We start from the raw sequence: 57671 nt of genomic DNA, 5'->3' as shown, positions 1-57671 counted from the left end.
CTGCGCGACTACGGCCTGACCGAGTTCGAGCTGGAGCTGTCCACCCGTGACGACTCCGACAAGTTCATCGGCTCGGACGAGGACTGGGGAGAGGCCACCGAGGCGCTCCGCCAGGCCGCCGAGAAGCAGGGCCTGCCCCTGGTCCCGGACCCGGGCGGTGCGGCCTACTACGGCCCGAAGATCTCGGTGCAGGCCCGGGACGCCATCGGCCGGTCCTGGCAGATGTCGACGATCCAGGTCGACTTCAACCAGCCGAAGCGGTTCGGCCTGGAGTACACGGCGGCGGACGGCTCGCGCCGGCAGCCCGTCATGATCCACCGGGCCCTCTTCGGGTCGATCGAGCGGTTCTTCGGCGTGCTCCTGGAGCACTACGCGGGCGCCTTCCCGGCCTGGCTCGCCCCGGTTCAGGCGGTCTGCATCCCGATCGGCGACGCGCACGTGCCCTACCTGGAGAAGTTCGCCGAGCGGGCGCGGGAGCACGGCCTGCGCGTCGAGGTCGACTCCTCCTCGGACCGTATGCAGAAGAAGATCCGCAACGCCCAGAAGCAGAAGGTGCCCTTCATGGTCATCGCGGGCGACGAGGACATGTCCCACGGCTCGGTGTCGTTCCGCTTCCGGGACGGCTCCCAGGAGAACGGCATCCCGTTCGACGAGGCCATCGCCAAGATCGTGAAGGTCGTCGAGGAGCGCGCGCAGGTCTGACGGCCGTCAGGGTCCCGACCCGAAAGACGAGCCACGAGGCCCCCGGGGGATCCCGGGGGCCTTTGCCCTGTTCCGGCGAGGACGCCATATGCTGCACCTCATGACGAGTGAGCCGGAGCAGCAGATCGGAGTGGGGACGCAGGACGCGTTCCAGCGCCTGTGGACGCCCCACCGGATGGCCTACATCCAGGGCGAGAACAAGCCGACCGGTCCGGGGGCCGACGACGGCTGTCCGTTCTGCTCCATCCCGGCCAAGTCGGACGAGGACGGGCTGATCGTCAAGCGGGGCGAGCTGGTGTACGCGGTGCTGAACCTGTACCCGTACAACGGCGGCCATCTGATGGTCGTGCCCTACCGCCATGTCGCCGACTACACCGACCTCACGGAGCCGGAGACCGCGGAGCTCGCCGAGCTGACCAAGCAGGCGATGACCGCGCTGCGCACGGCCTCCGGGGCCCATGGGTTCAACATCGGCATGAACCAGGGCTCGGTAGCCGGCGCGGGCATCGCCGCCCACCTGCACCAGCACATCGTGCCGCGCTGGGGCGGCGACACGAACTTCATGCCGGTGGTCGGCCACACGAAGGTACTGCCGCAGCTGCTGGCGGACACGCGGAAGATGCTGGCGGAGGCTTGGCCTGCCTGACCCGAGTGGCTGCGGGCAGGATTCAGCCTGTCTGGGGGCGGTGGCCCCCAGTACGGCCACGGCCGCGGCACCGAGCGGCAGCGCCGAACCTCCAGGCGCTACGCGTCGTACACGTCCGCCTTCTTCGGCGTCGGATCCTGCACCTGCGTGCTGAGGAACGTCGACCGCGTCCCGAACGCCTCCACGTCCACCCCGTGGTCCCTCAGGACCCGGATCGCCGCCGCGTGCACCACCCGCAGCACCGGCGTGGCCGCGCGCAGGGCGTCGTCGGCCATGAAACGGTGACGCCACGGCTGGTCCGCCCAGGCGTGGCGCAGACCGAACGGCTCCGGGAGGGTCAGCGAGCCGCCGAGCCAGTTCAGGAACGGCGGATACGAGGTGAGCGGGGCGCGGGCGGCGAGCCGCACCACCTCGTCGGCGTCGACCAGCGGCAGCCTCACCTTGTGGGTCTCCCAGAACTTGACGGTCTTGGCCACCTCCTTCTCCTTGGGCTCGGGCTTCGTGGTGAACAGGGAGTTGACCGGCCCCAGGGCGTGCCCGGTGACCTCGATGCGCAGGGTGTCGTGCAGCACCGTCACCGTGATGAGCATGGTGATGACCAACTGGCCGTCCCACAGCGTCCACTGGACGCCGAGGTAGTGCCGGTCGCCGCTGCCGAACTGCTGCTTGTTGCAGATGTCCTGTATCGCGTGCGTCTTGATCGTGTACGCGTCCACGTCGGTGCCGCTGGGCCGGGAGACCTCCTTCGCCTTCTCCCCGATCGGTGTGACGATCCAGTGCGTTATGGAGGGCTTCGGGAAACCGCCGGTGTTGATGGAGGTCCGCTCCAGCATCGCCAGATCGCCCTGGATCGCGGTGATCAGGTCCCAGCTGCGGAAGGGGTGGAAGTCCTTCCCGGGCTCGGCGGAGACCAGGTCTTCGGCCAGCTGCCAGCTGCCCCAGCGTGTGCCCATGCCGAGGATGCCCTTGGGACCGGCGTAGAAGACGGAGTTGGACCGCTGCTCGGCGCTCAGCCGGGTGAGCTCCTTGCGCAGCTGCTCGGCCGCGTCGCCCGGGTGCCCGGGCACCGCCTCGGGGATCTTGGCACCCAGGCCGCCGCCCGCGAGCAGACTGTCCCAGCGCTCACGCAGGTCCTTCGCCGTGCGCTCGCAGATCTGCTTGGCCCAGAACCAGCCGACGACCGGCATGACGACCGACGCGCGCGCGTACCACCCCCAGAAGCCGGAGAACGGCATACGGATCAGGAAGATCACGGCGAGGGCGCCGACGGCGACCAGAAGGGTCGTGGCGAGCGCACCGGCGCTCCTGTCCGTCCGCCTGCCGAGAGTGGTGCGGATCTGGAACACCAGCAGCCACACCAGGAATCCAGGCAGGAACAGCACCCCGCACAGGACCGTCACCGCCGTCAGCCAGTTGTCGCGTTCCCGTCGGATGCGGTGGGCCGCCAGGCAGTGCTCCACGACGACCTGCGGCTCGGTGCCGAACGACTGGATCAGGGGCTTGCGCCCGGCGCCCAGCATGCGGTCGATCACCGCGCGGGAGTAGGCCTCACCGAGCTTGGGGCGGAATATCCTCGCCCCCGGACGCGGGGGCTTGACGGTCGACTGGTGCCACTCGTTGTCGGCCTCGAGGATCTTGGTGACCTCGTCGTCCTCCCGGTACGCCGCCGAGGCCAGGGCGTAGGTCGCCGCCGTCTGGCCCGCGGAGCCCGAAAGGGGCACCTGCGCCCCGGGGCTGAAATCGAATCCGTCCGTCACTGCCGCCCCCTCGCCGCCGAACCCGCTCCTGCGGCCTTCCCGACTTCCTTGCTCCGCACACCTGTTGAACAGGCCGGCGTGCTGATCGTGTGTCGACTTGATCAGGACATCAGCGTATCCGCAGGCACTGACATGCGGGAGCGGACGACCGGAAGAGGTCCGCTCCCGCATGGAGAGGGGAACAAGGGTTCAACTACTGGGACTTCTGAGCCTCTTGACGGATCTTCTCCCCGAGCTGTGGCGGCATCGGCTCGTGCCGCGCGTAGGAGCGGCTGAAACGTGCGGTGCCGTGCGAGAGGGAGCGCAGGTCGATCGCGTACCGGCCGATCTCGATCTCCGGCACCTCGGCCCGTACCAGAGTCCGGCCACCGCTGACCTGCTCGGTGCCCAGCAGCCGACCGCGCCGCGCGGACAGGTCGCTCATCACGGCGCCCACGTACTCGTCGCCCACCAGCACCGACACCTCGGCGACCGGTTCCAGCAGATGGATCGTGGCGTCGGCCGCCGCCTCGCGCAGGGCGAGCGCGCCCGCCGTCTGGAAGGCGGCGTCCGAGGAGTCCACGGAGTGCGACTTGCCGTCGAGCAGCGTGACCCGGATGTCGACCAGCGGGTTGCCGGCGGCCACGCCCTTGGCGGCCTGCGCGCGCACCCCCTTCTCGACGGACGGGATGAACTGCCGGGGCACCGCTCCGCCGACCACCTTGTCCACGAACTCGATGCCGGAGCCGCCCGGCAGCGGTTCCACCTCGATCTCGCAGATCGCGTACTGACCGTGCCCGCCGGACTGCTTCACGTGACGGCCCCGGCCGGCGGACCTGCCCGCGAAGGTCTCCCGGAGGGACACCCTGTGCGGGACCACGTCGACCTGGACGCCGTACCGGCTGCGCAGCCGCTCCAGGGCGACGTCCGCGTGCGCCTCGCCCAGGCACCACAGCACCACCTGGTGGGTGTCCTGGTTCTGCTCCAGGCGCATGGTCGGGTCCTCGGCGACCAGCCGGGCCAGGCCCTGGCTGAGCTTGTCCTCGTCCGCCTTGCTGTGCGCCTGGATGGCGAGCGGCAGCAGCGGGTCGGGCATCTGCCAGGGCTCCATCAGCAGCGGGTCGTCCTTGGCCGAGAGGGTGTCCCCGGTCTCGGCACGGCCGAGCTTGGCCACGCACACCAGATCGCCCGCGACGGCGTGCGTGACCGGGCGCTGCTGCTTGCCGAAGGGCATGGACAGGGCGCCGATCTTCTCGTCGACGTCGTGGTCCTCGTGGCCGCGGTCGGTCAGGCCGTGTCCGGAGACGTGCACCGTCTGGTCGGGGCGCAGGGTGCCGGAGAAGACGCGGACCAGCGAGATGCGGCCGACGTAGGGGTCGGAGGAGGTCTTGACGACCTCGGCGACCAGCGGGCCCTCGGTGTCGCAGGCCTTCAGCTCGCGCGGCTTGCCGTCGATGGTGGTGACCCCCGGCATCGGGTGCTCGAACGGGGTCGGGAACCCGCCGGTGATCAGCTCCAGCAGCTCGACCGTGCCGAGGCCCTGCTTGGCGCCCTCGGCGGCGGGGGCGGCGGCCAGGACGGGGAAGAAGCTGCCGCGCGCCACGGCCCGCTCCAGGTCCTGGATCAGCGTCTTGACGTCGACCTGCTCACCACCGAGGTAGCGGTCCATGAGGGTCTCGTCCTCGCTCTCGGCGATGATCCCCTCGATGAGCCGGTTGCGGGCCTCCTCGATCCCCGGCAGCTGGTCCTCGCCCGGCTCGGACTCCTTGCGCTCACCGGTCGAGTAGTCGAACAGTTTCTGCGTGAGCAGCCCGATCAGGCCGGTCACGGGCGCGTGCCCGTCGGGCCCCTGCGGGCCGTGCAGCGGCAGGTACAGCGGCAGGACGGCGTCGGGGTCGTCCCCGCCGAACGCCTCCGCGCAACGGCGGGTCATCTCCTCGAAGTCGGCCCGGGCCGCCTCCAGGTGTGTGATCACGATGGCGCGCGGCATGCCGACGGCCGCGCACTCCTCCCACACCATGCGGGTCGAGCCGTCCACACCGTCCGAGGCCGAGACGACGAAAAGGGCCGCGTCCGCGGCGCGCAGACCGGCCCGGAGCTCCCCGACGAAGTCGGCGTATCCAGGAGTGTCCAGCAGGTTGATCTTGATCCCGTCCCATTCGACGGGAACCATGGAGAGCTGCACCGAGCGCTGCTGCCGGTGCTCGATCTCGTCGTAGTCGGAGACGGTGCCGCCGTCCTCCACACGGCCCGCCCGGTTCAGCGCTCCCGCCGTCAGCGCGAGAGCCTCCACCAAAGTCGTCTTGCCCGATCCGCTGTGGCCGACCAGCACCACATTCCGTACGGACGCGGGCCGGTCGGCCGCCGTTGCCCTGCCGGCGGCTCCGGGGTGTACGTTCGCTTTGTCGCCCATGGCCTTGCCTCCCGTGCACGGTGAGGTCACTGTGGGCGCGGACATGCGGACCCGCGTGCGAGGCGGCTCCGGTGACGCCCGCGGTTCCTTCGAGCTTTGCACTCGCGTCACAATGCGTCCATACGAGGGACGTGATCCCGTTCGCGGGCCGTGCTCCGCCCTGCGCGATCTCGCCGTGACCCGGGCGCCATCAGGCCGTGACACAGGGCCTTGGGTGCCCGGCCGTCGCGTCCACGCGCGCGTGGCTACGATTGGGCGCGCCGGTGGCCAGCAGGGGCCGCCCGGCTCACCGACCGTCGGGAAGGCCATGCTGAACAAGTACGCGCGTGCTTTCTTCACGCGTGTTCTCACACCGTTCGCCGCGTTTCTGATCCGGCGGGGCGTCAGCCCCGACACGGTCACGCTGATCGGCACCGCCGGCGTGATCGCGGGCGCGCTGGTCTTCTACCCCCGGGGCGAGTTCTTCTGGGGCACGGTCGTCATCACGCTGTTCGTCTTCTCGGACCTCGTCGACGGCAACATGGCCCGCCAGCTGGGCCGCTCCAGCCGTTGGGGCGCCTTCCTGGACTCCACGCTCGACCGGGTCGCCGACGGCGCGATCTTCGGCGGCTTCGCCCTGTGGTACGCGGGCAACGGGGACGACAACGTCCTGTGCGCGGTGTCGATCTTCTGTCTGGCCAGCGGCCAGGTGGTGTCGTACACCAAGGCCCGCGGCGAGTCGATCGGGCTGCCCGTGGCGGTCAACGGCCTCGTGGAGCGCGCAGAACGCCTGGTGATCTCCCTGGTCGCCGCCGGTTTCGCGGGCCTGCACAAGTTCGGCGTGCCCGGCATCCAGTGGCTGCTGCCGATCGCGCTGTGGATCGTCGCCGTCGGCAGCCTGGTGACGCTGATCCAACGGGTCGTCACCGTGCGCCGGGAGTCCGCCGAGGCGGACGCCGCCGCGGCCGCGCAGAACGACGAGAGCACCTCGCACGGCAGCGAGACGGCCAAGTGAGCGGCGTGAAGAGGATCGGGGCGGCGGCATGACCAGCCTCCAGGAACGGCTCACGGACGGGCTCTACGGCCTCGGCTGGAGCACGGTGAAGACGCTGCCCGAACCCGTCGCCACCCGGCTCGGCCGCACCATCGCCGACCTCGCCTGGAGACAGCGCGGCAAGGGTGTACGACGGCTCGAGAGCAACTACGCGCGCGTGGTGCCCGACGCGACCCCGGAGCGGCTCGCCGAGCTGACGCGGGCGGGCATGCGGTCGTACCTGCGCTACTGGATGGAGTCGTTCCGGCTGCCCGTGTGGAGCCCGGAGCGCATAAGGCGCGGTTTCGACCCCAAGGACCTGCACTTCCTCACCGACGGGCTCGCCGCCGGCAAGGGCGTCGTGCTCGCGCTGCCGCACCTGGCCAACTGGGACCTGGCAGGAGCCTGGGTCACCGCCGAGCTGCGCACGCCGTTCACGACGGTCGCCGAGCGGCTCAAGCCGGAGACGCTCTACGACCGGTTCGTCGCCTACCGCGAGGGCCTGGGCATGGAAGTGCTGCCGCACAGCGGCGGCTCCGCGTTCGGCACCCTGGCCCGGCGGCTGCGCGACGGGGGACTGGTCTGCCTGGTCGCCGACCGGGACCTGTCCGCCTCCGGCGTCGAGGTCACCTTCTTCGGCGAGACGGCCCGGATGCCGGCGGGACCGGCGCTGCTCGCCCAGCAGACCGGAGCGCTGCTGCTGCCGGTGACGCTCTGGTACGACGACTCGCCCGTCATGAAGGGCCGCGTGCATCCCCCGATCGAGGTACCCCGGTCAGGTAGCCGGGCCGAGAAGACGTCTGTCATGACACAGGCGCTGGCCGACGCCTTCGCCACGGGGATCGCCGAGCATCCGGAGGACTGGCACATGCTGCAGCGGTTGTGGCTCGCCGACCTGGGCCCGAGCAGGGATCCCCGGAAGGGCACGCCGTGAGGATCGGCATCGTCTGCCCGTACTCCTGGGACGTGCCGGGCGGCGTCCAGTTCCACATCCGCGATCTGGCCGAGTACTTCATCCGCCTCGGGCACGAGGTGTCCGTCCTCGCCCCCGCGGACGACGACACCCCGCTGCCGCCGTACGTCGTCTCGGCCGGGCGTGCCGTCCCGGTGCCGTACAACGGCTCGGTCGCGCGTCTGAACTTCGGCTTCCTGAGCGCCGCGCGGGTGCGGCGCTGGCTGCACGACGGCGCGTTCGACGTGATCCACATCCACGAGCCCGCCTCGCCGTCCCTGGGCCTGCTGGCCTGCTGGGCGGCACAGGGCCCGATCGTGGCGACCTTCCACACGTCGAACCCGCGCTCCCGGGCCATGATCGCCGCATACGCGATCCTCCAGGCGGCCCTGGAGAAGATCAGCGCGCGGATCGCGGTGAGCGAGTACGCGCGGCGCACCCTCGTCGAACACCTGGGCGGCGACGCGGTGGTGATCCCGAACGGCGTGGACGTCGACTTCTTCGCGAAGGCCGAGCCCAGGCCCGAGTGGCAGGGGGACACGATCGGTTTCATCGGGCGCATCGATGAACCCCGCAAAGGCCTGCCGGTCCTCATGAACGCCCTGCCGAAGATCCTTGCCGCCCGGCCGCAGACACGACTGCTGGTCGCGGGCCGGGGCGACGAGGAGGAGGCGGTCGAGACGCTCCCCGCGAAGCTGCGCTCGCGCGTGGAGTTCCTCGGCATGATCAGCGACGAGGACAAGGCGCGCCTGCTGCGCAGTGTGGACCTCTACGTGGCGCCCAACACCGGCGGCGAGAGCTTCGGCATCATCCTCGTCGAGGCCATGTCGGCGGGCGCCCCGGTCCTCGCCTCCGACCTGGACGCCTTCGCGCAGGTCCTGGACCAGGGAGCGGCCGGCGAGCTGTTCGCAAACGAGGACGCCGACGCCCTCGCCGACGCCGCGGTACGCCTGCTGAACGACGCGGACCGCCGAGCCGAACTGCGTGCCCGGGGAAGCGCCCACGTGCGGCGCTTCGACTGGTCGACGGTCGGCGCGGACATCCTGTCGGTCTACGAGACGGTGACGGCGGGCGCGGCAGCGGTGGCGGCGGACGAGCGCACGGGGCTGCGGGCACGGTTGGGCCTGGCACGGGACTGAGTGCCGGCCGCCGGGCCCGGCGTTCCGTCGGGCCTGAGGGAGCCGAGAGAGCGGAGAACGCGGGCCGATAACCTTCGCCCGTGACCGCAACCCTCATCTGGATCCTTGTCGCCCTCGTCGCGATCGGCCTCTATCTGAGCTGGACCGCGGGGCGGCTCGACCGGCTGCACGCCCGGATCGACGCGGCGCGCGCCGCGCTCGACGCGCAGCTGCTGCGGCGGGCCTCGGTCGCCCAGGAACTGGCCACCTCCGGAGTGCTCGACCCGGCCGCGTCGATCGTCCTGTACGAGGCCGCACACGCGGCCCGGCAGGCCGAGGAGGAGCAGCGGGAGGTCGCCGAGAGCGAGCTGAGCCAGGCGTTGCGGGCCGTGTTCGCGGAGGCGCAGCAGGTCGAGGCGGTCCGCGAGGCGCCCGGCGGGGAGGCAGCCACACGGGAGCTGACCGAGGCGGTGCGCCGCGTGCCGATGGCCCGCCGTTTCCACAACGACGCCGTACGCGCGGCACGGGCCCTGCGCCGGCACCGCAAGGTGCGCTGGTTCCGCCTCGCCGGGCACGCCCCGTTCCCCATGGCGTTCGAAATGGACGACGAGCCCCCGGCGGCGCTGACGGACCGGTCGACGGTCTGACACCGTCGGCCTGCCACCGTCGTTTCGCGCCACGGCGCAAAACGATCCACCGGCTCTCCATTGGCCCTTGCAGTGGCCTGCACTGGTCCCGTTTCCTCGGTCCAGCAGAAATCCCTCTTTTTCCGAGTGAGGTCGAAACCCGTGTCCAGCGAGCTCTCCACCCCCCAGACCCCCGAGACCGGCACCGCCCGCGTCAAGCGCGGCATGGCCGAGCAGCTCAAGGGCGGCGTGATCATGGACGTCGTCACGCCGGAGCAGGCGAAGATCGCCGAGGACGCGGGCGCCGTCGCCGTCATGGCCCTGGAGCGGGTCCCGGCCGACATCCGCAAGGACGGGGGCGTGGCCCGCATGTCCGACCCGGACATGATCGAGGGCATCATCGACGCCGTCTCCATCCCGGTGATGGCCAAGTCCCGCATCGGCCACTTCGTCGAGGCCCAGGTCCTGCAGTCCCTCGGCGTCGACTACATCGACGAGTCGGAGGTCCTCACCCCCGCCGACGAGGTCAACCACTCCGACAAGTGGGCCTTCACCACCCCCTTCGTCTGCGGCGCCACCAACCTCGGCGAGGCCCTGCGCCGCATCGCCGAGGGCGCCGCGATGATCCGCTCCAAGGGCGAGGCCGGCACCGGCAACGTCGTCGAGGCCGTCCGTCACCTGCGCCAGATCAAGAACGAGATCGCCAAGCTGCGCGGCTTCGACAACCACGAGCTGTACGCCGCCGCCAAGGAGCTGCGCGCCCCGTACGAGCTGGTCAAGGAGGTCGCCGAGCTGGGCAAGCTCCCGGTCGTGCTGTTCTCCGCCGGTGGCGTCGCCACCCCGGCCGACGCGGCGCTGATGCGCCAGCTCGGCGCCGAGGGCGTCTTCGTCGGCTCCGGCATCTTCAAGTCCGGCGACCCGGCCAAGCGCGCCGCCGCCATCGTGAAGGCCACCACCTTCTACGACGACCCCAAGATCATCGCGGACGCGTCCCGCAACCTCGGCGAGGCCATGGTCGGCATCAACTGCGACACCCTCCCCGAGACCGAGCGCTACGCCAACCGCGGCTGGTAAGTCACCGCAGGAACAGCACGAGGACTGCACGAACACATGACTGACGCACCCGTCATAGGCGTCCTGGCCCTCCAGGGCGACGTACGGGAGCATCTCATCGCCCTGGCCGCGGCCGACGCCGTGGCCAGGCCGGTGCGGCGCCCCGAAGAGCTCGCCGAGGTCGACGGCCTCGTCCTCCCCGGCGGCGAGTCCACCACCATCTCCAAGCTGGCCATCCTCTTCGGAGTGATGGAACCCCTCCGCGCGCGCGTGCGCGACGGCATGCCCGTCTACGGCACCTGCGCGGGCATGATCATGCTCGCGGACAAGATCCTCGACCCGCGCTCCGGCCAGGAGACCGTCGGCGGCATCGACATGATCGTGCGCCGCAACGCCTTCGGACGGCAGAACGAGTCCTTCGAGGCGGCCGTCGACGTCAAGGGCGTCGAGGGCGATCCTGTAGAGGGCGTCTTCATCCGCGCTCCCTGGGTGGAGTCCGTCGGGGCGGGCACCGAGGTGCTCGCCGAGCACGGCGGCCACATCGTCGCCGTACGCCAGGGCAACGCACTCGCCACGTCGTTCCACCCGGAGCTGACCGGCGACCACCGTGTGCACGCCCTGTTCGTCGACATGGTGCGCGCCAATCGGGTACCGGAGTCCTTGTAGGATCTCTGGGGGTCCCCCCAGCCGTTAAGGTCTGGGGGAGTTCGTTGCAGAGATGGGTTACGCGAAGGAGACAGGCAGATGTCCGGCCACTCTAAATGGGCCACGACGAAGCACAAGAAGGCCGTGATCGACGCCAAGCGCGGCAAGCTCTTCGCGAAGCTGATCAAGAACATCGAGGTGGCGGCCCGGACGGGCGGCTCGGACCCCGACGGCAACCCGACTCTCTACGACGCCATCCAGAAGGCGAAGAAGTCGTCGGTCCCGAACAAGAACATCGACTCCGCCGTCAAGCGTGGCGCTGGGCTCGAGGCCGGCGGTGCCGACTACGAGACGATCATGTACGAGGGCTACGGTCCGAACGGTGTCGCGGTGCTCATCGAGTGCCTCACCGACAACCGCAACCGTGCCGCCTCCGACGTGCGCGTCGCCATGACCCGCAACGGCGGCTCCATGGCCGACCCGGGCTCGGTCTCGTACCTGTTCAACCGCAAGGGCGTCGTGATCGTCCCCAAGGGCGAGCTGACCGAGGACGACGTCCTGGGCGCCGTGCTCGACGCGGGCGCCGAGGAGGTCAACGACCTGGGCGAGTCCTTCGAGGTCATCAGTGAGGCCACCGACCTGGTCGCGGTCCGCAAGGCCCTGCAGGACGCCGGGATCGACTACGACTCCGCCGAGGCCAATTTCGTCCCGACCATGCAGGTCCAGCTGGACGAGGAGGGCGCCAAGAAGATCTTCAAGCTGATCGACGCGCTCGAGGACAGCGACGACGTGCAGAACGTCTTCGCGAACTTCGACGTCAGCGACGACATCATGGAGAAGGTCGGCGCGTAACGCAGTCGCTGGGCTCACGGGCCGACGGGACACTCCCGTCGGCCCGTCGCTTTGCGGGTCGTTGTCGGTGCCGCCGGATAGCCTGGCGTCAGACAGGGATCACCGTCCACGGACCGCAACCATCGATCGAGGAACCCCGACGGTGTTCAGCCAGGTCCGCGAGAGCGGCGGCGGTTCAGCCGCGAAGAAGGGGAGGGGCGCGCGTGCGCGTGCTGGGGGTGGACCCGGGGCTGACGCGGTGCGGTGTCGGGGTGGTCGAGGGCGTGCCCGGGCGCACGCTCACCATGCTCGGCGTCGGTGTCGTGCGGACGCCCGTGGACGCCGACCTCGGCCACCGCCTCGTCGCCGTCGAGCAGGGCATCGAGCAGTGGCTGGACGAGCACCGACCCGAGTTCGTCGCCGTCGAGCGCGTCTTCAGCCAGCACAATGTGCGGACGGTGATGGGCACCGCCCAGGCCAGCGCCGTCGCCATGCTGTGCGCGGCCCGCCGCGGCATCCCAGTCGCCCTGCACACCCCGAGCGAGGTCAAGGCGGCCGTCACCGGCACCGGACGTGCCGACAAGGCGCAGGTCGGCGCGATGGTCACGCGGCTGCTTCGGCTGGACGCGCCCCCCAAGCCCGCCGACGCCGCCGACGCCCTCGCTCTCGCCATCTGCCACATCTGGCGCGCCCCCGCGCAGAACCGGCTCCAGCAGGCCGTCGCCCTGCACGCATCGAAGCACGTATCGAAAGGCCGTACCGCATGATCGCCTTCGTCAGCGGCCCGGTCGCCGCCCTCGCCCCGGACTCCGCGGTGGTCGAGGTGGGCGGCATCGGCATCGCCGTCCAGTGCACGCCGAACACGCTCTCCGGGCTCCGGCTCGGCCAGCAGACGAAGCTCGCGACCTCCCTGGTCGTCCGGGAGGACTCGCTGACCCTGTACGGCTTCGCGGACGACGACGAGCGCCAGGTCTTCGAGCTGCTGCAGACCGCGAGCGGTGTCGGCCCGCGCCTGGCGCAGTCCATGCTGGCCGTGCACTCCCCGGACGCGCTGCGCCGCGCCGTGGCGACCGGTGACGAGAAGGCGCTCGTCGCGGTCCCCGGCATCGGCAAGAAGGGCGCCCAGAAGCTGCTCCTGGAGCTGAAGGACCGCCTGGGCGAGCCGGTCGGCGCCCCCGCGGCCGCCGCACCCGCCGCCTCCGGCTGGCGCGACCAGCTGCACGCCGCCCTGGTCGGCCTCGGGTACGCGACCCGGGAGGCCGAGGAGGCGGTCGCCGCGGTCGCCCCGCAGGCCGAGGCCGCCGGGGGCACACCCCAGGTGGGCGCCCTCCTCAAGGCGGCCCTGCAGACCCTGAACCGAGCCCGCTGAGCCAGGAGACGTCAAGTGAACTGGGACGACACGACCGACACCTCCGCCTCCGAGCGGCTGGTGGGCTCTGTCGCCGACCGTGAGGACCAGGCCGTCGAGGCCGCCCTGCGCCCCAAGGACCTGGGCGAGTTCATCGGCCAGGAGAAGGTCAGGGAGCAGCTTGACCTCGTGCTGCGCGCGGCACGCGCGCGGGGTGCCACCGCCGACCACGTGCTTCTCTCCGGCGCCCCCGGCCTCGGCAAGACGACCCTGTCGATGATCATCGCGGCCGAGATGGGCGCTCCCATCCGGATCACCAGCGGCCCCGCCATCCAGCACGCCGGCGACCTGGCCGCGATCCTCTCCTCCCTTCAGGAGGGTGAGGTCCTCTTCCTCGACGAGATCCACCGCATGTCGAGGCCCGCGGAGGAGATGCTCTACATGGCGATGGAGGACTTCCGCGTCGACGTGATCGTCGGCAAGGGCCCCGGCGCCACCGCCATCCCGCTGGAACTGCCGCCGTTCACGCTGGTCGGCGCCACCACGCGCGCGGGCCTGCTGCCGCCACCGCTGCGCGACCGCTTCGGCTTCACCGCGCACATGGAGTTCTACGAGCCCGCCGAGCTGGAGCGCGTCATCCACCGCTCGGCGAGCCTGCTCGACGTGGAGATCGACCCCCAGGGTGCCGCCGAGATCGCCGGACGCTCCCGTGGCACCCCCCGTATCGCCAACCGGCTGCTGCGCCGCGTGCGGGACTATGCCCAGGTCAAGGCCGACGGAGTGATCACCCGTGAGATCGCGGCGGCGGCCCTCGCCGTCTACGAGGTCGACGCGCGCGGACTCGACCGCCTCGACCGGGCCGTCCTCGAGGCCCTGCTGAAGCTGTTCGGCGGCGGCCCCGTCGGCCTGTCCACGCTCGCCGTCGCCGTGGGGGAGGAGCGCGAGACCGTGGAGGAGGTCGCCGAACCGTTCCTGGTCAGGGAGGGCCTGCTCGCCCGCACCCCGCGTGGACGGGTGGCGACACCGGCCGCCTGGGCGCACCTCGGGCTGACCGCGCCACGCGGGACGACCGGGGGAAACGGACAACAGGACCTGTTCGGGGCGTGACGGCGCGGGACTCGCCCCAGCAGGAACCCGGGTGCCATGCTGAGCGTTGTTCCTTGCGTGCGGACTCGCTTAGACTCCGCCGATGCCGCCCTCGCGGGCGGCGCCCATCACACCCCCATCCACCAGGCCGCCGATCGAGCGGTCGTGCGAAGGAAATTCCGTCCCGTGAATATCGTGACCCTCCTCCCGTTCATCGTGCTCATCGGGGCCATGTTCCTGATGACCCGCTCGGCCAAGCGCAAGCAGCAGCAGGCCGCGCAAATGCGCAACGACATGCAGCCCGGCAGCGGCGTCCGCACGATCGGGGGCATGTACGCGACGGTCAAGGAGGTCAACGACGACACGGTCCTCCTTGACGCGGGCCCGGGCGTTGAGCTGCTCTTCGCGAAGAACGCGATCGGCGCCGTCCTGACCGACGACGAGTACAACCGCATCGTCCACGGCATCGAGCACGACCTGAAGGCCGACGGCGCCGTCGTGCCGGACGACGCCTCCTCCCTCACCGAGACCGACGAGCCCGCCGCCGACGCCTCTTCGGGCCCTGCCGACGACAAGGTCGACCTCGGCAAGAAGGACGCGGACGCCGCGACCGACGCCAAGGCCGACGACACCGACGGCAAGGCCGACGAAGCAGAGCCGAAGAAGACCGACGGCGACTCCGACGCGAAGTGACCGCATCCCGGGCCAGGGCGCGTGATCGGCGCGTCCCGGCCCGGGCTGTGCGGTTTTCGCGTGGAATCCCCACACAATGGCATGGCCGCCCGTGCGCTGACCCCGCGCGCGGCGGCTCGAGAGGGAGTACGAGAAGGTGGCAGCACCGAAGAAGGGCCGGAGCGCGAGCGCCCAGAGCAAGCCAGGGCGCTCGCTGGCCCTCATCCTGATCGCCATCGCGGCGCTCACCGGGGGAATGTTCGCCTCCGGACACACCACTCCGCGTCTCGGCATCGACCTCGCCGGCGGCACCAGCATCACGCTGACGGCGGTCAACGAGCCCGGTCAGCCCAACGCGATCAACAAGACCAACATGGACACCGCGGTCGAGATCATGAACCGACGGGTCAACGGTCTGGGCGTGTCCGAGGCGGAGGTCCAGACCCAGGGCGACCGCAACATCATCGTCAACATCCCCCGGGGCACGAACTCCAAGGAGGCCCGGGAGCAGGTCGGCACCACCGCCAAGCTGTACTTCCGTCCGGTCCTGCAGCGCGACGCCTCCGGCACCGGTGCCTCGGCGAGCCCCAGCCCCAGCTCCAGCGCGGGCGGCAGCGCCTCGCCCAGCCCGTCGAGCAAGAGCAAGGCGACGTCCGGCTCCGCCAGCCCGACGTCCTCCGCCACCTCGCAGGGCCGCCCCGTCACCGACGCGCTGAAGGCGACCTCCACGCCGTCCGCCAAGAGCTCCGCGTCCGCCGCCGCCTCCACCAAGCCCTCCGCGAGCGCCTCGCCCTCCTCGAGTGCCGGGTCCGCCTCCGGTGGCGCGGCGGGGCTCCAGGCCCAGTACGCCGCCCTCGACTGCAGCAAGCCCGAGCAGCGCGCCACGGCCGGCAAGGGCGCCAAGACCGGCGAGCCCACCGTCGCCTGCGGCAAGGACGGCAACGTCTGGAACAAGTTCCTGCTCGGCCCGGTCGCGGTCGACGGCACGGAGGTCAAGAAGGCCCAGGCCGTCTACGACACGCAGGGTGCCGCCGGCTGGCAGGTCCAGATGACCTTCAACTCCAGCGGCGCGAAGAAGTTCGCCGACATCACCGGTCAGCTGTCGCAGAAGACGACCCCGCAGAACGAGTTCGCGATCGTCCTGGACGACGAGGTCGTCTCCCACCCGTACGTCCAGACGGCCATCACCGGCGGCAACGCGGAGATCTCCGGCAGCTTCACCCAGGAGGACGCCCAGAGCCTGTCCAACATGCTGTCGTACGGCGCGCTCCCGCTCACCTTCAAGGAGTCCAGCGTCACCACGGTGACCGCCGCGCTCGGCGGTGAGCAGCTGCACGCCGGTCTGATCGCGGGCGCCATCGGCCTGGCTCTCGTCGTGATCTACCTGGTCGTCTACTACCGCGGCCTCGCGGCCATCGCCGTCGCGTCCCTCGCGGTGTCCGCGATCCTCACCTACGTGATCATGTCGCTGCTCGGCCCGACCATCGGCTTCGCGCTGAACCTGCCCGCCGTGTGCGGCGCCATCGTCGCGATCGGCATCACCGCGGACTCGTTCATCGTGTACTTCGAACGCGTCCGGGACGAGATCCGCGAGGGCCGTTCCCTGCGCCCCGCCGTCGAACGCGGCTGGCCGCGCGCCCGGCGCACCATCCTGGTGTCCGACTTCGTGTCCTTCCTCGCCGCCGCGGTGCTCTTCATCGTCACCGTCGGCAAGGTCCAGGGCTTCGCGTTCACGCTCGGCCTGACGACCCTGCTCGACGTCGTGGTGGTCTTCCTGTTCACCAAGCCGCTGCTGACGATCCTGGCGCGCCGGACGTTCTTCGCGAACGGCCACAGCTGGTCCGGTCTCGACCCCAAGCGCCTGGGCGCCAAGCCGCCCCTGCGGCGCACCCGTCGTCCCTCCGCCCCCGTCGACCCGAAGGAGGCGTGAGAGATGTCGAAGCTCGGCAACCTCGGCGCCCGGCTCCACCGAGGCGAGGTCGGTTACGACTTCGTCGGCAACCGCAAGATCTGGTACGGCGTCTCGATCCTGATCACCATCACGGCCATCGTCGGCCTGGCGGTGCGCGGCCTGAACATGGGCATCGAGTTCCAGGGCGGAGCGGTCTTCACGACCCCGAAGACGAGTGTCTCGGTGGCCCAGGCCGAGACCTATGCCCACGACGCCTCCGGCCACCCCGCCGTGGTGCAGAAGCTCGGTACGGGCGGCCTGCGCATCCAGGTCGCCGGAATCGACACCGGCAAGTCCGACCAGATCAAGGACACCCTGGCCAAGGACCTGAGCGTCCCCTCGGAGCAGATCAACGCCGACCTGGTCGGCCCCAGCTGGGGTGAGCAGATCGCCGGCAAGGCCTGGGAGGGCCTGGCGATCTTCATGGTGCTGGTCGTGATCTACCTGGCGATCGCCTTCGAGTGGCGCATGGCCCTTGCCGCGTTCGTCGCACTGATCCACGACATCACCATCACCACCGGCATCTACGCGCTCGTCGGCTTCGAGGTCACGTCCGGCACGGTGATCGGTCTGCTGACGATCCTCGGTTACTCGCTCTACGACACGGTCGTCGTCTTCGACAGCCTCAAGGAGCAGACGAAGGACATCACCAAGCAGACCCGCTGGACCTTCAGCGACGTCGCCAACAGCTCGATCAACAGCACCCTGGTGCGATCCATCAACACCACGGTGGTGGCGCTGCTGCCGGTGGCGGGCCTGCTGTTCATCGGTGGCGGCTTCCTCGGTGCGGGCACGCTCAACGACATCTCGCTGTCGCTGTTCGTCGGCCTCGCGGCCGGTGCGTACTCCTCGATCTTCATCGCCACTCCGCTCGTCGCCGACCTCAAGGAGCGCGAGCCGCAGATGAAGGCCCTCAAGCGCCGCGTCCTCGCCAAGCGCGCGCAGGCCGCCGAGGCGGGGCCCGTCGGAGAGGCCGAGGACGACTCCTTCGCCGAAGAGCCGCAGGACGCCGCACCGGCGGTCGTCGGCCAGCGCAGCCAGCCCGCGTCCCGTAACCGCGGTCGCGGCCGACCCTCCGGAAAGCGCCGATGACCGAGACGACCGACATACAGGCACTGCTGCTCAGCCGTATCCGGGACGTGCCGGACCACCCGGAGCCGGGGGTGATGTTCAAGGACATCACCCCGCTGCTCGCGGACCCGGCGGCCTTCGCCGCGCTCACCGACGCGCTGGCGGAGCTGACCGTACGGCACGGCGCGACGAAGATCGTCGGTCTGGAGGCGCGCGGGTTCATCCTCGGCGCCCCGGTCGCCGTCCGCGCGGGCATCGGCTTCGTCCCCGTACGCAAGGCGGGCAAGCTGCCTGGAGCCACCCTGCGGCAGGCGTACGACCTGGAGTACGGCTCCGCGGAGATCGAGGTGCACGCCGAGGACCTGTCGGCGTCCGACCGGGTGATGGTCGTCGACGACGTCCTCGCCACCGGCGGCACCGCCGAGGCCTCGCTGCAGCTCATCCGCCGGGCGGGCGCCGAGGTCGCGGGCGTCTCGGTCCTCATGGAACTGGGCTTCCTGGGCGGCCGTGCCCGGCTGGAACCGGCCCTGGCCGGCGCCCCGCTGGAGGCACTGCTCCAGGTCTGAGTCACGCGCCGTACACCCCTGCGCAAGGCCCCGTCGGGCCGCAGGACACCGCGAGGCGGGCCCCGGAGGAATCCGAGGTCCGCCTCGTGCGTTTCCCCCATAGCAGGCCGTCCCGCGGCCTGAGGGCGAGCCCGGAGCCCGGGATCGCTACCATGGGTGCTCCGGAGCCTGACCGGGGGACCCGGATCGCGCACGAGGAGCCCTCTTGCCAGACGAGGCCCAGCCACTGACCGCCGCCAAGCCCGACCCCGCGTCGAAGGCCGCGGCCACCCCCGCACGCAGCGCGAAGAACGCCCCGCGCGGGACGGTGGAGCACGCCCAGTCCGCGCCCGCGGACCAGGCGGCCGAGCAGCCGCGCCCCAAGCCGCCCCTCCCGAGCGCACTCCGGCCGTCCGCGCAACGCCGTCCCCGCCCGCCCGCACCGGCTCCTCCAACCGAGTCCGCGCCCGCCTCGCCCGGCTCGGGGTGCAGCGCGCCAACCCGTACAACCCGGTCCTGGAGCCGCTGCTGCGGATAGTGCGCAGCAACGACCCGAAGATCGAGAACTCGACGCTGCGCCAGATCGAGCGCGCCTACCAGGTCGCCGAGCGCTGGCACCGCGGCCAGAAACGCAAGAGCGGCGACCCGTACATCACGCACCCCCTCGCCGTCACCACCATCCTCGCCGAGCTCGGCATGGACCCGGCCACCCTGATGGCGGGCCTGCTGCACGACACGGTGGAGGACACCGAGTACGGCCTGGACCAGCTGCGCCGCGACTTCGGCGACACCGTCGCCCTCCTCGTCGACGGCGTCACCAAGCTGGACAAGGTCAAGTTCGGCGAGGCCGCGCAGGCCGAGACCGTGCGCAAGATGGTCGTCGCCATGGCCAAGGACCCGCGCGTCCTGGTCATCAAGCTCGCCGACCGTCTGCACAACATGCGCACCATGCGCTACCTCAAGCGCGAGAAGCAGGAGAAGAAGGCGCGCGAGACCCTGGAGATCTACGCGCCGCTCGCCCACCGGCTGGGCATGAACACCATCAAGTGGGAGCTGGAGGACCTGGCGTTCGCGATCCTCTACCCCAAGATGTACGACGAGATCGTCCGCCTGGTCGCCGAGCGCGCCCCCAAGCGTGACGAATACCTGGCGATCGTCACCGACGAGGTCCAGGCCGACCTGCGCGCCGCCCGTATCAAGGCGACCGTCACCGGCCGCCCCAAGCACTACTACAGCGTCTACCAGAAGATGATCGTCCGCGGCCGTGACTTCGCGGAGATCTACGACCTGGTGGGCATCCGCGTCCTCGTCGACACGGTCCGCGACTGCTATGCGGCACTGGGCACGGTCCACGCCCGCTGGAACCCGGTCCCGGGGCGGTTCAAGGACTACATCGCGATGCCCAAGTTCAACATGTACCAGTCGCTGCACACGACGGTCATCGGGCCCAACGGCAAGCCCGTCGAGCTGCAGATCCGCACGTTCGACATGCACCGCCGCGCCGAGTACGGCATCGCCGCGCACTGGAAGTACAAGCAGGAGGCCGTCGCCGGCGCCTCCAAGGTGCGCACGGACACGCCGCGTTCGAGCGCCAAGGACAAGGACGCCATCAACGACATGGCGTGGCTGCGGCAGTTGCTGGACTGGCAGAAGGAGACCGAGGACCCCAGCGAGTTCCTGGAGTCCCTGCGCTTCGACCTGTCCCGCAACGAGGTCTTCGTCTTCACCCCGAAGGGCGACGTGATAGCGCTGCCGGCCGGCGCCACCCCGGTCGACTTCGCCTACGCCGTCCACACGGAGGTCGGCCACCGGACGATAGGGGCCCGGGTCAACGGACGCCTCGTACCGCTCGAATCCACCCTGGACAACGGCGACTTGGTGGAGGTCTTCACCTCCAAGGCACCCGGCGCCGGCCCCTCCCGCGACTGGCTCGGCTTCGTGAAGTCGCCGCGTGCCCGCAACAAGATCCGGGCATGGTTCTCCAAGGAGCGGCGCGACGAGGCGATCGAGCAGGGCAAGGAGGCGATCGCGCGGGCGATGCGCAAGCAGAACCTGCCGATCCAGCGCATCCTCACCGGCGACTCGCTGGTCACGCTCGCGCACGAGATGCGCTACCCGGACATCTCGTCCCTGTACGCGGCGATCGGCGAGGGCCATGTGGCGGCCCAGAACGTCGTGCAGAAGCTGGTGCAGGCGCTCGGCGGCGAGGAGGCGGCCACCGAGGAGATCGACGAGGCCGTTCCGCCGTCGCGGGGCCGTGGGCGCAAGCGGCGCGCCAGCAGCGATCCGGGTGTCGTCGTCAAGGGCGTGGACGACGTCTGGGTCAAACTGGCCCGCTGTTGTACGCCCGTCCCCGGCGACCCGATCATCGGATTCGTCACACGTGGTAATGGCGTATCGGTTCACCGCAGCGACTGCGTCAACGTCGAGTCGCTGTCGCGCGAGCCGGAGCGCATCCTCGACGTGGAGTGGGCGCCCACCCAGTCCTCCGTCTTCCTGGTCGCCATCCAGGTGGAGGCGCTGGACCGCTCGCGGCTGCTCTCGGACGTCACCCGGGTCCTGTCCGACCAGCACGTGAACATCCTCTCGGCGGCCGTCCAGACCTCCCGCGACCGCGTCGCCACCTCGCGCTTCACCTTCGAGATGGGCGACCCGAAGCACCTGGGCCACGTCCTGAAGGCGGTAAGGGGCGTGGAGGGCGTCTACGACGTCTACCGGGTCACCTCGGCCCGCCGGCCGTAACCGCACGCCAGAGCACAGGAAAGGCTCCCGTACCTCGGTACGGGAGCCCCTTCTCAGCCGGCTGTCAGCCGCCGAACTCCTGCAGACCCTTCAGGGCCTGGTCCAGGAGCGCCTGGCGGCCCTCCAGCTCCTTCTCCAGCTTCTCGGCCTTCGCGGTGTTGCCCGCCGACCGGGCCTGCTCGATCTGCGTCCGCAGCTTGTCCACAGCCGCCTGCAACTGACCGGTCAGGCCCTCCGCGCGCGCCCGCGCCTCGGGGTTCGTACGCCGCCACTCGGCCTCCTCGGCCTCCTGGATGGCCCGGTCGACCGTGTGCATCCGGCCCTCGACCCGCCCCCGCGCGTCCCGCGGCACGTGCCCGATGGCCTCCCAGCGCTCGTTGATCGAGCGGAAGGCGGCCCGCGCGGCCTTCAGGTCCGTGATCGGCAGCAGCTTCTCCGCCTCCTCGGCCAGTTCCTCCTTCAGCTTGAGGTTCTCGGCCTGCTCGGCGTCCCGCTCCGCGAAGACCGAGCTGCGCGCCGCGAAGAACACGTCCTGGGCACTGCGGAACCGGTTCCACAGGTCGTCCTCGTGCTCCCGCTGCGCACGGCCGGCGGCCTTCCACTCGGCCATCAGCTCGCGGTAGCGCGCAGCCGTCGGCCCCCAGTCCGTCGAACCCGACAGTGCCTCGGCCTCGGCGACCAGCCTCTCCTTGGTCTTGCGGGCCTCCTCGCGCTGCGCGTCCAGCTGCGCGAAGTGCGCCTTGCGGCGCTTGGAGAACGCCGACCGCGCGTGCGAGAAGCGGTGCCACAGCTCGTCGTCCGACTTCCGGTCGAGCCGCGGCAGCCCCTTCCAGGTGTCCACCAGCGACCGCAGCCGCTCACCGGCAGCCCGCCACTGGTCGGACTGCGCCAACTGCTCCGCCTCCGCGACCAGCACCTCCTTGGCGTGCCTGGCCTCGTCGGACTGCCGTGCCCGCTGGGCCTTGCGCTCCTCACGGCGCGCCTCGACGATCTCCACGAGCTTGTCCAGGCGGGCGCGCAGCGCATCCAGGTCGCCGACCGCGTGATGGGCGTCCACCTGCTCCCGCAGGTGGTCGATGGCGGCCATGGCGTCCTTCGCCGACAGGTCGGTGGTCTTCACTCGCTTCTCGAGGAGGCCGATCTCGACCACCAGGCCCTCGTACTTGCGCTCGAAGTAGGCCAGCGCCTCCTCGGGGGAGCCGGCCTGCCAGGAACCGACGACCTTCTCGCCATCGGCCGTCCGCACGTACACGGTCCCCGTCTCGTCGACGCGGCCCCACGGGTCGCTGCTCACAGCGCCTCCTCCACATGATGCCTGCGGGGAGCCTCAGCGCCCCCGAGCATCGTCCACAGTTTCGTCACGGCCAACATAGGCGACCGGCGGGGCGGCTGTCCGCATCCCGCGCGACCGAAATTGAGCTGTTGACGTTCAGGATTTCGTCACCGTCGCCTTGTTGATCACGACGGTCGCGTTCGGCGCTCCGTCACCCTGGCCGGTGCTTTCGCTGGCGGCGGCGATTTTCTTCAGCACCTTCATGCCGGCGGCGTCGATGGTGCCGAACGGGGTGTAGTTGGGCGGCAACTGACTGTCCTGGTAGACGAGGAAGAACTGGCTGCCGCCGGTGTTGCGACCCTGGTTGGTCGAGGCGTCGTACTGGTTGGCCATGGCCACGGTGCCCGCCGGGTACACGTTCCCCTTCAGGCTTTTGTCCTTCAGGTTCTCGTCCGGGATGGTGTAGCCGGGACCGCCGGTGCCGTTGCCCTTCGGGTCGCCGCACTGCAGCACGTAGATGCCGTTGGTGGTGAGCCGGTGGCACTTGGTGTGGTCGAAGAAGCCCTGGCCTGCGAGGAAGTTGAACGAGTTCACGGTGTGGGGGGCCGCGGCCGTCTTCAGCGCGATGCCGATGTCACCGCACGTGGTCGCCAGCTTCATCGTGTACTTCGCCGACGTGTCGATGGTCATCGCCGGCTCCTTCTTCCAGCTCAGCGACTTGGCCTTGCCCGGGGCCGGCTTCGCACAGGGGTCCGGCGCCTTGCTGGGCGCCGAGGCGCTCGGGGACACCTCCGCGCCCGCGTTCGCCTTCTTGTCGTCGCCCTTGAAGACCCCGGCCGTGTACGACACCACGCTGCCCACCAGCAACACGCCGAGCACCGACGCGATGACCGAATTGCGCATCCGCGCCTTGCGCCGCGCCTCCGTACGCCGCTGCTGCTGCCGCAAGAACTTCTCCCGGGCGAGCTGTCGCCGCCGCTGTTCCTGGCTGACCACGGGGTTTTCTCCTCATGCGTCTCGTCCGCCGACCGGTACGCGTGCGTCTGGTGTGCCGACCGCATGCGTGTGCCCCGTACCGTATATGGGTTCGCTGAGGAATCGGCAGCGCCGGTAGGCTCTGACCCACAGCCAGTGACGCCCGTACGACACAACGAAGGACGATCGTGCTGATTGCCGGGTTCCCCGCCGGGGCCTGGGGGACCAACTGTTACCTGGTCGCCCCCGCCGCGGGTGAGGAGTGCGTGATCATCGACCCCGGCCACCAGGCCGCCCAGGGAGTCGAGGACGCGCTCGAGAAGCATCGGCTCAAGCCCGTGGCGGTCGTCCTCACCCACGGCCACATCGATCACGTGGCCTCGGTCGTCCCGGTGTGCGGCGCGCACGACGTACCGGCGTGGATCCACCCCGACGACCGGTACATGATGAGCGACCCGGAGAAGGCCCTCGGGCGTTCCATCGGTATGCCGCTGATGGGTGAGCTGACCGTGGGGGAGCCGGACGACGTCAAGGAGCTGACCGACGGTACGACCCTGCGGCTGGCCGGTCTGGAGCTGTCCGTCGCGCACGCGCCGGGCCATACCAAGGGGTCGGTGACCTTCGGCCTGCCCGAGGCGGCGGACATCCCGCCGATCCTCTTCTCGGGCGACCTGCTGTTCGCCGGCTCCATCGGACGCACCGACCTGCCCGGCGGTGACATGGCCGAGATGTTCGACTCGCTGGCCCGCGTGTGCCTGCCGCTCGACGACTCGACCGTGGTGCTGTCCGGCCACGGCCCCCAGACGACCATCGGCCGGGAGCGCGCCACCAACCCGTATCTGCGGCAGGTGGCCGCCGGCCAGGGAGCCCAGGAGGCTCCCCGACGAGGAATGTGACGAGAGACCTTCCGTGAGCACCTTCAAGGCCCCCAAGGGCACGTACGACCTGATCCCGCCGGACTCCGCCAAGTACCTGGCCGTCCGCGAGGCGATCGCGGCTCCGCTGCGCAACTCCGGCTACGGCTACATCGAGACGCCGGGCTTCGAGAACGTGGAACTGTTCGCGCGCGGCGTGGGCGAGTCCACGGACATCGTGACGAAGGAGATGTACGCCTTCGAGACGAAGGGCGGCGACAAGCTGGCCCTGCGCCCCGAGGGCACGGCGTCCGTGCTGCGCGCCGCCCTCGAGGCCAACCTGCACAAGGCGGGCAACCTGCCGGTCAAGCTCTGGTACTCGGGCTCGTACTACCGTTACGAGCGTCCGCAGAAGGGCCGCTACCGCCACTTCTCGCAGGTGGGCGCGGAGGCGATCGGCGCCGAGGACCCGGCCCTCGACGCCGAACTGATCATCCTGGCGGACCAGGCGTACCGCTCCCTGGGCCTGAGGAACTTCCGCATCCTGCTCAACTCGCTGGGCGACAAGGAATGCCGCCCGGTGTACCGCTCCGCGCTCCAGGACTTCCTGCGCGGCCTGGACCTGGACGAGGACACGCGGCGCCGCATCGACATCAACCCGCTGCGGGTTCTCGACGACAAGCGGGAGTCCGTCCAGAAGCAGCTGGACGGCGCGCCGCTGCTGCGGGACTACCTGTGTGACGCGTGCAAGGCGTACCACGAGGAGGTCCGCGAGCTGATCACCGCGGCGGGAGTGGCCTTCGAGGACGACCCCAAGCTGGTGCGCGGCCTGGACTACTACACCCGGACGACGTTCGAGTTCGTGCACGACGGCCTGGGCTCGCAGTCCGCGGTGGGCGGCGGAGGCCGCTACGACGGCCTGTCCGAGATGATCGGCGGCCCCGCGCTGCCGTCGGTGGGCTGGGCGCTGGGCGTCGACCGTACGGTGCTGGCGCTGGAGGCGGAGGGGGTCGAGCTGCAACTCCCGGCCAGCACCAGCGTGTTCGCGGTCCCGCTGGGCGAGGAGGCCCGCCGCGTGCTGTTCGCGAAGGTCACGGAGCTGCGCAAGCTCGGTGTCGCGGCGGACTTCGCGTACGGCGGCAAGGGGCTGAAGGGCGCGATGAAGAACGCCAACCGCAGTGGTGCCCGCTTCACGATCGTCGCCGGTGAGCGCGATCTTGCGGAGGGCGTGGTGCAGCTGAAGGACATGGAGTCCGGGGAGCAGGTGGCGGTCGGCGTGAACGAGATCGTGGCGGAACTGGAGTCCCGCCTGGGCTGACCCTTCCGGGGGCGGGGGCCGTGTGGTCTCGCCCCCGCAGCCCCTACCCTTCCCGTCCCCGGGGGCTGCGCCCCGGGACCCCCGCCGGCGGCCTCACGGCCTCGTCGTCAAGCTCGCCCAGGCTCTTCGAGCGGGGGAGTGCCGGACGGGGACTGGGGCGAAGCCACAGCGGGGACCAGGGGGCGGAGCCCCGCGAGGGGTGCTTCCCGCCGGGAGTCCAGGGGCGGAGCCCCCGGTGGGGAGGTGGGGCGGGTAGGGGCGGCAGGGGCGGAACCTCTCAGTCGAGCAAGCCGTGCCGCATCGCACACGTCACCGCCGCGGTCCGATCATCCACCCCCAGCTTCCCGAACACCCGCAGCAGGTGCGTCTTCACCGTCGACTCCCCGATGAACAACCGCCGCCCGATCTCCGCGTTCGTGCATCCCTCCGCCACCAGCCGCAACACCGCCGTCTCCCGTTCCGACAGCCGCGGCCGCTCCGGTCTGGCCCGCAACCGGTCCACGAGGCGGGCCGCAACCGACGGCGCCAGAACCGTCTCGCCGCGCGCCGCGGCACGGACCGCCTCCGCCAGTTCACCCCGCGGCAGATCCTTCAGCAGATAGCCCGCCGCCCCCGCCTCCACCGCCCGCAGGATGTCCCGGTCCGTCTCGTACGTCGTCAGCACGATCACCCGGCAGGGCAGCCCGGCCTCCGCCATCCGCTCGATCGAGTCCGCGCCCCCGCCGCCCGGCATCCGCAGGTCCATCAGCACGATGTCCGGAGAGAGTTCGGCCGCCAGCGCCTCCGCCTGCGGCCCGCTCGACGCGTCCGCGACCACCTCGAGGTCGGGCTCCGCGCTGAGCATCGCGCGCAGCCCTTCCCGTACGACGGGATGGTCGTCGGCGAGGACGATCCGGATCATGAAGCACCCCCGAGAACAGGCGGCACGGGCAGGACGGGCAGCCGCACCCTCACGATCGTGCCCTCGCCCGGCGCGCTGCGGACCTCGGCCGTGCCGCCCACCTCGGCGGCCCGCGCCCGCAGTCCGCTCAGACCGTAGCCCCCGGTCGGCGCGGACGGGTCGAAACCGCAGCCGTCGTCCCTGACGGACAGGGTCAGCGTCTCGTCGGCGTACGTCAGCGCTATCGACACGGAGGCGGAACTGCTCGCGTGCTTACGGGCGTTGGCCAGCGCCTCCTGGCACGACCGCAGTACCACCACCTCCGGCCCGGCCGGCAGTGCCCGCACCGGCCCCGTGACCTCCACCTCCGCGTCGTGCCGCGCCGCCAGCCGCCGCAACGCGTCCGGCAGCGAGGACCCCTCCAGGTCGGCCGGCGTGCCACCGGCCACGAGCGCCCGCGCCTCGGCGAGGTTCTGCCGGGCCGTCTCGGCCATCAGCGCCAGATGGCGCCGGGCCCGCGGTACGTCGTGCTCCAGCTCGGCCTCCACCGCCTGCACCAGCATCAGCAGGCTGGTGAACCCCTGCGCGAGCGTGTCGTGGATCTCTCGGGAGAGCCGCTCCCGCTCGGCGAGCGCCCCGTGCGCCGCCGAGAGCCGGGAGACCTCGTGCCGACTGGCCTCCAGTTCCGCGATCAGCTCGGCCCGCTCCCAGCTCTGCTCGATGATCCGGATGATCCAGCCGCCGATGACCACCGAGAACACCAGGGTGACCGCGGCGAAGAGGGAACTGGAGAAGAGGTCCTTGCCACTGGGGTGCCACAGCAACGCCCAGCCCACCAGCGGCACCAGATTGATCACCGTCACCGCGGTCAGAGCCCAGCGCGTCCGCAGCGTCATGAAGCACTGCGGGATCAGCGCGAACGACACCAACCGCATCCCGTCGGCCAGGATCGCCGACGGCAGGAACAGCGCCATCGCCCCGCCGAGGTACACAAGGGCCCGCCGCTCGTCGGGCGGGTCCTCCTGGAGCAGCTCGCGTCCCAGGATGACGTACCAGGGCACGAGTGCCACCAGCAGCCCGGCCGCCACGGCACGCGCGGGCCACCCCGGATGGTCCGCGGCGCACACGAACGCCAGGGTGGCCGTCCAGGCGAGCGCGAAGTACGCGTCCCACAACCCGATCGAACGGTCCCACGCGTGCGCGTCCGGCGCCCGGCGCGGTTCCGTCATCCGTCGCGCCGGCTCTTCCACCGGAAGGTCAGCAGACACAGCGCCAATCCTCCGATGCACCAGGCCCCGAGCACCAGGGCGATCCGCCCGAACTCCCAGCTCCCCGCCTCTTCCAGGACCCGCGCCGAATCGGGCAGGAACACACCCCGCAACCCCTGGCACAGCCACTTCAGCGGGAACAGGGCACCGATGTTCAGCATCCAGTGCGGGATGGCGGCGATGGAGATGTACACCCCGGAGACGAACTGCAGTACCAGGAACGGCAGGACGACCACGGAGCTGGCGCTCTTGCCGGACTTCGGTACCGAGCTGATCGCGATGCCGAGCAGTGCGCACGCCGTCAGCCCGAGCACGAAGATCCAGCCGAAGTCGAGCCACCTGCCGGGGTCCGACGGGAGGTCCACGTCGTACAGCGTGGTGCCGACGAGCAGCAGGATCGCCGTCTCCAGGACGCCGGTGAACAGGACCAGCCAGATCTTCCCCAGGAAGTACGCCGCCGGCGGCATCGGCGTTCCGCGCAGCCGGCGCAGCACCTTCTCGTCGCGCTCCACCGCGATCGAGATCCCCAGGGACTGGAAGCTCGTCGACATGATCCCCGAGGCCATCATCGCGGGCACGTACAGCTGGGAGGCGGTGAGTCCCCTGACGCCCACGTCGTCGTGGAAGATCGACGCGAACAGGAACAGGAAGACGACCGGGAAGGCGAAGGTGAACACCACCTGGTCGCGCTGCCGGAAGAACTGCCTGATCTCCAGCACACCCCGGTGCAGCCCGAGGGTCCAGGCCCCGGGCAGCCGCTCGGCGGTGGTCCCGGTCCGGGGTCGTACGGCGGTCGTGGTCATCGCGCGTCCTCCTGTCCGGTGAGGCGCAGGTACACGTCCTCCAAGGTGGGGCGGCCGACCCGCAGCCCCGGGATCTCACCGTCGAAGCGCCTGGCCAGCTCGGCGACCGTCCGGGTCGGCGTGTCGGTGCGCTCGCGGCGCCGGGTGCCGTCCGCCTCGGTCCAGTCGACGACGGCTTCGCTGCCGAAACGGTCCCGCAGTGCGGTCGCGGTGCCCTCGGCGACCACCCGGCCCCGGGCGACGACCGCCAACCGGTGCGCCAGGGCCTCCGCCTCCTCCAGGTAGTGCGTGGTGAGCAGGATGGTCGTGCCCTCGTCGGCGAGCAGACGGATCAGCTCCCAGAACTGGCGCCGGGCCGCCGGGTCGAAACCGGTCGTCGGCTCGTCCAGGAGCAGCAGCTCGGGGTCGCCGATCACACCGAGGGCCACGTCGAGGCGGCGGCGCTGGCCGCCGGAGAGCGCCTTGATCCGGCTGTTCGCCTTCCCCTCGAGACCCACCAGTTCGAGGACCTGCTCCGGGTCGCGCGGTCGCGGGTAGTAGCGCGCGAAGTGCCGTACCGTCTCCCGGACCGTCAACTCCGCGGGCGCCGATTCGTCCTGCCAGACGATTCCCACTTTCGAGCGCCACGCGCGCGTGCCCCGCGCCGGGTCCAGCCCGAGCACGGACACCTCGCCGCCGTCCCGGCCGCGGTTGCCCTGGAGGATCTCCACGGTGGTGGTCTTGCCCGCACCGTTGGGCCCGAGCAGGCCGAACACCTCTCCCCGCCGGATCCTCAGATCGATTCCGTCGACCGCGGTCACGTCCCCGTACTGCTTGCGCAGCCCCCGTACGTCCACCGCGAGTCCGTTCGCGTGTGTGGTCATAGGGCGAGCGTCGGCCGGAACCGAACGCTCCGGGACCATCGTGCGTACTTCCTTATGTCCATCGAACGGTGGACACACGCGCGCGTGCGGCACAATGACCCCAACCCCGCAGGTCCACCTCTCGAGCATCGGAAGCGGCGTGATGAGCAAGACGACAGTCAAGGACGTCTCCACCGGATCCACCGAGCCGGCAAGTACGCACACGCCCGGCACAGTGGGCGGCAGCCGCGCCTTCGGCCTGCTGCTGGTGATCACCGGTGCGGCCGGTCTGCTCGCCGCGTGGGTCATCACGATCGACAAGTTCAAGATCCTCGAGGGCAAGGTGAGCGGCAAGACGTTCACCCCCAGCTGCAGCATCAACCCGATCGTGTCCTGCGGCAGCGTGATGGAGAGCAAGCAGGCCGCCGTCTTCGGCTTCCCCAACCCGATGCTGGGCCTCGTCTGCTACGGCATCGTCATCTGCGTCGGCATGAGCCTGCTCGCCCGCGCCCGCTTCCCCCGCTGGTACTGGCTGACCTTCAACTTCGGCACGCTGTTCGGCGTGGGCTTCGTCACCTGGCTGCAGTTCGAGTCGCTGTACCGGATCAACGCGCTGTGCCTGTGGTGCTCGCTGGCCTGGGTCGCCACGATCACCATGTTCTGGTACGTCACCTCGTTCAACGTCCGCAACGACTTCCTGCCCGCCCCGCGCCCGGTGAAGAACTTCCTCGGCGAGTTCACGTGGGTTCTGCCGGTCACGCACTGCGGCGTCATCGCCATGCTGATCCTGACCCGGTGGGGCAGCCAGCTCTGGGCCTGAGCCCCGGGCCCAGGGCGTTGTCGGTGCCGTGACTTAGGGTTTCCCTCGTGGAGCCCGATCTGTTCACCGCCGCTGCAGAAGAACGCCAGGAGAAGGACCCGAGCGCCAGTCCCCTGGCCGTCCGCATGCGCCCGCGCACCCTCGACGAGGTGGTGGGCCAGCAGCACCTGCTCAAGCCGGGGTCCCCGCTGCGCAGACTGGTCGGCGAGGGCGGCGGCGGCCCCGCCGGGCCCTCCTCGGTGATCCTGTGGGGCCCGCCCGGCACCGGCAAGACGACACTGGCGTACGTCGTCTCCAAGGCCACCAACAAGCGGTTCGTGGAGCTGTCGGCGATCACCGCGGGCGTGAAGGAGGTCCGCGCGGTCATCGACGGCGCCCGCCGCGCGAGCGGAGGCTTCGGCAAGGAGACCGTCCTGTTCCTGGACGAGATCCACCGCTTCAGCAAGGCCCAGCAGGACTCCCTGCTCCCCGCCGTCGAGAACCGCTGGGTGACCCTGATCGCGGCGACCACCGAGAATCCGTACTTCTCGGTGATCTCCCCGTTGCTGTCCCGCTCCCTCCTGCTCACCCTCGAACCGCTCACGGACGACGACGTCCGCGGCCTGATCCGCCGGGCCCTGACCGACGAGCGCGGCCTCAAGGGCGCCGTCACGCTCCCCGAGGACGCGGAGAACCACCTGCTGCGGATCGCCGGCGGCGACGCCCGGCGCGCCCTGACCGCCCTGGAGGCCGCCGCCGGAGCCGCCCTGGACAAGGGCGAGACGGAGATCGGTCTCACGACGCTGGAGGAGACCGTCGACCGGGCCGCCGTCAAGTACGACCGCGACGGCGACCAGCACTACGACGTGGCCAGCGCCCTCATCAAGTCCATCCGCGGCTCCGACGTGGACGCGGCCCTGCACTACCTGGCCCGGATGATCGAGGCGGGGGAGGACCCCCGCTTCATCGCCCGCCGCCTGATGATCTCCGCCAGCGAGGACATCGGCCTCGCCGATCCGAACGCGCTGCCGCTCGCCGTCGCCGCCGCCCAGGCCGTCGCCATGATCGGCTTCCCGGAGGCCGCGCTCACCCTCAGCCACGCCACCATCGCCCTGGCCCTGGCTCCGAAGTCGAACGCGGCGACCATGGCGATAGGCGCGGCCCTGGAGGACGTCCGCAAGGGACTGGCCGGACCCGTGCCGCCGCATCTGCGCGACGGCCACTACAAGGGCGCCGCCAAGCTCGGCCACGCCCAGGGATACGTCTACCCGCACGACCTGCCCGAGGGCATCGCCGCCCAGCAGTACGCCCCGGACGCCCTCACGGACCGCGAGTACTACACCCCGACCCGGCACGGCGCCGAGGCGCGGTACGCGGACGCCGTGGAGTGGACCCGCAAGCACCTCGGTCGCAGGCAGTCCTAGGCGGCCTGTAGACTTACCTGAAGCGCTGCGTCCCGTGTTCGGCACCTCAAAAGGGTCCGGCACCACCAGAGCGGGACATCCAGCCGGAACCCCACCGCCGTACGGCACGGGGATCCAGGAGCGTCGCGCACCGTCGAACGGTGTCGCGTAGCCCACCACCACCCGGAGCCCGGGAGCGGTCGGTGGGCCACTCGCGTGCTGCACGTATGTGCCCAGACCAGGGGAGCGGCTGCCCGGCAGGTCCCACGCGGACCCGCAGGGATTCCCCGGCTGCGGATGCGACCTCCCCTAACCCTGGTGAAGCCGATTACACACAGAAACACGAGGTGTTTGGTTCATGGCGAACCAGTCCCGCCCCAAGGTCAAGAAGTCGCGTGCCCTCGGTATCGCGCTGACCCCGAAGGCCGTCAAGTACTTCGAGGCCCGCCCCTACCCGCCGGGTGAGCACGGTCGCGGCCGCAAGCAGAACTCGGACTACAAGGTCCGTCTGCTCGAGAAGCAGCGTCTGCGCGCGCAGTACGACGTGTCCGAGCGCCAGCTCGTCCGCGCCTACGAGCGTGCCTCCAAGGTCCAGGGCAAGACCGGTGAGGCCCTGATCATCGAGCTCGAGCGCCGTCTCGACGCGCTGGTCCTGCGTTCGGGCATCGCCCGCACGATCTACCAGGCCCGCCAGATGGTCGTCCACGGCCACATCGAGGTCAACGGTCACAAGGTCGACAAGCCGTCGTACCGCGTCCGTCCCGACGACGTCGTGATGGTCCGCGAGCGCAGCCGTGAGAAGGCGCTCTTCCAGGTCGCCCGCGAGGGTGGCTTCGCCCCCGACGGCGAGACCCCGCGCTACCTCCAGGTGAACCTCAAGGCCCTGGCGTTCCGCCTGGACCGCGACCCGAACCGCAAGGAGATCCCGGTGATCTGCGACGAGCAGCTCGTCGTCGAGTACTACGCCCGCTGATCACCTTCCGGCGGACGTAACACTCCCACCCGCAGAGCCCGCCGTCTTCCCGCCCCTCGGGGCGGGAAGACGGCGGGCTTTCGCACATCGGCTCCCCTCGAGCCCGCCGGCCGCAGCCCCTAATCCGGTACGGAGCGGCCGCCAGGGCGCGATAGGCTCGGGGAACCGACTTTTCGATGTTCAGGCACGTTCCAGGGAGCGGGTGCACGACAGTGTCCGGTGGAGAAGTGGCCGGGATCCTGGTGGCCGTCTTCTGGGCGATCCTGGTCTCCTTCCTCGCCGTGGCGCTGGCGAGGCTGGCCCAGACGCTCAAGGCGACCACCAAGCTGGTGGCGGACGTGACCGACCAGGCCGTCCCGCTGCTCTCCGACGCCTCCGCCGCGGTGCGCTCCGCACAGACCCAGATCGACCGGGTCGACGCCATCGCGTCGGACGTCCAGGAGGTCACCTCCAACGCGTCCGCACTGTCGACAACCGTCGCGTCGACCTTCGGCGGCCCCCTGGTCAAGGTCGCGGCCTTCGGCTACGGCGTACGCCGGGCGATCGCCGGCCGCCGGGAGGACGTGCCTGCCAAGGCCCCCCGACGTACCGTGATCGTGGGCCGCACCGTCCCGTCCCCACGACGGGCGAAGCGGAAGAAGGACTAGCGAATGTTCCGCCGTACGTTCTGGTTCACCACAGGCGTCGCCGCCGGTGTGTGGGCCACCACCAAGGTCAATCGCAAGCTGAAGCAGCTGACCCCTGAGAGCCTGGCCGCGACAGCGGCAAACAAGGCGATCGAAGCCGGCCACCGGCTCAAGGACCGCGCGGTGGAATTCGCCCTCGACGTCCGCGACAACATGAACCGGCGGGAGGCCGAACTCGGCGACGCGCTCGGTCTGAACGCCGCCGTCGAGCCCGAACTCCCCGGACCCCGGCGGTACACCGCCATCGAGAACCGCAACAGCCCGAAGCACGTCGAGACCACGACGTACTCGTACAACCGGAATGAGGACCACTGATGGAGTCGGCTGAGATCCGCCGCCGCTGGTTGAGCTTCTTCGAGGAGCGCGGTCACACCGTCGTCCCTTCGGCGTCGCTCATCGCGGACGACCCGACTCTGCTGCTCGTCCCGGCCGGCATGGTGCCCTTCAAGCCCTACTTCCTGGGCGAGGTCAAGCCGCCCTACCCGCGCGCCACCAGCGTGCAGAAGTGCGTGCGCACGCCCGACATCGAAGAGGTCGGCAAGACCACGCGGCACGGCACGTTCTTCCAGATGTGCGGCAACTTCTCCTTCGGCGACTACTTCAAGGAAGGCGCCATCAAGCTCGCCTGGGAGCTGCTCACCGCGCCCCAGGACAAGGGCGGTTTCGGCCTCGAGCCCGACCGGCTGTGGATCACCGTCTACAAGGACGACGACGAGGCCGAGCAGATCTGGCGCGACGTCGTGGGCGTCCCCGCCGAGCGCATCCAGCGCCTGGGCATGAAGGACAACTTCTGGTCCATGGGCGTGCCCGGCCCGTGCGGCCCCTGCTCCGAGATCAACTACGACCGCGGCCCCGAGTTCGGCGTCGAGGGCGGCCCCGCCGTCAACGACGAGCGGTACGTGGAGATCTGGAACCTCGTCTTCATGCAGTACGAGCGCGGCGAGGGCACCGGCAAGGACAACTTCGAGATCCTCGGGGACCTGCCGAGCAAGAACATCGACACCGGCCTCGGCCTCGAGCGGCTCGCCATGATTCTGCAGGGCGTGCAGAACATGTACGAGATCGACACCTCCATGGCCGTGATCGAGAAGGCCACCGAGCTGACCGGTGTCCGTTACGGCGACGCCCACGACTCGGACGTCTCGCTGCGCGTGGTCACCGACCACATGCGCACCGCCACCATGCTGATCGGCGACGGCGTCACCCCCGGCAACGAGGGCCGCGGCTATGTCCTGCGCCGCATCATGCGCCGCGCCATCCGCAACATGCGCCTGCTCGGCGCCACCGGTCCGGTCGTCAAGGAGCTCCTCGACACCGTGATCGAGATGATGGGCCAGCAGTACCCCGAGCTCGTCACCGACCGGGAGCGCATCGAGAAGGTCGCCCTCGCCGAGGAGTCCCGCTTCCTCAAGACGCTCAACGCCGGCACGAACGTCCTGGACACCGCCGTCGCCGAGACCAAGGCCGCCGGTTCGGCCGTGCTGCCCGGTGACAAGGCCTTCCTGCTCCACGACACCTGGGGCTTCCCGATCGACCTCACCCTGGAGATGGCCGCCGAGCAGGGCCTGTCCGTGGACGAGGACGGCTTCCGCCGCCTGATGAAGGAGCAGCGGGAGCGCGCCAAGGCCGACGCCCAGGCCAAGAAGACCGGCCACGCCGACCTCGGCGCCTACCGCGAGATCGCCGACACCGCCGGCGAGACCGACTTCATCGGCTACACCGACACGGAGGGCGAGTCCACGATCGTCGGCATCCTGGTCGACGGCGTGTCCTCCCCTGCCGCCACCGAGGGCGACGAGGTCGAGATCGTCCTCGACCGCACCCCGTTCTACGCCGAGGGCGGCGGCCAGATCGGCGACACCGGCCGCATCAAGGCCGACTCCGGTGCCGTCATCGAGGTCCGCGACTGCCAGAAGCCGGTCCCGGGCGTCTACGTCCACAAGGGCGTCGTCCAGGTCGGCGAGGTCACCGTCGGAGCCAAGGCCCACGCCACCATCGACACCCGTCGCCGCAAGGCCATCGCCCGCGCCCACTCGGCCACCCACCTCACCCACCAGGCCCTGCGCGACGCCCTCGGTCCGACGGCCGCCCAGGCCGGTTCCGAGAACCAGCCAGGCCGCTTCCGCTTCGACTTCGGCTCCCCGTCGGCCGTGCCGACGGTCGTGATGACCGACGTCGAGCAGAAGATCAACGAGGTGCTGGCCCGCGACCTCGACGTGCACGCCGAGATCATGGGCATCGACGAGGCCAAGAAGCAGGGCGCCATCGCCGAGTTCGGCGAAAAGTACGGCGAGCGCGTCCGCGTCGTGACCATCGGCGACTTCTCCAAGGAGCTGTGCGGCGGCACCCACGTGCACAACACCGCCCAGCTGGGCCTGGTGAAGCTGCTCGGCGAGTCCTCGATCGGCTCCGGTGTGCGCCGTATCGAGGCCCTGGTCGGCGTAGACGCCTACAACTTCCTCGCCCGCGAGCACACGGTCGTCAACCAGCTGACCGAGCTGCTCAAGGGCCGCCCGGAGGAGCTGCCCGAGAAGATCTCCGGCATGCTCGCCCGGCTGAAGGACGCCGAGAAGGAGATCGAGAAGTTCCGCGCCGAGAAGGTGCTCCAGGCCGCCGCGGGCCTCGCCGAGTCGGCCAAGGACGTCCACGGCGTCGCCGTCGTCACCGGTCAGGTGCCGGACGGCACCACGCCCGACGACCTGCGCAAGCTGGTCCTCGACGTGCGTGGCCGCATCCAGGGCGGCCGGGCCGCCGTGGTCGCCCTGTTCACCGTCAACAACGGCAAGCCGCTCACGGTCATCGCCACCAACGAGGCCGCCCGTGAGCGCGGCCTGAGGGCCGGTGACCTGGTCCGCACCGCCGCCAAGACCCTCGGCGGCGGCGGGGGCGGCAAGCCGGACGTCGCCCAGGGCGGCGGTCAGAACCCGGCCGCCGTCGGCGAGGCTGTCGACGCCGTGGAGCGCCTGGTCGCCGAGACCGCCAAGTAAAGAACCGGTCAAGAAACGGTCGTGACAATGAGAAGAGGACGCCGACTCGCGATCGACGTCGGTGACGCCCGGATCGGGGTCGCCTCCTGCGACCCCGACGGGATCCTCGCCACCCCGGTGGAAACGGTCCCGGGGCGGGACATCCCGGCCGCCCAGCGGCGACTGAAGCAGCTCGTCGAGGAGTACGAGCCGATCGAGGTCGTCGTCGGACTCCCTCGCTCCCTCAAAGGGGGCGAGGGCCCGGCGGCGGTCAAGGTCCGTGGTTTCGCACAGGAGTTGGCGCGCATGATCGCACCGGTTCCGGTCAGGCTGGTGGACGAGCGCATGACCACGGTGACGGCCAGTCAGGGGCTGCGGGCCTCCGGCGTGAAATCAAAGAAGGGCCGCTCGGTGATCGACCAGGCGGCCGCCGTCATCATCCTGCAGCAGGCGCTGGAATCCGAACGGGTGTCAGGGAAATCTCCTGGCGAAGGCGTCGAAGTGGTCATCTGATCGCGATACGGTAACGTTCCGCGCGATGCGATGGTGTTCGAACAGCCACCGCACAGAGAGAGGCGGGACGGGAGCCGGGTCACAGCGCCGCGCAACCTGAAGCCTCGCGGCTCTAGGGGATCGATGACTGAGTATGGCCGGGGCCCAGGCTCCACACCGTGGCATCCGGAGGACCCGTTGTACGGGGACGACGGATGGGCAGGACACGAGGGCCACGCCGCCCCGTCCCCTCACGGCGGCCAGCACCACCCGGAGCAGCCGCAGCAGCACTACGGCGACTGGGGAGGCGGCCGCCAGGGCACGCACGACCAGGGGCACCAGGACTACCAGCAGTACGCGCAGCAGCAGTACGCGGACCAGCAGTACCAGCAGCCCGGACATCATCCGGACGGACAGCGGTACGGCGCCCAGGCGCAGTACGAGCAGCAGTACCCGGGCGGGCAGGGACAGCAGCACCAGCCGCAGTACCCGGGTCGGCAGGGGCAGCACGGGCAGCAGTACCCCGGTCAGGGAGAGCAGGACTACGGCAACGGCGGCTGGGACGGCGGCGGGCAGGCCCATGTGCCGTACGCCCCCGACCCGGCGGACCCCTACGGCGCCCAGCCCGGTGCGTACGGCGGCGAGCAGCCCGACTTCTACCAGACGCCCGACGCGTATCCGCCGCCGGAGCCGCCGAACCGGCGGCGTGCCGAGCCGGAACCGAAGACCGACTGGGACCCCGACCCCCAGGAGGGCGAGCACGCCTTCTTCGCGGACGACGACGAGGACGACGACGGCGACGAGCCGGACGGCCGGCGTGGCCGCGGCGACCGGCGGGGACGCGGCGGCAAGACCCCCAAGGGCAAGAAGCGCCGCAACGGATGCGCCTGCCTGGTGGTCGTACTGGTCCTCGGCGGCGGTGTCGGCACAGTCGGATATTTCGGGTACCAGTTCTACCAAAATCGTTTCGGCGCGGCGCCCGACTACGTGGGCGAGGGCGACGGCGAACAGGTCACGGTCACCATTCCGAAGGGTGCGGGCGGTTACACCATCGGCCGGGTGCTGAAACAGGCCGGTGTCGTCAAGAGCGTCGACGCGTTCGTCGCGGCACAGGAGCAGAACCCCAACGGCAAGAGCATCCAGGCGGGCACGTACACGCTGAACATGCACATGTCCGCGGCCGCCGCCGTGCAGCTGATGCTCAGCCCGAAGAGCAAGAACAACCTGATCATCGCCGAGGGGTGGCGCAACACCAAGATCTACGCGGCGATCGACCAGCGGCTCCAGCTGAAACCGGGAACCACCCAGGGCGTCGCCAAGAAGGAGTGGTCGACCTTCGGCCTGCCCGACTGGGCCAACAGCAGCAAGGAGATCAAGGACCCGCTGGAGGGCTTCCTCTACCCCTCCGCCTATCCGGTCTCCAAGGGCATGAAGCCCGAGGACGTCCTGAAGCAGATGGTCGACACGGCCAAGGAGAAGTACGCCGAGTTGGGCATCCAGGCCAAGGCCAAGAGCCTCGACCTGCAGAACCCGCTTCAGGTCCTCACGGTCGCGAGCCTCGTGCAGGCCGAGGGCAAGTACAAGCACGACTTCGAGAAGGTCGCGACGGTCGTCTACAACCGGCTCAAGCCGAACAACACCGAGACCTACGGCCTGCTCGACTTCGACTCCACGGTCAACTACCTGCGCGGCCAGTCGAAGCTCGACACCGGTTCCGTGAACGCTCTGCGGCAGATCGACGACCCGTACAACACCTACAAGATCAAGGGCCTGCCGCCCGGGCCGATCGACAACCCCGGGGAGGTCGCGATCAAGGCCGCCCTCAACCCGGCCAAGGGCAACTGGTACTACTTCGTCTCGATCAACGAGAACGAGACGCTCTTCGCCGAGACGAACGAGGAGCAGAACCGCAACCGCGAGAAGTACCTGCAAGAGCAGAAGAAGGGTCAGTAAGGCTCATGACGGGCACCGCCGGCAAGCGCCGGGCCGCCGTCCTCGGCTCCCCGATCGCCCACTCCCTCTCCCCGGTGCTGCACCGCGCCGCCTACCAGGAGCTGGGGCTGAAGGACTGGTCCTACGACCGGTTCGAGGTGGACGAACAGGCGTTGCCCGGTTTCCTCGCGGACCTCGGACCCGAGTGGGCGGGTCTGTCGCTGACCATGCCGCTCAAGCGGGCCGTCATCCCCCTGCTCGACTCGGTCAGCGACACGGCGGCCTCGGTGGAGGCCGTGAACACCGTCGTGTTCACCGAGGACGGACGGCGCGTCGGAGACAACACCGACATCCCCGGCATGGTCGCCGCCCTGCGGGAGCGCGGCATCGAGCAGGTCGACTCCGCCGCGATCCTCGGCGCGGGCGCCACCGCCTCCTCCGCGCTGGCCGCGCTGGCCCGGATATGCATCGGTCCCGTGGTCGCCTACGTCCGCAGCGAGGCCCGGGCCGCGGAGATGCGGCAGTGGGGCGAGCGGCTCGACGTCGACATCCGCACCGCCGACTGGGCGGACGCCGACCGGCGCTGCGCGCGCCGCTGGTCGTCGCCACCACACCTGCCGGGACGACGGACGCGCTGGCCGCCGCCGTCCCGGAGCGCCCGGCGACCCTGTTCGACGTGCTCTACGACCCCTGGCCCACGGCCCTCGCGGCACGCTGGTCCGCCTACGGCGGTGCCGTCGTCAGCGGCCTCGACCTGCTGGTGCACCAGGCCGTCCTCCAAGTCGAACAGATGACGGGCCGTGCCCCGGCCCCCCTGGACGCCATGCGAAAGGCGGGGGAGCACGCCCTGGCGGCCCGGTAGAAGACGGCCCCCGGCCCGTCCGCCTGATGGACCCGGGGCCGGTCACGCCGCCGGACGTGGGAGGATCGGAGGTGGCGGGACAGGGCCGCGCACCCGGTCGCGCCGTCGCCGTACGCGAGGACGCGCGTACGCAGGGCAGTACCAGGGCGCGAGCACTGAGGAGCATCGTTGAGCAGGTTGCGCTGGCTGACCGCGGGGGAGTCCCATGGTCCCGCACTTGTCGCGACGCTGGAGGGCCTTCCCGCCGGCGTGCCGATCACCACCGAGATGGTGGCGGACCACTTGGCGAGGCGGCGGCTGGGCTATGGACGCGGTGCGCGGATGAAGTTCGAGCGCGACGAGGTCACGTTCCTGGGCGGTGTCCGGCACGGTCTCACCCTGGGCTCCCCGGTGGCGATCATGGTCGGCAACACCGAGTGGCCCAAGTGGGAACAGGTCATGTCGGCCGACCCGGTGGACCCGGAGGTGCTGGCGGGGCTGGCGCGTAACGCTCCGTTGACCCGGCCGCGTCCGGGGCACGCGGACCTGGCGGGGATGCAGAAGTACGGGTTCGACGAGGCCCGGCCGATCCTGGAGCGCGCCTCGGCCCGCGAGACGGCGGCCCGCGTGGCGCTGGGTGCGGTGGCCCGCTCGTACCTGAAGGAGACCGCCGGTATCGAGGTCGTCTCGCACGTCGTCGAGTTGGCGAGCGCCAAGGCCCCCTACGGCGTCTACCCGACCCCCGCCGACGTCGAGAAGCTGGACGCGGATCCGGTGCGGTGCCTGGACGCGGACACGTCGAAGGCGATGGTCGCGGAGATCGACCAGGCGCACAAGGACGGCGACACCCTCGGCGGAGTGGTCGAGGTCCTGGCGTACGGCGTCCCGGTGGGGCTCGGGTCTCACGTGCACTGGGACCGGCGCCTGGACGCGCGGCTCGCGGCCGCGCTGATGGGCATCCAGGCGATCAAGGGCGTCGAGGTCGGTGACGGGTTCGAGCTGGCGCGCGTGCCGGGCTCGAAGGCGCACGACGAGATCGTCACCACCCCCGAGGGCATCAAGCGTGCCACGGGCCGCTCCGGCGGGACCGAGGGTGGTCTGTCCACGGGTGAACTGCTGCGGGTCCGCGCCGCGATGAAGCCGATCGCGACGGTGCCGCGGGCGTTGCAGACGGTGGACGTCTCCACCGGTGAGCCGGCGCAGGCCCACCACCAGCGCTCGGACGTGTGCGCGGTCCCGGCGGCCGGCATCGTCGCCGAGGCGATGGTCGCCCTGGTCCTGGCTGACGCCGTGGCGGAGAAGTTCGGCGGCGACAGCGTCGCCGAGACCCGCCGTAACGTGCAGGGCTACCTCGACACCCTGGCGATCCGGTGAGTGCCGTGCCTGTGGTCGTGCTGGTCGGCCCGATGGGGGTCGGCAAGTCCACGGTGGGGCAGTTGCTGGCCGAGCGGCTGGGTGTCGGCTACCGGGACACGGACCAGGACATCGTGTCCGAGCAGGGCCGGTCCATCGCCGACATCTTCGTGGACGAGGGGGAGCCGGCCTTCCGCGCTCTGGAGAAGGCGGCGGTCCACAAGGCCCTGTCCGGGCACGACGGCGTCCTCGCCCTGGGTGGCGGAGCGATCCTCGACGACGAGACCCGCGCGCTGCTCGCCTCGCACCGTGTCGTCTACCTCTCGATGGACGTCGAGGAGGCGGTCAAGCGAACCGGGCTGAACACGGCCCGTCCGCTGCTGGCGGTCAACCCGCGCCGGCAGTGGCGGGAGCTGATGGAGGCCCGTCGTCACCTGTACGAGGAGGTCGCGACGGCCGTCGTGGCCACCGACGGGCGCAGCCCCGAAGAAGTCGCCCAAGCGGTCCTTGACGCACTGGAGTGGAAAGAAGCATGAGCGAGGCAGTCACCCGGATCCAGGTCGGCGGCACGGCGGGCACCGACCCCTACGAGGTCCTGGTCGGCCGCCGACTCCTGGGCGAGCTGGCCGGGTTGATCGGGCACAAGGCCAAGCGGGTCGCGGTGATCCACCCCGAGGCGCTGGCCGAGACGGGCGAGGCGCTGCGCGGCGACCTGGCCGAGCAGGGCTATGAGACCGTGGCCATCCAGGTGCCCAACGCGGAGGAGGCCAAGACCGCCGAGGTCGCCGCCTACTGCTGGAAGGCGCTGGGCCAGTCCGGTTTCACCCGCACCGACGTCATCGTGGGCGTCGGCGGCGGAGCGACCACCGACCTGGCCGGTTTCGTTGCCGCGACCTGGCTGCGCGGGGTGCGCTGGATCGCGATCCCGACCACCGTCCTGGCGATGGTGGACGCGGCGGTCGGCGGCAAGACCGGCATCAACACCGCCGAGGGCAAGAACCTGGTCGGCGCCTTCCACCCGCCCGCCGGTGTGCTGTGCGACCTGGCGGCGCTGGAGTCCCTGCCGGTCAACGACTACGTCTCCGGGCTCGCCGAGGTCATCAAGGCCGGTTTCATCGCCGACCCGGTGATCCTGGAGCTGATCGAGGCGGACCCGCAGGCCGCCCGCACCCCCGCCGGGCCGCACACCGCGGAGCTGATCGAGCGGTCCATCCGGGTCAAGGCGGAGGTCGTCTCCTCGGACCTGAAGGAGTCGGGCCTGAGGGAGATCCTCAACTACGGGCACACGCTCGGCCACGCGATCGAGAAGAACGAGCGGTACAAGTGGCGCCACGGCGCCGCCGTCGCCGTCGGCATGCACTTCGCTGCCGAACTCGGACGTCTGGCGGGCCGGTTGGACGACGCGACCGCCGACCGGCACCGCACGATCCTCGAGGCGGTGGGGCTGCCGCTGCACTACCGCTACGACCAGTGGCCCAAGCTGCTGGAGACGATGAAGGTCGACAAGAAGTCCCGCGGCGACCTGTTGCGCTTCATCGTCCTGGACGGCCTGGCCAAGCCCACCGTGCTGGAAGGCCCCGACCCCGCGGTTCTGCTCGCCGCGTACGGCGAAGTCGGGCAGTAGCTCCATCCGGTCCCGGGCGGCGGCGACTCGTTCCCCTCGGGACCGGTTGCCCCGATTCGCCTGCGGGGATGGGCACTTCGGGCCGCTCCCGGCCGTTCACACAACAGCGGCCGGGGACGGTACCGTTCGGTGGGGAGCGGGGGTCACCCCCGCTGCCAGTGTCGAACGCCTGCGAGCCCCAACACGAGACGGAGTGGCCACCGGATGCAGCACGCAGTGGGAGCTCCGCTGCCGCCGCCCCACCAGCCGGGGCACGGCCCGGCGACCACCTGGTCACCGGCCGCACACCACCCGGGACAGCCGGGCGCCCACCCGGGCCCCGCACCGCGGACCACGCCCACGCCGGGCTTCACGGCGCAACCGGTGCCCCCGGAGCACCCCCGCCCACCGGCCGCCACAGCACACTCCCGTCCCGCCGCCGGACCCCACCGGGCAGATGCGGCTCCCCCGGGCGCCCCGGTCGGTGTGCCGAGCGCACCCCCGCCGCCGCGCGCCCGACCCCGCGTCCGCCACACTCGCCGTGCTGCTCATCGGCCCCGCGGGCGCCGGCAAGACCAGCGTCGCCAAGTACTGGGCCGACCACCGCCGGGTCCCCACCGCCCACATCAGCCTGGACGACGTCCGCGAATGGGTCCGCTCGGGCTTCGCCGACCCGCAGTCGGGGTGGAACGACAACTCGGAGGCGCAGTACCGTCTCGCCCGCCGCACCTGCGGCTTCGCGGCCCGCAACTTCCTGGCCAACGGCATCTCGTGCATCCTCGACGACGCCGTCTTCCCGGACCGCCCGGTGGTCGGCCTCGGTGGCTGGAAACGGCATGTGGGTCCCGGACTCCTGCCGGTCGTCCTGCTTCCCGGACTGGAGATCGTCCTGGAGCGCAACGCGGAGCGCACGGGCAACCGCCGGCTCACCGACGAGGAGGTGGCCCGTATCCACGGCCGCATGGCCGGCTGGTACGGCTCCGGCCTCCCGATCATCGACAACTCCCAGCTCGATGTGGAGGGCACTGCCCGCGTCCTGGACGAGGTACTGGCCCGCGCCATCGCGAGCCCGCCGAAGTGGTGACGCGGTAACGCGGCAGACGTCCCCGTCCACGGAGCGTCGTCCCCGCCGCCCGTCCGGCCCTCTGAACCGGCGATATTCGGCCACCGCTCGTAGGCTCGGGTCATGTCAGAGGTGTACGCGGCCCGCCGGGAGCGGCTCAGGGAACGCTGCAGCGCGGGCGGCGGTGGGACGGCGCTGGTCTCCCGCCCCGCCAACGTCCGGTATCTCGCGGGCGCCGCGCCCAAGGGCGCCGTCCTGCTGCTGGGCACGGCCGAGGACGTGCTGGTGTGCGCCGGGCCGCCGGACGATCACCCCGCCGACGGGCGGCCCGACGAGGCGCTGCGGGTTCGCGTTCTGCCGGTGACCGGCGGCGATCCCGCCGTCGCCGCCGCCGACCTGGCCGCGGCACAGGGGGGCGAGTCCCTGGCGGTGGAGGAGCACCACCTCACCGTGGCCCGGCACCGCTCCCTGCGCTCGGTCGCGCCGAGGCTGCGGCTCACGGACCTCGGCGGGGCGGTCGAGCAGTTGCGGGTCGTCAAGGACGAGGAGGAGATCGCCCTCCTCAGGATCGGCGCGGAGATCGTCGACCAGGCCCTCAGCGAGCTGCTGGAGTCGATCCTCGTCGGCCGCACCGAGCGTCATCTCGCCCTCGAACTGGAGCGCCGCCTCGTCGACCACGGCGCCGACGGTCCCGCCTTCGCCACCTCCGTCGCCACCGGTCCGAACGCAGGCCGCCGTGGCCACCGCCCCACCGACCGGCGTGTGGAGGAGGGCGACTTCCTCTCCGTCTGTCTCGGCGCCGCCTACCACGGCTACCGCTGCGAGATCGGTCGTACCTTCGTCATCGGCACCTCGCCCGCCGACTGGCAGATCGAGCTGTACGACCTGGTCTTCGCCTCCCAGCGCGCCGGACGCCAGGCCCTCGCGCCGGGCGCCGCGTACCGCGACGTGGACCGGGCCGCACGTCAGGTGCTGGACTCCGCGGGGTACGGCGGGGCGCTGCCCCCGCTGACGGGGCACGGTGTGGGACTCGAAATCGACGAGGACCCTCAGTTGGCCCCCGCGGCCATGGGTAAACTGGACGCTTGCGTGCCGGTCACCGTCGAACCGGGGGTCCACCTCCCGGGCCGGGGCGGTGTCCGGATCGATGACACGCTCGTCGTACGCCCCGAGGCGGACGGCGGACCCGAGCTACTCACCATCACGACCAAGGAGCTGCTGGCGCTGTAGGTGCCTGCCCCGGGGTCGTACGTCAGTCCAGGAGATTCCGCAACCGTGGCTTCCACGAACGACCTCAAGAACGGCATGGTGCTCAAGCTCGAAGGCGGCCAGCTCTGGTCCGTCGTCGAGTTCCAGCACGTCAAGCCCGGCAAGGGCCCCGCCTTCGTGCGCACCAAGCTCAAGAACGTGCTCTCCGGCAAGGTCGTCGACAAGACCTTCAACGCCGGTGTCAAGGTCGAGACGGCCACTGTCGACAAGCGCGACATGCAGTTCTCGTACATGGACGGCGAGTACTTCGTCTTCATGGACATGGAGACGTACGACCAGCTGCACGTCGACCGCAAGGCCGTCGGTGACGCCGCCAACTTCCTCATCGAGGGCTTCACGGCCACCGTCGCGCAGCACGAGGGCGAGGTCCTCTTCGTCGACCTGCCGGCCGCCGTGGAGCTGACCGTCGCCGAGACCGAGCCGGGCGTCCAGGGCGACCGATCCACGGGCGGCACCAAGCCCGCCACGCTGGAGACCGGCCACCAGATCCAGGTCCCGCTCTTCATCACCACCGGTGAGAAGATCAAGGTCGACACCCGCACGAGCGACTACCTCGGCCGGGTGAACAGCTAACCGTGGCTGCCCGTAACACGGCCCGTAAGCGCGCCTTCCAGATCCTCTTCGAAGGTGACCAGCGCGGGGCCGACGTCCTGACGGTCCTCGCGGACTGGATCCGGCACTCGCGGACCGACACCCGGCAGCCGCCGGTGAGCGAGTACACCATGCAGCTGGTCGAGGGCTATGCGCAGCACACGAAGCGCATCGACGAGCTGATCGCGCAGTACGCGGTCGGCTGGACGCTGGACCGGATGCCGGTGGTCGACCGCAACATCCTGCGCCTCGGTGCCTACGAACTGATCTGGGTCGACGAGACACCGGACGCCGTCGTGCTAGACGAGATGGTGCAGCTCGCCAAGGAGTTCTCCACGGACGAGTCCCCGGCGTTCGTCAACGGCCTCCTCGGCCGCCTGAAGGACCTGAAGCCGTCGTTGCGCCGTGACGAGAGCTGACGAGAAGTACCCGGAAACGCCGGAGGGCCCGCAGCGCGTGTGCTGCGGGCCCTCCGGCGTTCTCGGCGAGGTGGCCGTGCCTGGCCGAAAGCGCCGCCGGGGTGGCCGGAACCGTGCGGTTCCGGCCACCCCGGCGGCACGTTTCTGCTGGGACCTGGTCGGTCAGCTCTCCTCGTGGGAGGCCACCGCGCGGCGCGCGTCCGCGTCCAGGACTCCCCAGCTGATCAGCTGCTCGGTCAGGACGGAGGGCGACTGGTCGTAGATGACCGCGAGCGTGCGCAGGTCGTCCTGGCGGATCGACAGCACCTTGCCGTTGTAGTCACCGCGCTGCGACTGGATCGTCGCCGCGTACCGCTGGAGGGGGCCCGCCTTCTCCGCCGGCACGTTGGCCAGGCGCTCCAGGTCCAGAACCAGCTTCGGCGGCGGCTCGGCGGCTCCACCGGGGGTGGTGCCGGGCAGCAGCTCCTGCACCGGGACCCCGTAGAAATCCGCCAGCTCGGCCAGACGCTGCACGGTGACGGCGCGGTCGCCGCGCTCGTACGAACCGACCACGACCGCCTTCCAGCGTCCCTGGGACTTCTCCTCCACACCGTGGAGGGAAAGGCCCTGCTGGGTGCGGATCGCCCGGAGCTTGGCCCCGAGCTGTTTGGCGTATTCGCTGGACATATAGCTCCCCGGACACGGTGTCGACGTGCGGCTCGGCCGCGCGGCTGGTGACTCACTGTGAGGTTACGCAGCGTGACTCTTCCCCGTCAAGCCGAATGGTCCGGACCGACCCTTCCGTGGTAGACGGCGTGCGGGACCGCCGGACGGGTGACGCAGTGCGCCAGGGGGGTGACCGGGGCCCGCCCGCGAGCTGGTACCGTGTATGGCGCAATTCCGACGTCCTTTAAGGTCCGTCCCGTGAGGCGGAGAAGGAGGTCCGTTTCGTATGGACTCGCTGCATTCCGATGCTCGGCCCGTCCTCGAAGGTCCTGACATCGCGCGGGTGCTGACCCGCATCGCCCACGAGATCGTCGAGCGCGCCAAGGGCGCCGACGACGTGGTGCTCCTCGGCATTCCGACCCGAGGTGTCTTCCTCGCCCGGCGGCTCGCCGACAAGCTCGAGCAGATCACCGGCCGCAAGGTCCCGGTCGGCTCCCTCGACATCACCATGTACCGCGACGACCTGCGCCTGCAGCCGCCGCGTGCGCTGGCCCGCACCGAGATCCCCGGTGACGGCATCGACGGCCGCCTCGTCGTCCTCGTCGACGACGTGCTCTTCTCCGGTCGCACCATCCGTGCCGCTCTCGACGCCCTGAACGACATCGGGCGTCCCCGCGCGGTCCAGCTCGCGGTCCTCGTCGACCGCGGCCACCGCGAACTGCCCATCCGCGCCGACTACGTCGGCAAGAACCTCCCCACGTCGCTGCGGGAGACGGTCAAGGTCCAGCTCGCCGAGGAGGACGGTCGCGACACCGTGCTGCTCGGTGTGAAGCAGACCGTCCACGGCGCACAGCACTAGCACTCCGGCGTACGGCGAGTCGCCGTACGCCTCGAGAGTGCGCCCCGACGCGCGCCCGTCTGTCCTGAATCTCCCGAATGAACCGTCTTACGGAGCCTGAAAGATGCAGCGCCATCTCATCTCGGCCGCCGACCTCACCCGCGACGACGCCGTCCTGATCCTCGACACCGCCGAGGAAATGGCACGGGTCGCGGACCGGCCGATCAAGAAGTTGCCGACCCTGCGCGGCCGCACCGTCGTCAACCTCTTCTTCGAGGACTCCACCCGCACCCGGATCTCCTTCGAGGCCGCCGAGAAGCGTCTGTCCGCGGACGTCATCAACTTCTCCGCCAAGGGGTCCAGCGTGTCCAAGGGGGAGTCCCTGAAGGACACCGCCCAGACCCTGGAGGCCATGGGTGTCGACGCCGTCGTCATCCGGCACGGCGCCTCCGGAGCCCCCTACCGCCTGGCCAACTCCGGCTGGATCGACGCGGCCGTCATCAACGCCGGCGACGGCACCCACCAGCACCCCACCCAGGCACTGCTCGACGCCTTCACGATGCGTCGCCGCCTGGTCGGCCGGGACGCCGGTATAGGGCGTGACCTGGCCGGCAAGCGCATCACGATCGTCGGCGACGTGCTGCACAGCCGGGTCGCCCGCTCCAACGTCGACTTGCTGCACACCCTCGGCGCCGACGTCACGCTCGTCGCCCCGCCCACCCTGCTGCCGGTCGGTGTCGGCTCCTGGCCGTGCGAGGTCTCGTTCGATCTCGACAGCACGCTTCCCAAGTCCGACGCGGTGATGATGCTCCGCGTCCAGCGGGAGCGCATGAACGCCGCCTTCTTCCCCACCGAGCGCGAGTACTCCCGGCGCTACGGCCTCGACGCCGACCGCATGGCGAAGATGCCGGAGCACGCGATCGTGATGCACCCCGGCCCGATGGTCCGCGGCATGGAGATCACCGCCGAGGTCGCCGACTCCGACCGCTGCACCGCCGTCGAGCAGGTGGCGAACGGCGTCTCCATCCGCATGGCTGTTCTGTACCTGCTGCTGGGGGGCGCCGTGTTCGACTCCAAGACCGTGCCCCCCGTCAACGACGCCCGTACCGAGGAGAACCAGAACCGATGAGCAAGACCCTGATCCGTGGTGCGAAGGTGCTCGGCGGCGAGCCGCAGGACGTGCTGATCGACGGTGAGGTCGTCGAGGCGGTCGGCACCGGTCTGTCCGCCGAGGGCGCGGAGGTCGTGGAGGCCGGCGGCAAGGTGCTGCTCCCCGGCCTCGTCGATCTGCACACCCACCTGCGCGAGCCGGGCCGCGAGGACTCCGAGACCGTCCTGACCGGTACGCGGGCCGCCGCCAAGGGCGGCTACACCGCCGTGTTCGCGATGGCCAACACCTTCCCGGTCGCCGACACCGCCGGTGTCGTCGAGCAGGTCTGGCGGCTGGGCCGTGAGCACGGCTACTGCGACGTGCAGCCCATCGGCGCCGTCACGGTCGGCCTGGAGGGCAAGAAGCTCGCCGAGCTGGGCGCCATGCACGAGTCGGCGGCCGGTGTCACGGTCTTCTCCGACGACGGCAAGTGCGTCGACGACGCGGTGATCATGCGCCGGGCGCTGGAGTACGTGAAGGCCTTCGGCGGTGTCGTCGCCCAGCACGCGCAGGAGCCGCGGCTGACCGAGGGCGCCCAGATGAACGAGGGCGTCGTCTCCGCCGAGCTGGGCCTCGGTGGCTGGCCCGCCGTCGCCGAGGAGTCGATCATCGCCCGCGACGTCCTCCTGGCCGACCACGTCGGCTCCCGCGTGCACATCTGCCACCTGTCCACCGCCGGGTCCGTCGAGATCGTCCGCTGGGCCAAGTCCCGCGGCATCGACGTCACCGCGGAGGTCACCCCGCACCACCTGCTTCTCACCGACGAGCTGGTGCGCACCTACAACCCGGTCTACAAGGTCAACCCGCCGCTGCGCACCGAGCGCGACGTGCTGGCGCTGCGCGAGGCGCTCGCCGACGGCACGATCGACATCGTCGCCACCGACCACGCCCCGCACCCGCACGAGGACAAGGACTGCGAGTGGGCCGCCGCCGCCATGGGCATGGTCGGCCTGGAGACCGCGCTGTCCGTGGTCCAGGAGACGATGGTCGACACCGGCCTGCTCGACTGGGCGGGCGTCGCGGAGCGCATGTCCTTCAAGCCCGCGAAGATCGGCCGGGCCACCGGCCACGGGCGCCCCGTCTCGGCAGGTGAGCCCGCCAACCTCACGCTCGTCGACACGGCATACCGTGGGCAGGTGGACCCCGCGGGCTTCGCCTCGCGCAGCCGCAACACCCCCTACGAGGGCCGTGAGCTGCCGGGCCGTGTCACGCACACCTGGCTGCGGGGCAAGGCCACGCTCGTCGACGGGAAGCTCACGTGACACCTGTACTCCTGTTCGCAGCCGAGGAGAAATCGGCCCAGGTCACCGACTGGACCGACCGCATCGGCTGGCTCGTCGGACTCGCCCTCTTCGTCGCGCTCGTCTACTGGCTGATGCGCGAGGGCTGGAAGTGGCGCGGCACCCTGCAGGGCGACCTGCCGGAGCTGCCGACCGCTCCCGAGGAGGCCGGCGAGGCGAAGCTGACGATGAGCGGCCGCTACCACGGCTCCACCACCGCCGGGCAGTGGCTCGACCGCATCGTGGCCCACGGCCTGGGCACCCGCAGCCGCGTCGAGCTCACGCTCACGGACGCGGGCCTGGACGTCGTACGCCCCGGGGCGACGGACTTCTTCATCCCGGCCGAACGGCTGCGCGAAGTCCGGCTCGACAAGGGCATCGCCGGCAAGGTCCTCACCGAGGGCGGACTGCTGGTGGTGACCTGGGCGCACGGCGACAAGCTGATCGACTCGGGCTTCCGCTCGGACCGCGCGGCCGAGCACAACGACTGGGTCGACACCCTGAACCAGATGATCCACAAGACGGAAGGCGCACGATGACGACCTCCACCAGGGGAGCCGAAAAGTCTCCCGCCGTACTCGTCCTGGAGGACGGCCGGATCTTCCGCGGCCGCGCCTACGGGGCCGTGGGGGTGACCTTCGGCGAAGCCGTGTTCTCCACCGGCATGACCGGCTACCAGGAGACCCTCACCGACCCGTCCTACCACCGCCAGGTCGTGGTCATGACCGCTCCGCACGTCGGCAACACCGGCGTCAACGACGAGGACCCCGAGTCCAAGCGGATCTGGGTCGCCGGCTACGTCGTACGCGACCCCGCGCGCAAGCCGTCCAACTGGCGGGCCAAGCGCTCGCTCGACGACGAACTGCGCGCGCAGGGCGTCGTCGGCATCAGCGGCATCGACACCCGCGCCCTGACCCGCCACCTGCGTGAGCGCGGCGCCATGCGGGTGGGCATCTTCTCCGGCGACGCGCTGCCCGACGAGGGCACGATGCTCGCCGAGGTGCGCCAGGCACCGGAGATGAAGGGCGCGGACCTCTCCGCCGAGGTCGCCACCACCGAGCCGTACGTCGTCCCCGCGATCGGTGAGAAGAGGTTCACGGTCGCCGCTGTCGACCTGGGCATCAAGGGCATGACCCCGCACCGCATGGCCGAGCGTGGCATCGAGGTCCACGTGCTGCCCGCGACGGCGACCGCCGAGGACGTCTACGCCGTGGGCCCAGACGGGGTGTTCTTCTCCAACGGGCCCGGCGACCCGGCCACCGCCGACCACGCCGTCTCGGTCATGCAGGCCGTCCTGGAGCGCGGCACGCCGCTGTTCGGCATCTGCTTCGGCAACCAGATCCTCGGTCGCGCCCTGGGCTTCGGCACCTACAAGCTGAAGTACGGCCACCGCGGCATCAACCAGCCGGTGCAGGACCGTACGACCGGCAAGGTCGAGGTCACCGCGCACAACCACGGCTTCGCCGTGGACGCCCCGCTCGACAAGGTCTCCGAGACCCCCTACGGCCGCGCCGAGGTCTCCCACGTCTGCCTCAACGACAACGTGGTGGAAGGCCTCCAGCTCCTCGACAAGCCGGCCTTCAGCGTCCAGTACCACCCCGAGGCGGCCGCCGGTCCCCACGACGCCGCGTACCTGTTCGACCGCTTCGTGAAGCTCATGGAGGGCCAGCGTGCCTAAGCGCACCGATATCCAGTCCGTCCTGGTCATCGGCTCCGGCCCGATCGTCATCGGCCAGGCCGCCGAGTTCGACTACTCCGGCACCCAGGCGTGCCGCGTCCTGAAGGCCGAGGGCCTCAGGGTCATCCTCGTCAACTCCAACCCGGCGACGATCATGACCGACCCGGAGATCGCCGACGCCACCTACGTCGAGCCGATCACCCCGGACTTCGTCGAGAAGATCATCGCCAAGGAGCGTCCCGACGCGCTGCTGCCCACCCTGGGCGGCCAGACGGCGCTGAACACGGCGATCTCGCTGCACGAGAACGGCGTCCTGGAGAAGTACGGCGTCGAGCTGATCGGTGCCAAGGTGGAGGCCATCCACAAGGGCGAGGACCGCGACCAGTTCAAGGAGGTCGTGGAGGAGGTCCGCAAGAAGATCGGCCACGGCGAGTCCGCCCGCTCGGTGATCTGCCACTCCATGGACGAGGTCCTCGCCGGCGTCGAGGAGCTGGGCGGCTACCCGGTCGTCGTCCGTCCCTCCTTCACCATGGGCGGCGCCGGCTCCGGCTTCGCGCACGACGAGGAGGAGCTGCGCCGCATCGCGGGCACCGGCCTCGCGCTCTCGCCGACCACCGAGGTGCTCCTGGAGGAGTCCATCCTCGGCTGGAAGGAGTACGAGCTGGAGCTGATGCGCGACAAGCACGACAACGTCGTGGTCGTCTGCTCCATCGAGAACTTCGACCCGATGGGCGTGCACACCGGCGACTCCATCACCGTCGCCCCGGCGATGACCCTGACCGACCGCGAGTACCAGATCCTGCGGGACATCGGCATCGCCGTGATCCGCGAGGTCGGCGTCGACACCGGCGGCTGCAACATCCAGTTCGCGGTGAACCCCGAGGACGGTCGCGTGATCGTCATCGAGATGAACCCGCGTGTGTCGCGCTCGTCCGCCCTCGCATCCAAGGCGACCGGTTTCCCGATCGCGAAGATCGCGGCCAAGCTCGCCGTCGGCTACACCCTCGACGAGATCCCGAACGACATCACGCAGGAGACTCCGGCCTCCTTCGAGCCGACCCTCGACTATGTGGTCGTCAAGGCGCCGCGGTTCGCGTTCGAGAAGTTCCCGAGCGCCGACAACACGCTGACCACCACCATGAAGTCGGTCGGCGAGGCGATGGCGATCGGCCGCAACTTCACCGAGGCGTTCCAGAAGGCACTGCGCTCGCTGGAGAAGAAGGGCAGCCAGTTCACGTTCGTGGGTGAGCCCGGGGACAAGGACGAGCTGCTGCGTGAGGCCGCCCGCCCCACCGACGGCCGGATCAACACCGTCATGCAGGCCATCCGCGCTGGCGCCACGACCGAGGAGGTCTTCGAGTCCAGCAAGATCGACCCGTGGTTCGTCGACCAGCTCTTCCTGATCAAGGAGATCGCGGACGAGCTGGCCGCCGCCGACCGTCTGGACGCCGACCTGCTCGCCGAGGCCAAGCGGCACGGCTTCTCCGACCAGCAGATCGCCGAGATCCGGGGTTCGCGCGAGGACGTGGTGCGCGAGGTGCGGCACGCCCTCGGCGTCCGCCCGGTGTACAAGACGGTCGACACCTGCGCCGCCGAGTTCGCCGCGAAGACGCCGTACTTCTACTCCTCCTACGACGAGGAGAGCGAGGTCGCGCCCCGCGAGAAGCCCGCGGTGATCATCCTGGGCTCCGGCCCCAACCGCATCGGCCAGGGCATCGAGTTCGACTACTCCTGCGTCCACGCCTCCTTCGCGCTGTCCGACGCCGGGTACGAGACCGTGATGGTCAACTGCAACCCGGAGACGGTCTCCACGGACTACGACACCTCCGACCGCCTGTACTTCGAGCCGCTGACGCTCGAGGACGTGCTGGAGATCGTCCACGCCGAGCAGCAGGCCGGCCCGGTCGCGGGCGTCGTGGTCCAGCTGGGCGGCCAGACCCCGCTCGGCCTCGCGCAGGCGCTGAAGGACAACGGCGTGCCGATCGTGGGCACCTCGCCCGAGGCGATCCACGCCGCCGAGGACCGCGGCGCCTTCGGTCGCGTGCTTGCGGAGGCCGGTCTGCCGGCCCCCAAGCACGGCACCGCCACCACCTTCGAGGAGGCCAAGGCCATCGCGGACGAGATCGGCTACCCGGTCCTCGTCCGGCCGTCCTACGTCCTCGGCGGGCGCGGCATGGAGATCGTCTACGACGAGGCCCGCCTCGCCGCGTACATCGCCGAGTCGACCGAGATCAGCCCCTCCCGGCCGGTGCTGGTCGACCGGTTCCTCGACGACGCGATCGAGATCGACGTCGACGCCCTGTACGACGGCGAGGACCTGTACCTCGGCGGCGTGATGGAGCACATCGAGGAGGCCGGCATCCACTCCGGCGACTCGGCGTGCGCGCTGCCTCCGATCACGCTGGGCGGCTTCGACATCAAGCGCCTGCGCGCCTCCACGGAGGCCATCGCGCGGGGCGTCGGCGTCCGAGGCCTGATCAACATCCAGTTCGCGATGGCGGGCGACATCCTCTACGTCCTGGAGGCCAACCCGCGCGCCTCTCGTACGGTGCCCTTCACCTCGAAGGCGACGGCGGTGCCGCTGGCGAAGGCCGCCGCCCGCATCTCGCTCGGCGCGACCATCGCCGAGCTGCGCGAGGAGGGCCTGCTGCCGAAGAACGGCGACGGCGGCGAGCTGCCGCTGGACGCGCCGATCTCCGTCAAGGAGGCCGTGATGCCGTGGTCGCGGTTCCGCGACATCCACGGCCGCGGCGTCGACACCGTCCTCGGCCCGGAGATGCGCTCCACCGGCGAGGTCATGGGCATCGACTCCGTCTTCGGCACGGCGTACGCCAAGTCGCAGGCGGGCGCCTACGGTCCGCTGCCGACCAAGGGCCGCGCGTTCATCTCGGTCGCCAACCGCGACAAGCGTTCGATGATCTTCCCGGCTCGGGAGCTGGTCGCGCACGGCTTCGAGCTGCTCGCCACCTCCGGCACGGCCGAGGTCCTCAAGCGCAACGGCATCAGCGCGACGGTCGTGCGCAAGCAGTCCGACGGGCCCGGCCCGAACGGCGAGAAGACCATCGTCCAGATGATCCACGACGGCGAGGTCGACCTCATCGTCAACACCCCGTACGGCACCGGCGGCCGCCTCGACGGCTACGACATCCGTACGGCGGCGGTGGCCCGCTCCGTGCCGTGTCTGACGACGGTCCAGGCGCTGGCCGCGGCGGTCCAGGGCATCGACGCGCTCAACCACGGCGACGTGGGCGTCCGCTCACTCCAGGAACACGCCGAATTCCTGACCGCGGCCCGCGACTAGCAGCCGACGAGGGGGACACCGAAAACGGTGTCCCCCTCTTCATGAGCATCATGAGGACTCCCGAGGACTCCCGAGACATGTACAAGTTCTTCTTCCGCCTGGTGTTCCAGCGGATGGACCCGGAGCAGGCCCACTACCTGGCCTTCCGCTGGATCCGCCTCGCCGCCCGCATCCCCGTGCTGCGCACCTTCGTGGCGGCCGCCCTCGCGCCCCGCTACAAGGAGCTGCGCACGGAGGCCTTCGGGCTGCGCATGCACGGCCCCTTCGGGCTGGCCGCCGGCTTCGACAAGAACGCCGTCGCGATCGACGGGATGTCGATGCTGGGCTTCGACCACGTCGAAATCGGCACGGTGACGGGGGAGCCGCAGCCCGGCAACCCGAAGAAGCGGCTGTTCCGCCTCGTCGCGGACCGTGCGCTGATCAACCGCATGGGTTTCAACAACGAGGGGTCGCTCGCCGTCGCCGCGCGCCTGGCGTCCCGTACGCCGGTGTTCAAGACGGTGGTGGGCGTCAACATCGGCAAGACCAAGGTCGTCCCGGAGGCCGAGGCCGCCCAGGACTACGTGAAGTCGACCGAGCGGCTCGCGCCCCACGCCGACTACCTGGTCGTCAACGTCTCCTCCCCGAACACGCCGGGCCTGCGCAACCTGCAGGCCACCGAGGTGCTGCGCCCGCTGCTGACCGCCGTCCGCGAGGCCGCGGACCGTACGGTCCCCGCGCGGCGCGTACCGCTCCTCGTCAAGATCGCCCCGGATCTCGCCGACGAGGACATCGACGCCGTCGCCGACCTGGCGATGGAGCTGGGCCTGGACGGGATCATCGCCACGAACACCACCATCGCGCGCGAGGGGCTCGGCCTGAGGTCGCAGCCCGCACTTGTGAAGGAGACCGGCGGACTGTCGGGCGTGCCCCTGAAAACGCGCTCCCTGGAGGTGCTGCGGCGCCTCTACGCGCGCGTGGGCGACCGCATCACCCTGGTGGGCGTCGGCGGCATCGAGACCGCCGAGGACGCCTGGCAGCGCATCCTGGCCGGTGCCACGCTGGTGCAGGGCTACAGCGCCTTCATCTACGAGGGGCCCTTCTGGAGCCGGGCCATCCACAAGGGACTCCTCGCCCGCCTCCGTACGAGCCCGTACGCCACCCTCGCCGACGCCGTCGGCGCCGACGTAAGGAAGGCCGCATGAGTCCTCTGGAGCCCTTCGGCGCGCGTCTGCGCCGCGCCATGGACGAGCGCGGCCCGCTGTGCGTCGGGATCGACCCGCACGCCTCGCTGCTCACCGAGTGGGGCCTGAACGACGATGTCGCCGGGCTGGAGCGGTTCAGCCGCACCGTCGTGGAGGCCATGGCCGACCGGGTCGCCGTGCTCAAGCCGCAGAGCGCGTTCTTCGAGCGGTTCGGGTCGCGCGGCGTCGCCGTCCTGGAGAAGGCGGTCGCCGAGGCGCGGGCGGCCGGGGCGCTGGTCGTCATGGACGCCAAGCGCGGCGACATCGGCTCGACCATGGCCGCGTACGCCGAGTCCTTCCTGCACAAGGACGCCCCGCTGTTCTCCGACGCGCTCACGGTCTCGCCGTACCTCGGCTACGGCTCGCTGAAGCCGGCCGTGGAGCTGGCGCGGGAGAGCGGAGCGGGGCTGTTCGTGCTCGCCCTCACCTCCAACCCGGAGGGCGGCGAGGTGCAGCACGCCCTGCGGTCCGACGGACGGAACGTCGGAGCGACGGTCCTCGCCCACCTCGCGGCCGAGAACGCGGGGGAGGAGCCTCTCGGCTCCTTCGGCGCGGTCGTCGGCGCCACCCTCGGCGACCTGTCGTCGTACGAGCTGGACATCAACGGGCCGCTCCTCGCCCCCGGCATCGGTGCCCAGGGGGCCACTCCGGCCGATCTCCCGGCCGTGTTCGGCGCGGCGGTCCGCAATGTCGTCCCGAACGTCAGCCGGGGTGTTCTTCGTCACGGTCCCGATGTCGTCGCGCTGCGTGACGCCGCGCAACGCTTCGCAGACGAGATCCGGGACGCCCTGGACGCCGAGTAGCGCCTCGCCGGGGCGCACGGGCGCGCGGAAGAGTCCTCCAGCACGGCTCGAGGTCTGGATACATCCTCAAATCCGGGGCAATATGTCCGAAAGGTCCGTCTCAACAGAGGCTGACCAGGACTTTTCCGCTGTTCTCGCTGACTCTGGCGCACTTGCCCGCTAGTCTCCGACGAGTGAGGGCACCTCCCGCGCCCTCAAGGCAGTGGGGGAGAACGGGCAAGCGTGTTGCTCGTAGCTCCCCAGGTGTGGGGCGACTAGGTTCCTCACCGGTCCGTATCCGACAGTTCGACATCCGAGGTGACGTAGGCGTGGCTCTTCCGCCCCTTACCCCCGAACAGCGCGCAGCCGCGCTCGAAAAGGCCGCCGCGGCTCGCCGGGAGCGGGCCGAGGTCAAGAATCGACTCAAGCACTCCGGCGCCTCCCTTCACGAGGTCATCAAGCAGGGCCAGGAGAATGACGTCATCGGCAAGATGAAGGTCTCCGCCCTCCTCGAGTCCCTGCCGGGCGTGGGCAAGGTCCGCGCCAAGCAGATCATGGAGCGACTCGGGATCTCCGAGAGCCGCCGCGTGCGGGGCCTCGGTTCCAACCAGATCGCCTCTCTCGAGCGCGAGTTCGGCGGCACTGCCAGCTGAGTCCGGGGCACTCCGGGATTGCTGGAATAATCGCTGCATGAGTGAACGTCCGCGGCTGACCGTGCTCTCCGGCCCCTCGGGGGTCGGCAAGAGCACGGTCGTCGCCCATATGCGCAAGGAACACCCCGAGGTCTGGCTCTCGGTGTCGGCGACGACCCGCGCGCCCCGCCCCGGTGAACGGCACGGAGTCCACTACTTCTTCGTCACCGACGACGAGATGGACAAGCTGATCGCCAACGGCGAGCTGCTGGAGTGGGCCGAGTTCGCCGGCAACCGCTACGGGACGCCGCGGGCCGCCGTGATCGAGCACCTGGAGGCCGGGGTGCCGGTCCTTCTGGAGATCGACCTCCAGGGTGCCCGGCAGGTCCG

At 70.4% G+C, this 57671-nt stretch carries 51 protein-coding genes and 3 pseudogenes (2 of these 54 running past the window's edge); 45 read left to right on the top strand and 9 right to left on the bottom strand.

Annotated elements, in window-relative coordinates:
* On the top strand, positions 1-702 hold the final stretch of the coding sequence (gene thrS, locus N8I84_RS08330; protein WP_263228947.1) for a threonine--tRNA ligase. Its footprint begins 1278 nt before the window's first position; the window shows 702 of its 1980 coding nt (coding positions 1279-1980); the start codon falls outside the window, past its left edge; it ends in the stop codon at positions 700-702.
* Between the two features lie 88 nt (positions 703-790).
* Complete coding sequence (locus N8I84_RS08325; RefSeq protein WP_263228946.1) at positions 791-1348, top strand: HIT family protein; 558 nt, start codon at positions 791-793, stop codon at positions 1346-1348.
* Between the two features lie 98 nt (positions 1349-1446).
* On the opposite strand, the gene N8I84_RS08320 is transcribed toward N8I84_RS08325, so the two are convergent.
* Positions 1447-3105 carry a CvpA family protein gene (locus tag N8I84_RS08320; RefSeq protein ID WP_263228945.1) on the bottom strand — a complete coding sequence of 553 codons (1659 nt, stop codon included), beginning with the start codon at positions 3103-3105 and terminating at the stop codon, positions 1447-1449.
* A gap of 193 nt (positions 3106-3298) precedes the next feature.
* Complete coding sequence (locus N8I84_RS08315) at positions 3299-5497, bottom strand: elongation factor G-like protein EF-G2 (RefSeq protein ID WP_263228944.1); 2199 nt, start codon at positions 5495-5497, stop codon at positions 3299-3301.
* A 307-nt stretch (positions 5498-5804) separates the two neighbouring features.
* On the opposite strand from N8I84_RS08315, the gene pgsA reads away from it, so the two are divergent.
* The 15 genes and pseudogenes from pgsA (at position 5805) to N8I84_RS08240 (ending at position 21149) form a co-directional block, all read left to right on the top strand.
* Entirely contained in the window at positions 5805-6491 is a 687-nt protein-coding gene (gene pgsA / locus N8I84_RS08310) for a phosphatidylinositol phosphate synthase (RefSeq protein WP_263234699.1), read from the top strand.
* A gap of 28 nt (positions 6492-6519) precedes the next feature.
* Positions 6520-7443, top strand: a complete 924-nt coding sequence (locus tag N8I84_RS08305; RefSeq protein ID WP_263228943.1) for a phosphatidylinositol mannoside acyltransferase — start codon at positions 6520-6522, stop codon at positions 7441-7443.
* Positions 7440-8600, top strand: coding sequence for a glycosyltransferase family 4 protein (locus N8I84_RS08300; protein WP_263228942.1), 1161 nt, complete (start codon positions 7440-7442; stop codon positions 8598-8600). Before N8I84_RS08305 ends, N8I84_RS08300 begins: the two co-directional genes overlap by 4 nt.
* An 80-nt stretch (positions 8601-8680) precedes the next feature.
* On the top strand, positions 8681-9226 hold the full coding sequence (locus N8I84_RS08295) for a LemA family protein (RefSeq protein WP_263228941.1): 546 nt from the start codon (positions 8681-8683) through the stop codon (positions 9224-9226).
* Positions 9227-9367: 141 nt separating this feature from the next.
* Positions 9368-10279 carry a pyridoxal 5'-phosphate synthase lyase subunit PdxS gene (gene pdxS, locus N8I84_RS08290; protein ID WP_200421221.1) on the top strand — a complete coding sequence of 304 codons (912 nt, stop codon included), beginning with the start codon at positions 9368-9370 and terminating at the stop codon, positions 10277-10279.
* Positions 10280-10315: 36 nt separating this feature from the next.
* On the top strand, positions 10316-10924 hold the full coding sequence (pdxT, locus tag N8I84_RS08285) for a pyridoxal 5'-phosphate synthase glutaminase subunit PdxT (RefSeq protein ID WP_263228940.1): 609 nt from the start codon (positions 10316-10318) through the stop codon (positions 10922-10924).
* A gap of 78 nt (positions 10925-11002) precedes the next feature.
* Positions 11003-11755 (top strand): YebC/PmpR family DNA-binding transcriptional regulator, encoded by a 753-nt coding sequence (locus N8I84_RS08280; RefSeq protein WP_263228939.1) that lies wholly within the window; start codon positions 11003-11005, stop codon positions 11753-11755.
* Positions 11756-11958: 203 nt separating this feature from the next.
* The gene (ruvC, locus tag N8I84_RS08275; RefSeq protein ID WP_263228938.1) at positions 11959-12501 is read left to right on the top strand and encodes a crossover junction endodeoxyribonuclease RuvC; all 543 of its coding nucleotides are present in this window, start codon (positions 11959-11961) and stop codon (positions 12499-12501) included.
* On the top strand, positions 12498-13103 hold the full coding sequence (gene ruvA / locus N8I84_RS08270; RefSeq protein WP_263228937.1) for a Holliday junction branch migration protein RuvA: 606 nt from the start codon (positions 12498-12500) through the stop codon (positions 13101-13103). The genes ruvC and ruvA overlap by 4 nt, the downstream gene beginning before the upstream one ends.
* 15 nt (positions 13104-13118) lie before the next feature.
* Positions 13119-14189 carry a Holliday junction branch migration DNA helicase RuvB gene (gene ruvB, locus N8I84_RS08265; RefSeq protein ID WP_263228936.1) on the top strand — a complete coding sequence of 357 codons (1071 nt, stop codon included), beginning with the start codon at positions 13119-13121 and terminating at the stop codon, positions 14187-14189.
* Positions 14190-14354: 165 nt separating this feature from the next.
* Positions 14355-14861 (top strand): preprotein translocase subunit YajC, encoded by a 507-nt coding sequence (yajC, locus tag N8I84_RS08260; RefSeq protein WP_263228935.1) that lies wholly within the window; start codon positions 14355-14357, stop codon positions 14859-14861.
* 136 nt (positions 14862-14997) lie between these two features.
* On the top strand, positions 14998-16770 hold the full coding sequence (gene secD, locus N8I84_RS08255; RefSeq protein WP_263228934.1) for a protein translocase subunit SecD: 1773 nt from the start codon (positions 14998-15000) through the stop codon (positions 16768-16770).
* A 3-nt stretch (positions 16771-16773) separates the two neighbouring features.
* Positions 16774-17883: a protein translocase subunit SecF gene (gene secF, locus N8I84_RS08250; RefSeq protein WP_263228933.1), complete on the top strand. Its 1110-nt coding sequence runs from the start codon at positions 16774-16776 to the stop codon at positions 17881-17883.
* Entirely contained in the window at positions 17880-18428 is a 549-nt protein-coding gene (locus N8I84_RS08245) for an adenine phosphoribosyltransferase (RefSeq protein WP_263228932.1), read from the top strand. Before secF ends, N8I84_RS08245 begins: the two co-directional genes overlap by 4 nt.
* 205 nt (positions 18429-18633) lie before the next feature.
* Positions 18634-21149, top strand: a pseudogene (locus N8I84_RS08240) (RelA/SpoT family protein).
* A 64-nt stretch (positions 21150-21213) separates the two neighbouring features.
* Here N8I84_RS08240 and N8I84_RS08235 read toward each other — a convergent pair.
* Both N8I84_RS08235 and N8I84_RS08230 read right to left on the bottom strand, forming a co-directional pair.
* On the bottom strand, positions 21214-22443 hold the full coding sequence (locus N8I84_RS08235) for a DUF349 domain-containing protein (RefSeq protein ID WP_263228931.1): 1230 nt from the start codon (positions 22441-22443) through the stop codon (positions 21214-21216).
* Between the two features lie 135 nt (positions 22444-22578).
* Positions 22579-23418, bottom strand: a complete 840-nt coding sequence (locus N8I84_RS08230) for a peptidylprolyl isomerase (protein ID WP_263228930.1) — start codon at positions 23416-23418, stop codon at positions 22579-22581.
* A 167-nt stretch (positions 23419-23585) separates the two neighbouring features.
* Here N8I84_RS08230 and N8I84_RS08225 point away from each other — a divergent pair, with 167 nt between their 5' ends.
* Positions 23586-24293 carry an MBL fold metallo-hydrolase gene (locus N8I84_RS08225; protein WP_263228929.1) on the top strand — a complete coding sequence of 236 codons (708 nt, stop codon included), beginning with the start codon at positions 23586-23588 and terminating at the stop codon, positions 24291-24293.
* A 13-nt stretch (positions 24294-24306) separates the two neighbouring features.
* Positions 24307-25569, top strand: coding sequence for a histidine--tRNA ligase (gene hisS / locus N8I84_RS08220; RefSeq protein WP_263228928.1), 1263 nt, complete (start codon positions 24307-24309; stop codon positions 25567-25569).
* Positions 25570-25846: 277 nt separating this feature from the next.
* On the opposite strand, the gene N8I84_RS08215 is transcribed toward hisS, so the two are convergent.
* From N8I84_RS08215 to N8I84_RS08200, 4 genes are read right to left on the bottom strand one after another with little or no spacing between them, the layout of a single operon-like run.
* Positions 25847-26470, bottom strand: coding sequence for a response regulator (locus tag N8I84_RS08215; RefSeq protein ID WP_263228927.1), 624 nt, complete (start codon positions 26468-26470; stop codon positions 25847-25849).
* Positions 26467-27678, bottom strand: a complete 1212-nt coding sequence (locus tag N8I84_RS08210) for a sensor histidine kinase (protein WP_263228926.1) — start codon at positions 27676-27678, stop codon at positions 26467-26469. Before N8I84_RS08210 ends, N8I84_RS08215 begins: the two co-directional genes overlap by 4 nt.
* On the bottom strand, positions 27675-28520 hold the full coding sequence (locus tag N8I84_RS08205) for an ABC transporter permease (protein ID WP_263228925.1): 846 nt from the start codon (positions 28518-28520) through the stop codon (positions 27675-27677). The genes N8I84_RS08210 and N8I84_RS08205 overlap by 4 nt, the downstream gene beginning before the upstream one ends.
* On the bottom strand, positions 28517-29383 hold the full coding sequence (locus N8I84_RS08200) for an ABC transporter ATP-binding protein (protein ID WP_263228924.1): 867 nt from the start codon (positions 29381-29383) through the stop codon (positions 28517-28519). The genes N8I84_RS08205 and N8I84_RS08200 overlap by 4 nt, the downstream gene beginning before the upstream one ends.
* A gap of 142 nt (positions 29384-29525) precedes the next feature.
* Between N8I84_RS08200 and N8I84_RS08195 the strand changes: the two genes are divergently transcribed.
* From N8I84_RS08195 to nusB, 16 genes and pseudogenes are all read left to right on the top strand, one after another.
* The gene (locus N8I84_RS08195; protein WP_263228923.1) at positions 29526-30182 is read left to right on the top strand and encodes a vitamin K epoxide reductase family protein; all 657 of its coding nucleotides are present in this window, start codon (positions 29526-29528) and stop codon (positions 30180-30182) included.
* Positions 30183-30229: 47 nt separating this feature from the next.
* Positions 30230-31585: a replication-associated recombination protein A gene (locus N8I84_RS08190; RefSeq protein WP_263228922.1), complete on the top strand. Its 1356-nt coding sequence runs from the start codon at positions 30230-30232 to the stop codon at positions 31583-31585.
* A 337-nt stretch (positions 31586-31922) separates the two neighbouring features.
* Positions 31923-32537 (top strand): 30S ribosomal protein S4, encoded by a 615-nt coding sequence (rpsD, locus tag N8I84_RS08185; RefSeq protein WP_263228921.1) that lies wholly within the window; start codon positions 31923-31925, stop codon positions 32535-32537.
* A gap of 176 nt (positions 32538-32713) precedes the next feature.
* A complete protein-coding gene (locus N8I84_RS08180; RefSeq protein WP_200421200.1) occupies positions 32714-33184 on the top strand; it encodes a DUF948 domain-containing protein in 471 nt (156 codons plus the stop codon).
* A 3-nt stretch (positions 33185-33187) separates the two neighbouring features.
* On the top strand, positions 33188-33538 hold the full coding sequence (locus N8I84_RS08175) for a hypothetical protein (protein WP_263228920.1): 351 nt from the start codon (positions 33188-33190) through the stop codon (positions 33536-33538).
* Positions 33538-36210 (top strand): alanine--tRNA ligase, encoded by a 2673-nt coding sequence (gene alaS, locus N8I84_RS08170; protein ID WP_263228919.1) that lies wholly within the window; start codon positions 33538-33540, stop codon positions 36208-36210. Before N8I84_RS08175 ends, alaS begins: the two co-directional genes overlap by 1 nt.
* 27 nt (positions 36211-36237) lie before the next feature.
* Positions 36238-36702: a Holliday junction resolvase RuvX gene (gene ruvX / locus N8I84_RS08165; protein ID WP_263234698.1), complete on the top strand. Its 465-nt coding sequence runs from the start codon at positions 36238-36240 to the stop codon at positions 36700-36702.
* A gap of 123 nt (positions 36703-36825) precedes the next feature.
* Positions 36826-38634, top strand: coding sequence for an endolytic transglycosylase MltG (mltG, locus tag N8I84_RS08160; RefSeq protein WP_263228918.1), 1809 nt, complete (start codon positions 36826-36828; stop codon positions 38632-38634).
* Between the two features lie 5 nt (positions 38635-38639).
* Positions 38640-39475, top strand: a pseudogene (locus N8I84_RS08155) (shikimate dehydrogenase).
* Between the two features lie 168 nt (positions 39476-39643).
* Entirely contained in the window at positions 39644-40828 is a 1185-nt protein-coding gene (gene aroC, locus N8I84_RS08150) for a chorismate synthase (protein ID WP_263228917.1), read from the top strand.
* 32 nt (positions 40829-40860) lie between these two features.
* Entirely contained in the window at positions 40861-41343 is a 483-nt protein-coding gene (locus N8I84_RS08145; protein ID WP_263234697.1) for a shikimate kinase, read from the top strand.
* On the top strand, positions 41340-42431 hold the full coding sequence (aroB, locus tag N8I84_RS08140; protein WP_263228916.1) for a 3-dehydroquinate synthase: 1092 nt from the start codon (positions 41340-41342) through the stop codon (positions 42429-42431). Before N8I84_RS08145 ends, aroB begins: the two co-directional genes overlap by 4 nt.
* 204 nt (positions 42432-42635) lie before the next feature.
* Positions 42636-43494 (top strand): annotated as a pseudogene (locus tag N8I84_RS08135) (Pro-rich N-terminal domain-containing protein).
* A 102-nt stretch (positions 43495-43596) separates the two neighbouring features.
* Positions 43597-44703, top strand: a complete 1107-nt coding sequence (locus N8I84_RS08130) for an aminopeptidase P family protein (RefSeq protein ID WP_263228915.1) — start codon at positions 43597-43599, stop codon at positions 44701-44703.
* 45 nt (positions 44704-44748) lie between these two features.
* Complete coding sequence (gene efp, locus N8I84_RS08125; protein WP_103844819.1) at positions 44749-45315, top strand: elongation factor P; 567 nt, start codon at positions 44749-44751, stop codon at positions 45313-45315.
* Between the two features lie 2 nt (positions 45316-45317).
* Entirely contained in the window at positions 45318-45752 is a 435-nt protein-coding gene (nusB, locus tag N8I84_RS08120) for a transcription antitermination factor NusB (RefSeq protein WP_200421190.1), read from the top strand.
* A gap of 162 nt (positions 45753-45914) precedes the next feature.
* Here nusB and bldD read toward each other — a convergent pair whose 3' ends face one another.
* On the bottom strand, positions 45915-46418 hold the full coding sequence (gene bldD, locus N8I84_RS08115) for a transcriptional regulator BldD (RefSeq protein WP_103844821.1): 504 nt from the start codon (positions 46416-46418) through the stop codon (positions 45915-45917).
* Between the two features lie 265 nt (positions 46419-46683).
* Here bldD and pyrR point away from each other — a divergent pair, with 265 nt between their 5' ends.
* The 10 genes from pyrR to gmk form a co-directional block, all read left to right on the top strand.
* Positions 46684-47256 (top strand): bifunctional pyr operon transcriptional regulator/uracil phosphoribosyltransferase PyrR, encoded by a 573-nt coding sequence (gene pyrR, locus N8I84_RS08110; RefSeq protein WP_263228914.1) that lies wholly within the window; start codon positions 46684-46686, stop codon positions 47254-47256.
* A gap of 103 nt (positions 47257-47359) precedes the next feature.
* Positions 47360-48364: an aspartate carbamoyltransferase catalytic subunit gene (locus N8I84_RS08105; RefSeq protein ID WP_263228913.1), complete on the top strand. Its 1005-nt coding sequence runs from the start codon at positions 47360-47362 to the stop codon at positions 48362-48364.
* The gene (locus N8I84_RS08100; RefSeq protein WP_263228912.1) at positions 48361-49647 is read left to right on the top strand and encodes a dihydroorotase; all 1287 of its coding nucleotides are present in this window, start codon (positions 48361-48363) and stop codon (positions 49645-49647) included. The genes N8I84_RS08105 and N8I84_RS08100 overlap by 4 nt, the downstream gene beginning before the upstream one ends.
* Entirely contained in the window at positions 49644-50204 is a 561-nt protein-coding gene (locus N8I84_RS08095) for a PH-like domain-containing protein (protein WP_263228911.1), read from the top strand. The genes N8I84_RS08100 and N8I84_RS08095 overlap by 4 nt, the downstream gene beginning before the upstream one ends.
* On the top strand, positions 50201-51343 hold the full coding sequence (gene carA / locus N8I84_RS08090) for a glutamine-hydrolyzing carbamoyl-phosphate synthase small subunit (protein ID WP_263228910.1): 1143 nt from the start codon (positions 50201-50203) through the stop codon (positions 51341-51343). The genes N8I84_RS08095 and carA overlap by 4 nt, the downstream gene beginning before the upstream one ends.
* A complete protein-coding gene (gene carB, locus N8I84_RS08085) occupies positions 51336-54644 on the top strand; it encodes a carbamoyl-phosphate synthase large subunit (RefSeq protein ID WP_263228909.1) in 3309 nt (1102 codons plus the stop codon). The genes carA and carB overlap by 8 nt, the downstream gene beginning before the upstream one ends.
* 77 nt (positions 54645-54721) lie before the next feature.
* Entirely contained in the window at positions 54722-55828 is a 1107-nt protein-coding gene (locus tag N8I84_RS08080; protein WP_263234696.1) for a quinone-dependent dihydroorotate dehydrogenase, read from the top strand.
* On the top strand, positions 55825-56670 hold the full coding sequence (gene pyrF, locus N8I84_RS08075) for an orotidine-5'-phosphate decarboxylase (RefSeq protein ID WP_263228908.1): 846 nt from the start codon (positions 55825-55827) through the stop codon (positions 56668-56670). Before N8I84_RS08080 ends, pyrF begins: the two co-directional genes overlap by 4 nt.
* A gap of 308 nt (positions 56671-56978) precedes the next feature.
* Entirely contained in the window at positions 56979-57302 is a 324-nt protein-coding gene (locus N8I84_RS08070; protein WP_103844829.1) for an integration host factor, read from the top strand.
* Between the two features lie 37 nt (positions 57303-57339).
* Positions 57340-57671 carry the 5' portion of a guanylate kinase gene (gene gmk / locus N8I84_RS08065; RefSeq protein ID WP_200421181.1) on the top strand. It continues 226 nt past the right edge of the window, so the window shows 332 of its 558 coding nt (coding positions 1-332); it begins with the start codon at positions 57340-57342; the stop codon falls past the right edge of the window.

The sequence above is a fragment of the Streptomyces cynarae genome (assembly GCF_025642135.1).
Classification (GTDB): Bacteria; Actinomycetota; Actinomycetes; order Streptomycetales; family Streptomycetaceae; genus Streptomyces; species Streptomyces cynarae.
The sequence above is the reverse complement of the archived record's forward strand: the minus strand, read 5'-3'. Positions and strand labels throughout refer to the sequence as shown.

Bases quoted from the DNA above. Each gene is read 5' to 3' on its own strand.
- aroB (WP_263228916.1), top strand. From the start codon at position 41,340: ATGAGCGAGGCAGTCACCCGGATCCAGGTCGGCGGCACGGCGGGCACC.
- N8I84_RS08175 (WP_263228920.1), top strand. From the start codon at position 33,188: ATGTTCCGCCGTACGTTCTGGTTCACCACAGGCGTCGCCGCCGGTGTG.
- secF (WP_263228933.1), top strand. From the start codon at position 16,774: ATGTCGAAGCTCGGCAACCTCGGCGCCCGGCTCCACCGAGGCGAGGTC.
- N8I84_RS08245 (WP_263228932.1), top strand. From the start codon at position 17,880: ATGACCGAGACGACCGACATACAGGCACTGCTGCTCAGCCGTATCCGG.
- ruvX (WP_263234698.1), top strand. From the start codon at position 36,238: ATGAGAAGAGGACGCCGACTCGCGATCGACGTCGGTGACGCCCGGATC.
- N8I84_RS08130 (WP_263228915.1), top strand. From the start codon at position 43,597: ATGTCAGAGGTGTACGCGGCCCGCCGGGAGCGGCTCAGGGAACGCTGC.
- rpsD (WP_263228921.1), top strand. From the start codon at position 31,923: ATGGCGAACCAGTCCCGCCCCAAGGTCAAGAAGTCGCGTGCCCTCGGT.
- bldD (WP_103844821.1), bottom strand. From the start codon at position 46,418: ATGTCCAGCGAATACGCCAAACAGCTCGGGGCCAAGCTCCGGGCGATC.
- pgsA (WP_263234699.1), top strand. From the start codon at position 5,805: ATGCTGAACAAGTACGCGCGTGCTTTCTTCACGCGTGTTCTCACACCG.
- N8I84_RS08100 (WP_263228912.1), top strand. From the start codon at position 48,361: ATGAGCAAGACCCTGATCCGTGGTGCGAAGGTGCTCGGCGGCGAGCCG.
- pyrR (WP_263228914.1), top strand. From the start codon at position 46,684: ATGGACTCGCTGCATTCCGATGCTCGGCCCGTCCTCGAAGGTCCTGAC.
- N8I84_RS08180 (WP_200421200.1), top strand. From the start codon at position 32,714: ATGTTCAGGCACGTTCCAGGGAGCGGGTGCACGACAGTGTCCGGTGGA.
- alaS (WP_263228919.1), top strand. From the start codon at position 33,538: ATGGAGTCGGCTGAGATCCGCCGCCGCTGGTTGAGCTTCTTCGAGGAG.
- pdxT (WP_263228940.1), top strand. From the start codon at position 10,316: ATGACTGACGCACCCGTCATAGGCGTCCTGGCCCTCCAGGGCGACGTA.
- mltG (WP_263228918.1), top strand. From the start codon at position 36,826: ATGACTGAGTATGGCCGGGGCCCAGGCTCCACACCGTGGCATCCGGAG.
- N8I84_RS08145 (WP_263234697.1), top strand. From the start codon at position 40,861: ATGGGGGTCGGCAAGTCCACGGTGGGGCAGTTGCTGGCCGAGCGGCTG.
- N8I84_RS08105 (WP_263228913.1), top strand. From the start codon at position 47,360: ATGCAGCGCCATCTCATCTCGGCCGCCGACCTCACCCGCGACGACGCC.
- N8I84_RS08080 (WP_263234696.1), top strand. From the start codon at position 54,722: ATGTACAAGTTCTTCTTCCGCCTGGTGTTCCAGCGGATGGACCCGGAG.
- N8I84_RS08210 (WP_263228926.1), bottom strand. From the start codon at position 27,678: ATGACGGAACCGCGCCGGGCGCCGGACGCGCACGCGTGGGACCGTTCG.
- carA (WP_263228910.1), top strand. From the start codon at position 50,201: ATGACGACCTCCACCAGGGGAGCCGAAAAGTCTCCCGCCGTACTCGTC.
- N8I84_RS08200 (WP_263228924.1), bottom strand. From the start codon at position 29,383: ATGACCACACACGCGAACGGACTCGCGGTGGACGTACGGGGGCTGCGC.
- N8I84_RS08305 (WP_263228943.1), top strand. From the start codon at position 6,520: ATGACCAGCCTCCAGGAACGGCTCACGGACGGGCTCTACGGCCTCGGC.
- N8I84_RS08195 (WP_263228923.1), top strand. From the start codon at position 29,526: ATGAGCAAGACGACAGTCAAGGACGTCTCCACCGGATCCACCGAGCCG.
- N8I84_RS08205 (WP_263228925.1), bottom strand. From the start codon at position 28,520: ATGACCACGACCGCCGTACGACCCCGGACCGGGACCACCGCCGAGCGG.
- pyrF (WP_263228908.1), top strand. From the start codon at position 55,825: ATGAGTCCTCTGGAGCCCTTCGGCGCGCGTCTGCGCCGCGCCATGGAC.
- N8I84_RS08280 (WP_263228939.1), top strand. From the start codon at position 11,003: ATGTCCGGCCACTCTAAATGGGCCACGACGAAGCACAAGAAGGCCGTG.
- N8I84_RS08325 (WP_263228946.1), top strand. From the start codon at position 791: ATGCTGCACCTCATGACGAGTGAGCCGGAGCAGCAGATCGGAGTGGGG.
- N8I84_RS08215 (WP_263228927.1), bottom strand. From the start codon at position 26,470: ATGATCCGGATCGTCCTCGCCGACGACCATCCCGTCGTACGGGAAGGG.
- N8I84_RS08315 (WP_263228944.1), bottom strand. From the start codon at position 5,497: ATGGGCGACAAAGCGAACGTACACCCCGGAGCCGCCGGCAGGGCAACG.
- ruvA (WP_263228937.1), top strand. From the start codon at position 12,498: ATGATCGCCTTCGTCAGCGGCCCGGTCGCCGCCCTCGCCCCGGACTCC.